This window comes from Enterobacter sp. 22466 (assembly GCF_052044775.1).
Taxonomy (GTDB): Bacteria; Pseudomonadota; Gammaproteobacteria; order Enterobacterales; family Enterobacteriaceae; genus Enterobacter; species Enterobacter dissolvens.
Window position 1 is genome coordinate 169618 of the sequence record NZ_JBQENX010000009.1, and the last position, 54103, is coordinate 223720.

General features: G+C 55.3%; 57 protein-coding genes and 2 pseudogenes (2 of these 59 running past the window's edge). 35 read left to right on the forward strand and 24 right to left on the reverse strand.

Features of this window, described 5'->3' with window-relative positions; translation table 11 throughout:
• A protein-coding gene (gene cybB, locus ACTJJI_RS21030) for a cytochrome b561 (protein WP_014831836.1) crosses the window boundary here: on the reverse strand, positions 1 to 272 show its 5' portion. 259 nt of this gene lie to the left of the window's left edge; 272 of the gene's 531 nt are visible here — the first part of the coding sequence; it begins with the start codon at positions 270 to 272; its stop codon lies beyond the left edge, outside the window.
• A 189-nt stretch (positions 273 to 461) separates the two neighbouring features.
• Here cybB and gap point away from each other — a divergent pair, with 189 nt between their 5' ends.
• On the forward strand, positions 462 to 1463 hold the full coding sequence (gap, locus tag ACTJJI_RS21035) for a type I glyceraldehyde-3-phosphate dehydrogenase (protein WP_014831835.1): 1002 nt from the start codon (positions 462 to 464) through the stop codon (positions 1461 to 1463).
• A gap of 60 nt (positions 1464 to 1523) precedes the next feature.
• Here gap and ACTJJI_RS21040 read toward each other — a convergent pair whose 3' ends face one another.
• Complete coding sequence (locus ACTJJI_RS21040; protein WP_063411818.1) at positions 1524 to 2318, reverse strand: YdcF family protein; 795 nt, start codon at positions 2316 to 2318, stop codon at positions 1524 to 1526.
• Positions 2319 to 2539: 221 nt separating this feature from the next.
• Between ACTJJI_RS21040 and ACTJJI_RS21045 the strand changes: the two genes are divergently transcribed.
• The 4 genes from ACTJJI_RS21045 (at position 2540) to ACTJJI_RS21060 (ending at position 7417) form a co-directional block, all read left to right on the forward strand.
• On the forward strand, positions 2540 to 4192 hold the full coding sequence (locus tag ACTJJI_RS21045; RefSeq protein WP_014831831.1) for an MFS transporter: 1653 nt from the start codon (positions 2540 to 2542) through the stop codon (positions 4190 to 4192).
• Positions 4193 to 4214: 22 nt separating this feature from the next.
• Positions 4215 to 5297, forward strand: coding sequence for an HlyD family secretion protein (locus ACTJJI_RS21050; RefSeq protein WP_248041007.1), 1083 nt, complete (start codon positions 4215 to 4217; stop codon positions 5295 to 5297).
• On the forward strand, positions 5294 to 6673 hold the full coding sequence (locus tag ACTJJI_RS21055; protein ID WP_440655490.1) for an efflux transporter outer membrane subunit: 1380 nt from the start codon (positions 5294 to 5296) through the stop codon (positions 6671 to 6673). Before ACTJJI_RS21050 ends, ACTJJI_RS21055 begins: the two co-directional genes overlap by 4 nt.
• A gap of 84 nt (positions 6674 to 6757) precedes the next feature.
• Entirely contained in the window at positions 6758 to 7417 is a 660-nt protein-coding gene (locus ACTJJI_RS21060) for an O-methyltransferase (protein WP_047361984.1), read from the forward strand.
• A 69-nt stretch (positions 7418 to 7486) separates the two neighbouring features.
• Here the strand turns inward: ACTJJI_RS21060 and hrpA are convergent, their stop codons facing one another.
• The gene (gene hrpA, locus ACTJJI_RS21065; protein ID WP_440655491.1) at positions 7487 to 11389 is read right to left on the reverse strand and encodes an ATP-dependent RNA helicase HrpA; all 3903 of its coding nucleotides are present in this window, start codon (positions 11387 to 11389) and stop codon (positions 7487 to 7489) included.
• 205 nt (positions 11390 to 11594) lie between these two features.
• Here hrpA and azoR point away from each other — a divergent pair, with 205 nt between their 5' ends.
• Positions 11595 to 12200: an FMN-dependent NADH-azoreductase gene (azoR, locus tag ACTJJI_RS21070; protein ID WP_014831826.1), complete on the forward strand. Its 606-nt coding sequence runs from the start codon at positions 11595 to 11597 to the stop codon at positions 12198 to 12200.
• Between the two features lie 90 nt (positions 12201 to 12290).
• Positions 12291 to 12977 (forward strand): RluA family pseudouridine synthase, encoded by a 687-nt coding sequence (locus ACTJJI_RS21075; RefSeq protein ID WP_014831825.1) that lies wholly within the window; start codon positions 12291 to 12293, stop codon positions 12975 to 12977.
• A gap of 6 nt (positions 12978 to 12983) precedes the next feature.
• On the opposite strand, the gene ACTJJI_RS21080 is transcribed toward ACTJJI_RS21075, so the two are convergent.
• On the reverse strand, positions 12984 to 13523 hold the full coding sequence (locus ACTJJI_RS21080) for a DUF2058 domain-containing protein (protein ID WP_440655492.1): 540 nt from the start codon (positions 13521 to 13523) through the stop codon (positions 12984 to 12986).
• A 268-nt stretch (positions 13524 to 13791) separates the two neighbouring features.
• Between ACTJJI_RS21080 and ACTJJI_RS21085 the strand changes: the two genes are divergently transcribed.
• The 4 genes and pseudogenes from ACTJJI_RS21085 (at position 13792) to ACTJJI_RS21100 (ending at position 17152) form a co-directional block, all read left to right on the forward strand.
• On the forward strand, positions 13792 to 14313 hold the full coding sequence (locus ACTJJI_RS21085) for a DUF2778 domain-containing protein (protein WP_440655493.1): 522 nt from the start codon (positions 13792 to 13794) through the stop codon (positions 14311 to 14313).
• Positions 14314 to 14566: 253 nt separating this feature from the next.
• Positions 14567 to 14976, forward strand: a pseudogene (gene tssD / locus ACTJJI_RS21090) (type VI secretion system tube protein TssD).
• 145 nt (positions 14977 to 15121) lie between these two features.
• Positions 15122 to 16096: a DUF1852 domain-containing protein gene (locus tag ACTJJI_RS21095; protein ID WP_063411814.1), complete on the forward strand. Its 975-nt coding sequence runs from the start codon at positions 15122 to 15124 to the stop codon at positions 16094 to 16096.
• A 27-nt stretch (positions 16097 to 16123) separates the two neighbouring features.
• Entirely contained in the window at positions 16124 to 17152 is a 1029-nt protein-coding gene (locus ACTJJI_RS21100) for a methionine synthase (protein ID WP_046887509.1), read from the forward strand.
• Here ACTJJI_RS21100 and ACTJJI_RS21105 read toward each other — a convergent pair whose 3' ends face one another.
• A complete protein-coding gene (locus ACTJJI_RS21105) occupies positions 17153 to 18094 on the reverse strand; it encodes a LysR family transcriptional regulator (protein ID WP_014831820.1) in 942 nt (313 codons plus the stop codon).
• Positions 18095 to 18189: 95 nt separating this feature from the next.
• Here ACTJJI_RS21105 and ACTJJI_RS21110 point away from each other — a divergent pair, with 95 nt between their 5' ends.
• Positions 18190 to 18624, forward strand: coding sequence for a DMT family transporter (locus ACTJJI_RS21110; RefSeq protein WP_046887511.1), 435 nt, complete (start codon positions 18190 to 18192; stop codon positions 18622 to 18624).
• Positions 18625 to 18628: 4 nt separating this feature from the next.
• Positions 18629 to 19087 (forward strand): DMT family transporter, encoded by a 459-nt coding sequence (locus tag ACTJJI_RS21115; protein ID WP_194516089.1) that lies wholly within the window; start codon positions 18629 to 18631, stop codon positions 19085 to 19087.
• A gap of 2 nt (positions 19088 to 19089) precedes the next feature.
• Here ACTJJI_RS21115 and ACTJJI_RS21120 read toward each other — a convergent pair whose 3' ends face one another.
• From ACTJJI_RS21120 to ACTJJI_RS21155, 8 genes are read right to left on the reverse strand one after another with little or no spacing between them, the layout of a single operon-like run.
• The gene (locus ACTJJI_RS21120) at positions 19090 to 19617 is read right to left on the reverse strand and encodes a DUF3833 domain-containing protein (RefSeq protein ID WP_020688129.1); all 528 of its coding nucleotides are present in this window, start codon (positions 19615 to 19617) and stop codon (positions 19090 to 19092) included.
• Positions 19614 to 20138, reverse strand: a complete 525-nt coding sequence (locus ACTJJI_RS21125; protein ID WP_063411813.1) for a hypothetical protein — start codon at positions 20136 to 20138, stop codon at positions 19614 to 19616. The genes ACTJJI_RS21120 and ACTJJI_RS21125 overlap by 4 nt, the downstream gene beginning before the upstream one ends.
• The gene (locus ACTJJI_RS21130; protein ID WP_047361994.1) at positions 20135 to 20620 is read right to left on the reverse strand and encodes a DUF2878 domain-containing protein; all 486 of its coding nucleotides are present in this window, start codon (positions 20618 to 20620) and stop codon (positions 20135 to 20137) included. Before ACTJJI_RS21130 ends, ACTJJI_RS21125 begins: the two co-directional genes overlap by 4 nt.
• On the reverse strand, positions 20617 to 21837 hold the full coding sequence (locus ACTJJI_RS21135) for an SAM-dependent methyltransferase (RefSeq protein WP_046887514.1): 1221 nt from the start codon (positions 21835 to 21837) through the stop codon (positions 20617 to 20619). The genes ACTJJI_RS21130 and ACTJJI_RS21135 overlap by 4 nt, the downstream gene beginning before the upstream one ends.
• Positions 21834 to 22556, reverse strand: coding sequence for a DUF1365 domain-containing protein (locus tag ACTJJI_RS21140; RefSeq protein WP_063411811.1), 723 nt, complete (start codon positions 22554 to 22556; stop codon positions 21834 to 21836). The genes ACTJJI_RS21135 and ACTJJI_RS21140 overlap by 4 nt, the downstream gene beginning before the upstream one ends.
• Positions 22553 to 23815, reverse strand: coding sequence for an NAD(P)/FAD-dependent oxidoreductase (locus tag ACTJJI_RS21145; protein ID WP_163280893.1), 1263 nt, complete (start codon positions 23813 to 23815; stop codon positions 22553 to 22555). The genes ACTJJI_RS21140 and ACTJJI_RS21145 overlap by 4 nt, the downstream gene beginning before the upstream one ends.
• Positions 23812 to 24531: an SDR family NAD(P)-dependent oxidoreductase gene (locus tag ACTJJI_RS21150; protein WP_063411809.1), complete on the reverse strand. Its 720-nt coding sequence runs from the start codon at positions 24529 to 24531 to the stop codon at positions 23812 to 23814. The genes ACTJJI_RS21145 and ACTJJI_RS21150 overlap by 4 nt, the downstream gene beginning before the upstream one ends.
• Positions 24528 to 24962: a nuclear transport factor 2 family protein gene (locus ACTJJI_RS21155; RefSeq protein WP_014831810.1), complete on the reverse strand. Its 435-nt coding sequence runs from the start codon at positions 24960 to 24962 to the stop codon at positions 24528 to 24530. The genes ACTJJI_RS21150 and ACTJJI_RS21155 overlap by 4 nt, the downstream gene beginning before the upstream one ends.
• Before the next feature lie 257 nt (positions 24963 to 25219).
• On the opposite strand from ACTJJI_RS21155, the gene ACTJJI_RS21160 reads away from it, so the two are divergent.
• From ACTJJI_RS21160 to ACTJJI_RS21175, 4 genes are all read left to right on the forward strand, one after another.
• The gene (locus ACTJJI_RS21160; RefSeq protein WP_013096722.1) at positions 25220 to 25417 is read left to right on the forward strand and encodes a hypothetical protein; all 198 of its coding nucleotides are present in this window, start codon (positions 25220 to 25222) and stop codon (positions 25415 to 25417) included.
• A 1-nt stretch (position 25418) separates the two neighbouring features.
• Positions 25419 to 26189: a hypothetical protein gene (locus ACTJJI_RS21165; RefSeq protein WP_014831809.1), complete on the forward strand. Its 771-nt coding sequence runs from the start codon at positions 25419 to 25421 to the stop codon at positions 26187 to 26189.
• Between the two features lie 63 nt (positions 26190 to 26252).
• Positions 26253 to 26870 (forward strand): TetR/AcrR family transcriptional regulator, encoded by a 618-nt coding sequence (locus ACTJJI_RS21170; RefSeq protein WP_440655494.1) that lies wholly within the window; start codon positions 26253 to 26255, stop codon positions 26868 to 26870.
• Between the two features lie 50 nt (positions 26871 to 26920).
• Entirely contained in the window at positions 26921 to 27520 is a 600-nt protein-coding gene (locus ACTJJI_RS21175) for an NAD(P)H-dependent oxidoreductase (protein ID WP_014831807.1), read from the forward strand.
• 55 nt (positions 27521 to 27575) lie between these two features.
• Here ACTJJI_RS21175 and ACTJJI_RS21180 read toward each other — a convergent pair whose 3' ends face one another.
• Positions 27576 to 28139, reverse strand: coding sequence for a TetR/AcrR family transcriptional regulator (locus tag ACTJJI_RS21180; protein WP_438503411.1), 564 nt, complete (start codon positions 28137 to 28139; stop codon positions 27576 to 27578).
• Between the two features lie 118 nt (positions 28140 to 28257).
• Here ACTJJI_RS21180 and ACTJJI_RS21185 point away from each other — a divergent pair, with 118 nt between their 5' ends.
• Complete coding sequence (locus ACTJJI_RS21185) at positions 28258 to 28725, forward strand: nuclear transport factor 2 family protein (RefSeq protein ID WP_013096727.1); 468 nt, start codon at positions 28258 to 28260, stop codon at positions 28723 to 28725.
• 47 nt (positions 28726 to 28772) lie between these two features.
• Here the strand turns inward: ACTJJI_RS21185 and ACTJJI_RS21190 are convergent, their stop codons facing one another.
• Both ACTJJI_RS21190 and ACTJJI_RS21195 read right to left on the reverse strand, forming a co-directional pair.
• The gene (locus tag ACTJJI_RS21190; protein ID WP_163280896.1) at positions 28773 to 29312 is read right to left on the reverse strand and encodes an ester cyclase; all 540 of its coding nucleotides are present in this window, start codon (positions 29310 to 29312) and stop codon (positions 28773 to 28775) included.
• A 32-nt stretch (positions 29313 to 29344) separates the two neighbouring features.
• Positions 29345 to 30454 carry an alkene reductase gene (locus tag ACTJJI_RS21195; protein ID WP_440655495.1) on the reverse strand — a complete coding sequence of 370 codons (1110 nt, stop codon included), beginning with the start codon at positions 30452 to 30454 and terminating at the stop codon, positions 29345 to 29347.
• 99 nt (positions 30455 to 30553) lie between these two features.
• Here ACTJJI_RS21195 and ACTJJI_RS21200 point away from each other — a divergent pair, with 99 nt between their 5' ends.
• From ACTJJI_RS21200 to ACTJJI_RS21235, 8 genes and pseudogenes are all read left to right on the forward strand, one after another.
• Positions 30554 to 31465: a LysR substrate-binding domain-containing protein gene (locus ACTJJI_RS21200; protein WP_440655496.1), complete on the forward strand. Its 912-nt coding sequence runs from the start codon at positions 30554 to 30556 to the stop codon at positions 31463 to 31465.
• 146 nt (positions 31466 to 31611) lie between these two features.
• Positions 31612 to 32226, forward strand: a complete 615-nt coding sequence (locus ACTJJI_RS21205; RefSeq protein ID WP_050859481.1) for a TetR/AcrR family transcriptional regulator — start codon at positions 31612 to 31614, stop codon at positions 32224 to 32226.
• 74 nt (positions 32227 to 32300) lie between these two features.
• Entirely contained in the window at positions 32301 to 33407 is a 1107-nt protein-coding gene (locus ACTJJI_RS21210; RefSeq protein WP_083022051.1) for an efflux RND transporter periplasmic adaptor subunit, read from the forward strand.
• Entirely contained in the window at positions 33404 to 36463 is a 3060-nt protein-coding gene (locus tag ACTJJI_RS21215) for an efflux RND transporter permease subunit (RefSeq protein WP_440655497.1), read from the forward strand. Before ACTJJI_RS21210 ends, ACTJJI_RS21215 begins: the two co-directional genes overlap by 4 nt.
• Before the next feature lie 3 nt (positions 36464 to 36466).
• Complete coding sequence (locus tag ACTJJI_RS21220) at positions 36467 to 36700, forward strand: hypothetical protein (protein ID WP_063411804.1); 234 nt, start codon at positions 36467 to 36469, stop codon at positions 36698 to 36700.
• Positions 36701 to 36777: 77 nt separating this feature from the next.
• A pseudogene (locus ACTJJI_RS21225) lies at positions 36778 to 37322 on the forward strand (cysteine hydrolase family protein).
• A gap of 165 nt (positions 37323 to 37487) precedes the next feature.
• Positions 37488 to 38426 (forward strand): omptin family outer membrane protease, encoded by a 939-nt coding sequence (locus tag ACTJJI_RS21230; RefSeq protein WP_014831798.1) that lies wholly within the window; start codon positions 37488 to 37490, stop codon positions 38424 to 38426.
• A 150-nt stretch (positions 38427 to 38576) separates the two neighbouring features.
• Positions 38577 to 39047, forward strand: a complete 471-nt coding sequence (locus ACTJJI_RS21235; protein WP_014831797.1) for a hypothetical protein — start codon at positions 38577 to 38579, stop codon at positions 39045 to 39047.
• Positions 39048 to 39093: 46 nt separating this feature from the next.
• Here the strand turns inward: ACTJJI_RS21235 and ACTJJI_RS21240 are convergent, their stop codons facing one another.
• Positions 39094 to 40017 carry a LysR substrate-binding domain-containing protein gene (locus ACTJJI_RS21240; protein WP_063424677.1) on the reverse strand — a complete coding sequence of 308 codons (924 nt, stop codon included), beginning with the start codon at positions 40015 to 40017 and terminating at the stop codon, positions 39094 to 39096.
• 37 nt (positions 40018 to 40054) lie between these two features.
• The gene (locus ACTJJI_RS21245) at positions 40055 to 40957 is read right to left on the reverse strand and encodes a LysR substrate-binding domain-containing protein (RefSeq protein ID WP_050859477.1); all 903 of its coding nucleotides are present in this window, start codon (positions 40955 to 40957) and stop codon (positions 40055 to 40057) included.
• 134 nt (positions 40958 to 41091) lie between these two features.
• Between ACTJJI_RS21245 and ACTJJI_RS21250 the strand changes: the two genes are divergently transcribed.
• Both ACTJJI_RS21250 and ACTJJI_RS21255 read left to right on the forward strand, forming a co-directional pair.
• Positions 41092 to 41634: a sugar ABC transporter gene (locus tag ACTJJI_RS21250; protein WP_323282840.1), complete on the forward strand. Its 543-nt coding sequence runs from the start codon at positions 41092 to 41094 to the stop codon at positions 41632 to 41634.
• The gene (locus ACTJJI_RS21255) at positions 41631 to 42470 is read left to right on the forward strand and encodes an MBL fold metallo-hydrolase (RefSeq protein WP_047362017.1); all 840 of its coding nucleotides are present in this window, start codon (positions 41631 to 41633) and stop codon (positions 42468 to 42470) included. Before ACTJJI_RS21250 ends, ACTJJI_RS21255 begins: the two co-directional genes overlap by 4 nt.
• Positions 42471 to 42494: 24 nt before the next feature.
• On the opposite strand, the gene ACTJJI_RS21260 is transcribed toward ACTJJI_RS21255, so the two are convergent.
• Entirely contained in the window at positions 42495 to 42998 is a 504-nt protein-coding gene (locus ACTJJI_RS21260; RefSeq protein WP_047362018.1) for a DUF523 domain-containing protein, read from the reverse strand.
• 193 nt (positions 42999 to 43191) lie between these two features.
• On the opposite strand from ACTJJI_RS21260, the gene ACTJJI_RS21265 reads away from it, so the two are divergent.
• Entirely contained in the window at positions 43192 to 43509 is a 318-nt protein-coding gene (locus tag ACTJJI_RS21265; protein WP_047362019.1) for a hypothetical protein, read from the forward strand.
• Between the two features lie 52 nt (positions 43510 to 43561).
• On the opposite strand, the gene ACTJJI_RS21270 is transcribed toward ACTJJI_RS21265, so the two are convergent.
• The gene (locus ACTJJI_RS21270; RefSeq protein ID WP_440655498.1) at positions 43562 to 44239 is read right to left on the reverse strand and encodes a DUF1963 domain-containing protein; all 678 of its coding nucleotides are present in this window, start codon (positions 44237 to 44239) and stop codon (positions 43562 to 43564) included.
• 105 nt (positions 44240 to 44344) lie between these two features.
• On the opposite strand from ACTJJI_RS21270, the gene ACTJJI_RS21275 reads away from it, so the two are divergent.
• Positions 44345 to 44755, forward strand: coding sequence for an ASCH domain-containing protein (locus ACTJJI_RS21275; protein WP_047023953.1), 411 nt, complete (start codon positions 44345 to 44347; stop codon positions 44753 to 44755).
• Between the two features lie 123 nt (positions 44756 to 44878).
• Here ACTJJI_RS21275 and ACTJJI_RS21280 read toward each other — a convergent pair whose 3' ends face one another.
• A complete protein-coding gene (locus ACTJJI_RS21280) occupies positions 44879 to 45190 on the reverse strand; it encodes a YebG family protein (RefSeq protein ID WP_047023954.1) in 312 nt (103 codons plus the stop codon).
• 151 nt (positions 45191 to 45341) lie between these two features.
• Between ACTJJI_RS21280 and ACTJJI_RS21285 the strand changes: the two genes are divergently transcribed.
• Positions 45342 to 45731 (forward strand): RidA family protein, encoded by a 390-nt coding sequence (locus tag ACTJJI_RS21285; RefSeq protein WP_083022056.1) that lies wholly within the window; start codon positions 45342 to 45344, stop codon positions 45729 to 45731.
• Positions 45732 to 45761: 30 nt separating this feature from the next.
• Here ACTJJI_RS21285 and ACTJJI_RS21290 read toward each other — a convergent pair whose 3' ends face one another.
• Complete coding sequence (locus ACTJJI_RS21290; RefSeq protein WP_047362022.1) at positions 45762 to 46679, reverse strand: LysR family transcriptional regulator; 918 nt, start codon at positions 46677 to 46679, stop codon at positions 45762 to 45764.
• A 123-nt stretch (positions 46680 to 46802) separates the two neighbouring features.
• Here ACTJJI_RS21290 and ACTJJI_RS21295 point away from each other — a divergent pair, with 123 nt between their 5' ends.
• Positions 46803 to 47576, forward strand: coding sequence for an SDR family oxidoreductase (locus ACTJJI_RS21295; RefSeq protein ID WP_050859471.1), 774 nt, complete (start codon positions 46803 to 46805; stop codon positions 47574 to 47576).
• 190 nt (positions 47577 to 47766) lie between these two features.
• A complete protein-coding gene (locus tag ACTJJI_RS21300; protein ID WP_050859470.1) occupies positions 47767 to 48597 on the forward strand; it encodes an alpha/beta fold hydrolase in 831 nt (276 codons plus the stop codon).
• A 9-nt stretch (positions 48598 to 48606) separates the two neighbouring features.
• On the opposite strand, the gene ACTJJI_RS21305 is transcribed toward ACTJJI_RS21300, so the two are convergent.
• Positions 48607 to 49008, reverse strand: a complete 402-nt coding sequence (locus tag ACTJJI_RS21305) for a helix-turn-helix domain-containing protein (protein ID WP_046887535.1) — start codon at positions 49006 to 49008, stop codon at positions 48607 to 48609.
• 334 nt (positions 49009 to 49342) lie between these two features.
• On the opposite strand from ACTJJI_RS21305, the gene ACTJJI_RS21310 reads away from it, so the two are divergent.
• Together ACTJJI_RS21310 and oqxB are read left to right on the forward strand one after the other, a co-directional pair.
• Positions 49343 to 50518: an efflux RND transporter periplasmic adaptor subunit gene (locus ACTJJI_RS21310; protein ID WP_046887536.1), complete on the forward strand. Its 1176-nt coding sequence runs from the start codon at positions 49343 to 49345 to the stop codon at positions 50516 to 50518.
• 23 nt (positions 50519 to 50541) lie between these two features.
• Entirely contained in the window at positions 50542 to 53694 is a 3153-nt protein-coding gene (gene oqxB / locus ACTJJI_RS21315) for a multidrug efflux RND transporter permease subunit OqxB (protein ID WP_047362023.1), read from the forward strand.
• Positions 53695 to 53752: 58 nt separating this feature from the next.
• Here the strand turns inward: oqxB and ACTJJI_RS21320 are convergent, their stop codons facing one another.
• Positions 53753 to 54103 carry the 3' portion of an RrF2 family transcriptional regulator gene (locus ACTJJI_RS21320; protein ID WP_013096741.1) on the reverse strand. It continues 129 nt past the right edge of the window, so 351 of the gene's 480 nt are visible here — the last part of the coding sequence; the start codon falls outside the window, past its right edge; its stop codon occupies positions 53753 to 53755.

Here is a 54103-nt window from a genome sequence, read left to right on the forward strand (position 1 = left end):
TAAATCACCAGATGCCCCAGATGGGAGAGCCCGGTGATCATCGCTTTCGGTTTCGGCTCAATCGGCGGCGCGCGGAACTTCAGGCGCACCAGCAGACGTGTCACCATCAATACCAGGATCGTGATACCGCATGAAACGTGGATCATATTGATCACCGGTCGGTCGGTACGCGGAAAGAATCCTCTGAACTCCATGGCGCAGTAGGCGACGATGACTAACAGAAACACCAGCCAGTGGATGCCGATTTGCAGGCTTGTATATTTAGTGCGCATGTGATTTCCCGATAAAAAACAGTTACCGGGCCAACATAACGACCTTTCCTTAAAAATTCATTAACTTTTCTGTATGGGTTTTCAATTACTTCCTCGCGCATGAAGCATCTTCAATTGCCGCCCCGGCGCTCATGGTCTAAGCCTGGATAAGTTCAAACTGTTGCATCGACACGTTTACAGGAGAACACCATGAGTAAAATTGGCATTAACGGATTTGGACGCATTGGACGCCTCGTACTTCGTCGCCTTCTTGAAACCCAGGACAGCAACACCGTCGTCGCCATCAACGACCTCACCTCTCCCAAAGTGCTGGCTTATCTGCTCAGGCATGATTCAAACTACGGGGGTTTCCCGTGGAGTGTGGATTTCACCGAAGACGCGCTGATTGTGGATGGCAAGACGATCGCGGTGTACGCCGAGAAAGAGGCCAAACATATTCCGTGGAAAGCCGCAGGGGTGGATATCGTTGTGGAATGCACCGGTTTTTATACGTCGGAAGAGAAATCCAGAGCGCATCTGGATGCAGGTGCCAAAAAAGTGCTGATCTCCGCACCTGCCGGTGAGATGAAAACCATTGTGTTTAACGTTAACGACGACACCATTGACGCCAGTGATACCATCATCTCCGTCGCCTCCTGCACCACCAACTGTCTCGCCCCGCTGGCAAAAGCCCTGCACGATGCCTTTGAAATTAAAGTGGGCACCATGACCACCATTCACGCCTATACCGGTACCCAGGCGCTGGTGGATGGTCCGCGTGGCAAAGATCTGCGCGCCTCACGCGCGGCGGCAGAAAATGTTATTCCTCATACCACGGGTGCCGCAAAAGCGATTGGTCTGGTGATCCCGGCCCTGAGCGGCAAACTGAAAGGCCACGCCCAGCGCGTGCCGGTGAAAACCGGTTCGGTAACCGAACTGGTCGCCATTCTGGGTAAAAAGGTCACCGTTGAGGAGATCAATGCCGCACTGAAAAAAGCGACACAGGGGAATAAATCGTTTGGGTATACGGATGAGGAGATTGTCTCGTCCGATGTGATTGGCTCGCACTTTGGCTCGGTGTTTGACGCCACGCAGACCGAAGTGACCGAGGCGGGCGATCTGCAGCTGGTGAAAGCCGTCGCCTGGTATGACAACGAGTATGGGTTTGTGACGCAGCTGGTGCGCACGCTGGATAAGTTTGCGGCGCTGTGATTCAAAAACAGCCGCCTGAAATGCCCGTTTGCGTGAGTCTTTTCGCAAACGGGCAGCGGATCATAACAACGCGCGGCTCACCAGGGCGTCGGTCAGAACAATGTCATTGCGCAACACCTGCCACGCCGCCTCGATCTCATCAGGTATCGTCACGTGGGCAATAAAATCACGTCCTGCCGGACCGTAACCGTTAACGTCGTCACGCAGGCGCGGCAGTTCCCCCAGCACCAGCGATAAATAGCGTTCCACCGGCCAAAGCCCTTCACCGGAATCGCTGAACACCAGCCCATCGTCACCGTTTTGCAGCACGGGCGTAAAGCCCGCGTGGCTCACCCATTCCGGCGATACGGGTTCGTCCCGGCATACGCGCGCGAACGTTGCCATGGTGCGTCGCTGCATGGTTGGATCCTGCACCACCAGCACGCTTTCAGGGGCAAACTGATGGTGCGTCATTAATTCGCGGCTAAAGCGGGCGTTCTCCCCGCAGTTCGTTGACTGATCTTCCACCCACACCCGGTCTGCCGGGATCTGCCAGAATTCACGGGCGATATCCGCCAGGATGGCCGCCTCTGCCCGGCCCGTGGTGGGAATGGTGTGATAGCGCGGATGTTTCGCAATCGCGGCATAGAGAAATGTCGTGGAGTGTCCGATGCCTCCGCTAATGATCAAGGGTACCCCCTGCTCCGCCGCCAGACGGCAGGCGGCCTCGATGGTCGGAATGACGGCATTCCCTGCCAGAATGACCATATCCACGGACTGACCCGGTTGCAGGTCATCCTGCGCCAGCCACTGCCCAACCGTGTTTACGGCACTGAGCGTGCTGCCGGGCAAACAGGGAAAAATTGTCGGTATCATCGTCACCTCCTTACAGCGTTTGGATTAGCGTACCGCACTTGTCGTGTCAAAACAGGCGTTGATTCCTAAAGTGCCAGAGATAAGGCCGCTCTTTTTCCTAAAACCTTTATTTCAACATTTGATTAACATGCGTAAATCATATTCACTTGTATTATGTTTTACGGCAGACGTAGAATCGCCAGCCCGCTAATTATTTAATTTTTTCAAAGGTAAACGACGTTATGCGCCTGCCCGAACGCGATCCTTATGCTCCTCGCGAGTGGCAGCCACACGAGAAACCCGCCCTGCTGGGTTCACCCTCTACGCCGGAGCACAGCACGCCAAAGCGGATTGCCTATGGCGTTGTGGGTCTGCTGGTCTGCCTGACGGGCGCCCTGGGGAATGCGGTGGTCACCGCCAACCTGCAAAATTTGCAGGGCACCTTTGGCGCCTGGTCAACCGAGATCGCCTGGCTACCGGCGGTCTATGTGATGACCAATATCTCCATTAACCTGCTACTGGTGAAATTCCGCCAGCAGTATGGTCTGCGCGCCTTTACGGAAGGCTTTCTGGTGCTGTATGTGCTGGTCACCTTCTTCCACCTGTTCGTTAACGACCTCAGTTCGGCGCTGATGGTGCGCGCCGCGCACGGAATGGTGGCCGCCGCGCTCAGTTCGCTGGGCATTTATTATCAGATCCAGGCCTGGCCGGCGAAGCACCGTCTGAAGGCGCTGACAATTGGCATCACCGGTTCGTCACTCGCCATTCCGCTGGCGCGTCTGTTTTCCACCGAGCTTCTCCAGTTGGACGAGTGGCGCGGACTCTATTTCTTCGAACTGGGGCTGGCGCTGATCTCGCTGGCCTGTGTGATCGCACTGAAACTGCCTCCGGGGGATCGGCGTAAGGTCTTTGAGAAGAAAGACTTTGTGACCTTCTTTTTGCTGGCACCGGGGATGGCGTTGCTGTGCGCGGTGCTGTCGCTGGGGCGTCTGGACTGGTGGTTCGAAGCGCCGTGGATCGGCTGGTCGCTGGCGCTATCGCTGGTGCTGATTGTTTCCGCCATCGTGTTTGAACATAACCGCACTAACCCGCTGCTGAATACCCGCTGGCTGTCGAGCGGCAGTATCGTTCGTCTGGGGCTGATCATGCTGCTGATCCGCATTGTGCTGGCCGAGCAAAACACCGGCGTCATCGGCTGGCTGCAGTATGTGGGGTTACAGAACGAGCAGATGACGCACCTGGCGTGGTCCATTTTCGCCGGCATCGTCTGCGGGATCGTCACCAGCTGTCTCACCATTAAGCCGACGAAACTGGCGTGGCCGATCATCACCTCCCTGGTGCTGATGATTATCGCCTCGTTGCTGGACAGCCAGTCAAACAACCTGACCCGTCCGGATCAGCTGATGCTCAGCCAGTTCCTGCTGGGCTTTGGCAGCGCCTTCTTCCTCGCCCCCGCGATGCTGGCCGCCATTGGTGGCGTGATTGCCGATCCACGTAATCTGGTGAGTTTCTCGGTGATGTTCGGCATGAGCCAGAACCTCGGCGGCCTGCTGGGTTCGGCGATCCTGGGAACCTTCCAGACCTGGCGCGAGAAGTACCACTCCAGCCTGCTGGCGGACCAGCTCACGACGCTCAATCCCCTGGTCAACGAGCGAATTCAGCTTTATACCCAGATGTACAAGAGCCTGATTGGCGACAGTGCGCTGCTGGGCACGCAGGCGATCACCCAGTTACAGACGGTCACTGCCCTTGAGGCAAACATTCTGGCTTATAACGATACTTATTTGCTGACCGCGAGTATTGCCGCGGCCACGCTGGTCTGGATTTTATGGCGCTTGCTGCGTCTGCGCATCACTGCCCGTATGGCGCTTAAGAACGCCACCGGCAACAAATAATTGAAATATTTCTGGAGAGTTTATGAGTCAGCAGGATGCCGCCAAAGAGCAGGCCAACACCCGCAAAAATGTACGCATTGTGTCAATTTTCACCGCCGCTGCCATCGGGATTGTCGGCGTGCTGGTGATCCTTTACGCGTGGCAGCTCCCCCCGTTCACCCGCCACGCGCAGTTTACTGACAATGCTTACGTACGCGGCCAGACCACGTTCATCAGTCCGCAGGTCAATGGCTATATCACCGACGTGAAGGTGCAGGATTTTGTGCAGGTGAAAAAAGGCGACCTGCTGCTGCAGATTGATGACCGCATCTATCGCCAGCGCGTGCATCAGGCCGAGGCGCAGCTGGCGATGAAAATTGCCGCCCTGAATAATAACCTGCAGCAGCGTAAAAGCGCGGAAGCGGTGATTGCCCGTAACGAGGCGGCCCTGAAAAACGCCCGCGCCCAAAGTCTGAAAACCCAGGCGGATTTAAAACGTGTAAAAGATCTGACGGCGGACGGATCGCTCTCCATCCGCGAACGCGACGCGGCGCTGGCCAGCGCGGCCCAGGGCAGCGCCGATATTGAGCAGGCAAAAGCGACGCTTGAGATGTCGCGCCAGGATTTGCAAACGGTGATTGTGAACCGCGGTGCGCTGGAGGCCGATGTTGAAAATGCCAGAGCGGCGCTGGAACTGGCGCAGATTGACCTGCAAAACACCCGCATTGTGGCGCCGCGTGACGGCCAGCTGGGACAAATCGCGGTGCGTCTGGGCGCGTATGTGACCGCCGGAACACACCTCACCACCCTGGTGCCGCCTCAGCACTGGGTGATCGCCAACATCAAAGAGACCCAGCTCGCGGAGCTGCGCATTGGCCAGCCGGTGAAATTTACCGTCGATGCGCTCAATAACAAAGCCTATCAGGGCCGCGTGGAGAGCATCTCCCCGGCGACCGGCGTCGAATTCAGTGCCATCACGCCGGATAATGCGACCGGGAACTTTGTCAAAATCGCCCAGCGTATTCCGGTGCGTATCGAAGTGCTGGGTAAGCCTGAAGAGTCGGCGTTGCTGCGTCCTGGCATGTCGGTACAGGTGACCATTGATACGCGGGAGGCGAAGCAATGACCCTTCGCCCGATTGCCAGCCTGCTGGTTGCCGTTCTGCTTACCGGATGCCAGTCGGTGGATGTAAAACCTGCCCAACCTTCACTGCACATTCCTGCGCAGTGGCGTGCAGCAACTGGCCCCACCAGCGCGCCTGAACAGCTCTGGTGGCGAAATTTTCACGACAACAACCTCAACCGCTACGTGGATCAGGCGCTGAAAAATAACAGCGACGTGCTGATCGCTCGCGAACGGATCAATGAGTACCAGGCCAGGGTGTATGCCGCCGACGGCAGCCTGTTTCCGTCGCTGGATGCGGGCGTAACCGGCACCCGCGCCCGGACGCAATCGGCCGCCACCGGCTTACCGGTATACAGTACGCTGTACAAAGGCAGCCTCACCGCCAGCTATGATGTGGATATCTGGGGCGTCAACCGCAGCACGGCCAATGCCGCGCAGGCCTCGCTGGAAGCGCAAAAAGCCGCCGCCGCTGCCGCGGATTTAACCGTCGCATCGTCGGTGGCCTCCGGGTATGTCACTCTGCTCTCGCTAGACGAACAGCTTCGCGTCACCGAATCCACGCTGAAATCGCGCGAAGAGGCATTTAATCTTGCTAAACGGCAGTTTGAAACGGGCTACAGTTCGCGCCTGGAGCTGATGCAGTCCGACTCCGAGCTGCGGGCCACCCGGGCACAGGTGCCGCTGCTGCAGCATCAGATTGCGCAACAAGAGAACGCCCTGAGTCTGCTGCTGGGAAGCAACCCCGGCGAGGTGACCCGGAGTGAGCGCTTCAGCACGCTTACCCCGCTCAGGCTGCCTTCACAGCTGCCGTCATCGTTGCTTAACCGACGACCTGACATCGTTCAGGCCGAGCGCCAGCTCATTGCGGCCGATGCCAGCCTGGCCGCCTCGCGCGCCAGCCTGCTGCCGTCGATCAACCTGACAGCGAGCGGATCGATTCAGGATCGCACCCTTTCTGGCCTGCTGGACAACCCTTTACAGCTCTGGAATGTGGGCGGCAGCATTCTCGCCCCGCTGCTGAACCGCCAGGCGCTAAATGCGCAGGTGGATATCTCCCAGTCCCAGCGCAATCAGGCGTTGTACAGCTATGAAAAAACTGTCCGCAACGCCTTCGCGGAGGTGAACAACAGCCTTGACGCCATTACGCGTTATCGGGAACAGCTGACAGAGTTGCTTGCCCAGCAGGATGTGGCTCAGGAGACGCTGCGCATTGCGCAGAACCGCTATCGCAACGGCTACTCGTCTTATCTGGATGTGCTCGACGCACAGCGTACCCTCTACTCGGTGCAAACAAATGTGGTGCAGGTGAAAAATAACCTGCTGCTGGCGCAGATTGATTTGTATAAAGCGCTGGGCGGCGGTTGGGTCAATGTCTGAAGGCGCTTAACGGGCCTGGATTTCGTCACGCAGGCCGGGTAAGGCGTAGCCGCCACCCGGCAATTCCCCCTCAGGAGACAATCTATGCAACAACCGTGGTCTGCAGTCGATAATTTCATGATTTCATCGCTTATTCCCGAAGATGACGTACTCCAGCAGGTTCTTGAAAACAACAAGCGCGCTGGACTCCCCGAACACGATGTTGCGGCCAATCAGGGGCAACTGCTGGCGCTGTTCGTCCGCATGACCCAGGCACGCCGTGTTCTTGAGATTGGCACGTTGGGTGCCTACAGTTCAATCTGGATGGCGCGCGCCCTGCCGCCGGACGGAGAGCTGATTACACTTGAGGCCGATTCCACGCATGCCGACGTGGCGCGGCAGAATATTCAGCTTGCCGGTCTCAACGATCGCATTGCACTCATCGAAGGCCCTGCGCTGACGTCTCTGGAAAATTTCGGCGATATTCCGCCATTTGACCTGATCTTTATTGATGCTGATAAACCGAATAATCCCGGCTATCTCGAATGGGCGCTGCACTATTCTCGTCCCGGCACGGTGATTATTGGCGATAACGTGGTGCGCGAGGGTGAAGTGATTAACGGCCAAAGCGACGACGCGCGCGTGCAGGGTGTTCGCCGGTTTATCGAGATGATGGGGGACAATCCACGCTTAACCGCCACCGCGCTGCAAACGGTCGGGGTTAAGGGGTGGGATGGGTTTACGCTGGCAATTGTGAACGGGTGAAAATTATGCGGCCTGATGCCCTCACCCCGGCCCTCTCCCAAAGGGAGAGGGAGAAAACCGGGCAAGGGTTTAAGCGAAAACTTGCTCCATCGCCTGCAAAATACGTTTATCCGAAATCGGATACGGCGTACCGAGCTGCTGGGCAAAGAAGCTGACGCGTAACTCTTCGATCATCCAGCGGATCGCCTGAACGTCTTCATCGTCACGGCGTGCCGGTGGCAGTTTGTTCAACCACTGCTGCCACGCCTGCTGCACGTTTTCCACTTTCAGCATCTGGGCACGGTCACGATGCGGATCGATGGCCATTTTCTCCAGCCGTTTTTCAATCGCCTGCAGATAACGCAGCGTGTCGCCGAGACGGTTGAAGCCATTGCCGGTGACAAAGCCCCGGTACACCAGGCCCGCCATCTGCGCTTTGACATCCGACAGCCCCAGCGCCATGGTCATATCCACGCGCCCTTTCAGGCGTTTGTTGATATTGAACACGGTGGTGAGGATCTGCTCGACCTGCTTCGCAATGTCCACCACGGTGTCGTTCAGCTCCGCGCGTACCTTTTCATGTAGCTGAGCAAAGCCCTCTTCTGACCAGACCGGACCGCCCGCCTCGTGGATGAGTTTGTCCACGCCGCAGGAGATGCAGTCATCGATCAGATCCAGCACTTTGCCGTACGGGTTAAAGTAGAGGCCGAGCTTGGCTTTGTTCGGCAGCTTCTCGTGCAGATACTTAATCGGCGACGGGATATTCAGAAGCAGCAGGCGGCGCAGCCCGCGCCACATCATCTGCTGCTGTTCCTGCGGGTTATCAAACAGCTTGATCGCCACGCTGTCGCGCTCATCCACCAGCGCAGGCCAGGCCTTCACTTTGTAATTGCCGCGTTTTTGCTCGTAGCTTTCCGGGAGCTGACCAAAGCTCCAGATGTGCAGCCCACTCTGCTCAATCCCCTCATCCGCCACCGCGGATAAGGTCTCCTGCACTTTGCCTTTCAGCGCCTCTTTCAGTGCGGTGAGCGAACGGCCTTCCTGCAGCTTCTTGTTTTTATCGTCCACCACGCGGAAGGTGATTTTCAGGTGATCGGGCACCTGATCCCAGTTCCAGTCTTCGCGGTCAATGGTGGTGCCGGTCATGCGGCGGAACTCACGCTCCAGCGCATCCAGCAGCGGCAGCTCCAGCGGCGTCACGCGGCCTAAAAACGCTTCGGCGTAGTTAGGGGCCGGAACAAAGTTACGGCGCACCGGTTTAGGCAGCGATTTGATGAGCGCAATCACCAGCTCGCGGCGCAGGCCGGGAATTTGCCACTCAAATCCGCTCTCATCCACCTGGTTTAATAGCGGCAGCGGGATATGAACGGTAACACCATCCGCGTCTGTACCCGGCTCAAACTGATAGGTCAGGCGTAGCTTGAGGTTGCCCTGATGCCAGAAGTTCGGGTAATCGAGCTTACTGACCGATTCCGCCCCTTCTTTAATCAGCATGCTCTTTTCAAAGTTGAGCAGGTCCGGCGTCTCTTTGCTGGCCTTCTTCCACCAGCTGTCAAAGTGACGGGCGGAAATGACATCGTGGCTGATGCGCTGGTCGTAAAACTCGAACAGCGCCTCGTCATCCACCAGAATGTCGCGACGACGGGATTTGTGCTCCAGCTCTTCCACTTCGGCACGCAGTTTGAGGTTTTCACGGAAGAAGGCGTGACGCGTCTGCCAGTCGCCCTCCACCAGCGCATGGCGGATAAACAGCTCGCGGCACAGCGCCGGATCAATCTGGCTGTAGTTGACCTTACGCGCGGCCACCACCGGCAGACCGTAGACGGTCACTTTTTCCGTCGCCATCACCGCCCCCTGCGCGCGCTCCCAGTGCGGTTCACTGTACGAACGCTTCAGCAGGTGTTGCGCCACCGGCTCCACCCATTCCGGATCGATACGTGCGGCAATACGCCCCCACAGGCGGCTGGTTTCCACCAGCTCCGCAACCATGGTCCACTTCGGCGGCTTCTTGAACAAGCCCGAACCGGGGAAGATAGAGAAACGGGCGTTGCGCGCACCGGTATACTCCTGCTTTTCGGCGTCCTTCATGCCGATATGGGACAGCAGTCCGGTCAGCAATGCGATGTGAATTTCACGGTACTCCGCCGGTTCACTGTTCACCGGAATACCCAGCTCTTTCACCACCTGACGCAGTTGGGTGTAAATATCCTGCCACTCGCGCACGCGCAGGTAGTTGAGGAAATCCACGCGGCACTGACGGCGGAACTGGTTCGAGGAGAGCGCCTTCTGCTGCTCGCCGAGGTAGTTCCACAGGTTCACAAAGGCGAGGAAATCAGACTCTTTGTCGTGGAAGCGACGGTGTTTCTCATCCGACGCCTGCTGTTTGTCCATTGGCCGTTCACGCGGATCCTGAATGGAGAGCGCCGAGGTGATGATCATCGCCTCGCGCACGCAGCCGTGTTTCTGCGCTTCCAGCACCATGCGCGCCAGACGCGGGTCGACCGGTAACTGGCTGAGCTGACGCCCCAGCGGCGTCAGTTTATACGCGGTGGCCTGCTCGTCGGTGGTGATCGCTCCCAGCTCTTCCAGCAGGCGGACGCCGTCCTGAATATTGCGTTTGTCTGGCGCTTCGACAAACGGGAAAGCGGCGATATCGCCCAGCCCCAGCGCGGTCATCTGCAGAATGACGGAGGCCAGGTTGGTCCGCAGGATCTCCGGGTCGGTAAACTCCGGGCGGGAGAGGAAATCGTCTTCCGAATAGAGACGGATACAGATCCCCTCCGACACACGTCCACAGCGCCCTTTACGCTGGTTGGCCGAGGCCTGTGAAACCGGCTCAATCGGCAGACGCTGTACCTTGGTGCGGTAGCTGTAGCGGCTGATACGCGCCGTACCCGGATCAATCACATACTTGATGCCCGGCACGGTCAGCGAGGTTTCCGCCACGTTGGTCGCCAGCACGATGCGTCGCCCGCTGTGCGGCTGGAACACGCGGTTCTGTTCGCTGTTGGAGAGGCGCGCATAAAGCGGCAAAATTTCCGTGTGGCGCAGATCGCGCTTGCTGAGCGCATCGGCGGTATCGCGGATCTCACGCTCGCCGCTCATAAAGATCAGAATGTCGCCCGCGCTCTCATTGCCCAGTTCGTCAACGGCATCGAAAATAGCCTGCAGCTGGTCGCGCTCGGTATCATCCGCCTCTTCGACAATCGGGCGATAGCGCACTTCTACCGGGTACGTACGGCCGGAGACTTCGATTATGGGTGCGTTATTGAAATGCTTTGAGAAGCGTTCCGGGTCGATGGTCGCGGAGGTGATGATAATTTTCAGATCCGGGCGACGCGGCAGCAGCTCTTTCAGGTAACCGAGCAGGAAGTCGATGTTCAGACTGCGCTCGTGCGCCTCATCGATAATGATGGTGTCGTACTGCATCAGCAGACGATCCTGCTGAATTTCCGCCAGCAGGATACCGTCGGTCATCAGCTTGACCATGGTGTTATCGCTCACATGGTCGCTGAAACGCACCTTATAACCAATGCAGCCACCCGGCTCCGTTTGCAGCTCTTCGGCAATACGGTTCGCCACGGTACGCGCCGCCAGACGACGCGGCTGGGTGTGGCCAATCAGGCCCTTCACCCCGCGGCCCAGCTCCATACAGATTTTCGGCAGCTGTGTGGTTTTCCCCGAACCGGTTTCCCCTGCCACGATCACCACCTGGTGGTCGCGCACGGCGTTGAGGATTTCCTGCTTTTTCTGACTGACGGGCAGGTTTTCCGGATAGGTGATGGCCGGACGTGCCGCTTCGCGCAGCACAACCTTCCCTGCCGCCAGTTCAATCTCTTTCGCCATCTCCTGGAAAATGGCCTGTTGTGCATCAGGATTTTTAACCTTCTTCACCCCGTGCAAGCGGCGAGCAAAGCGCTGTTTATCGCGCAGCATCAGTGAATCAAGCTGTTGCAGGAGCATCGGGAAGGTCAATTTTTGTTGTTCTGTCATAGCATTAACGGGCAGTGCACTGCCGGATAAAATCTCTTTGTAATGATTGCTATAGAGTACCACATCAGCGCTTCCAGTGCCTTATTCAAAAAATTCGAACATAGGCTTCGATATATTGCGCTATCTCTGTGGCAGGATTGTGAATAGAGTGTCAACAAGCAACGGGGCAACCCCCTTCAATCAAATGCAAAAACAGGAATCACCCATGAGCAAAGTATTAGTTTTGAAATCCAGTATTCTGGCAGGGTACTCTCAGTCTGGTCAGCTGTCTGATTACTTCGTTGAACAGTGGCGTGAACAGCATTCCGCAGATCAAATCACCGTGCGTGACCTGGCTGCAAACCCAATTCCTGTGCTGGATGGTGAGCTGGTTGGCGCGCTGCGTCCAGGCGATGCACCGCTGAGCCCACGTCAGCAGGAAGCCCTGGCGCTCTCTGATGAGCTGATTGCTGAACTGCAGGCGCACGACGTTATCGTGATTAACGCCCCTATGTACAACTTCAACATCCCAACCCAGCTGAAGAACTACTTCGACCTGGTCGCTCGCGCTGGCGTCACCTTCCGTTACACCGAGAACGGTCCGGAAGGTCTGGTCAAAGGCAAGCGTGCCATCGTGCTGACCAGCCGTGGCGGTATTCATAAAGATACCCCAACCGACCTGGTTGCGCCGTACCTGAGCCTGTTCCTTGGCTTCATCGGTATCACTGACGTGAACTTCGTGTTCGCAGAAGGTATCGCTTACGGTCCTGAAGTGGCGACCAAAGCACAGACCGACGCAAAAGCCGCGATCGACAGCCTGGTGGCAGCCTAAGATTTCCCCCTCTCACCGCCCGGTGAGAGGGTTTTTCTTTTCTCCCACATTTCGTTATCATCCGCTCCCACTCTCCAGCCGGGCGGCCTGATGTCTGCGATTATTGATTCTTTTATTGCCCCACCGTGTCACGACGACATTGAGATCCTCTGGCAGGATGAACATCTGCTGCTGATCAATAAACCTTCCGGTCTGCTTAGCCTCTCGGGAAAAAATCCGCAAAATCTCGATTCGGTGCACTATCGTCTGGTTCAAAGCTTTCCTGGCTGTACCCTGGCGCATCGCCTGGATTTTGGCACGTCCGGCCTGATGGTGATTGCGCGTAATAAGGCCATCAACGCCGCGCTGTGCCAGCAGTTCAGCCAGCGCAGCGTGGAGAAAGTCTACAGCGCCCTGCTTTGCGGCCACGTGGAAAACGATGAAGGGGTGATTGATGCGCCGATTGCCAAAGACCCGGCGCTGTTTCCGCTGATGTCGATCTGTGCCGTTAACGGCAAACCCGCCCGTTCTCGCTATCGGGTGGTGGAACGCCTGCATCAACACGCGGCGATGCCGCTCACGCGGGTAGAACTGACGCCTGAAACAGGGCGAACCCACCAGTTGCGCATTCACTGTCAGCTGCTGGGCCACCCGATTTTAGGCTGCGATTTATATGGGGGACGGGCGTGGCCTGGCAGCGGAACAACGCCGAGGCTGATGCTGCATGCCAGTCAGTTGAATTTTATTCATCCGGTGAGCGGCGAGCCGGTTAACGCCCGTCACGCCGCACCGTTCTGAACCGTCTTACCACATCAAATCGTCAGGGATTTTGAAATCAGCATACGGATCGTCTTCATCCTGCTCTTCCTGACTCAGGGCGCTGTTTAACACGATACTGTCGGCATCGCGCTGGGCAATTTTATCCGCCACCACCGCCGGGATAATGGCATATTCGCAGTATCCGTTAGCGTTAATCACCAGACGTGCGATGGCCAGACGACCGTTAATCAACTGGGTCTGGGTTGCCTTATCCACCTCGATTTTTTTGATCAAGTTGCCGTCGGTGAAGTTAAAGGTGATGTTGCCTTTTGCCACCGTGATGCGGTTCATCTCAATCAGCTGCTTCACCTGCGCCTTAAACTCTTTGGCGAGCACGGCCTGTTTTTGCTGCTCGCTCAATTGTTTGTCACGCTCAAGCTGCGCTTTTTTGTTCTCTTCTACCGCCTCTCTGGCCTCACGCGCCTGCACGCGGGATTTCTTCGCCGTGCGCTGAACTTTGGCCATTTTTTTGCTGGAGACTAAGCCCGCTTTCAGCATCTGCTCTTGTAAGGTGAGTTTTGTCATGAGTGTGTTTAAACCGGTTGGAAATTTTGGGGATTATAGCGGGAATTGCGGAGCGTGTGTTAGAGAAGTAGGCATGGCGTTTAGTTGCCTGAGGCTGGTTCATTATTCATCCAGCATTTATTAACGTTAACGCCTAAAGAGTGATTAAAAATTGTCAGGTCATTTTCTTAAAAAAAATGAGCAACTCATAAATATGATGTGAGTTCAGTATCTGTATCCTCTACAGGCGTAGGCTGCCTTTCTCTTATTATAAGGGTGCGGAGAAAATATGGCCTTAAAAGGAACAATGCTGCTTAACGGTGCTGAGTATGCGCCTTTTAACCTGCACGGCGTAGGCGTGTTTATGGCGCATTCCGGGCAGGGAATCTATCGAAACAATGGACTATGTGGCGCTGTTAAAGGCTCGGGACCTATTCCTCCGGGAAAATACTGGATAGTTGACAGAGGAACCGGAGGCTTCATATCAGGGTTAAAAGCTAAGTTGCAGGACCAGTGGAACAAAGTCCGATCCGGTGCAGAGTTTGGCCGTGATGAGTGGTTTGCTCTGTACAAGGATGACTGGGGTATCGACGATGGAACCTGGATTGATAACGTACATCGTGGATTATTTCGTCTGCATCCGGGTACGCAATCAGAAGGATGTATCACGATTGCCCATAATTCTGATTACGCATTGATCCGCAATGCTCTGATGAGTACCGAACTTATTCAGGTTCCCTGTATGCGTTCACTTATGGCACGCGGCTGGGTTGAGGTGATGGAAAGTGGCTATACCAATACCTGCCCGTAAATGGTGCATCAGGCTATTCAAAACGATCGGATTTCTACTCATTAGCCTGATGGTAGGTCGCACGCTGGAGCCTGCTGAATTCTATCTTAATCATGACGTGGCTTCTTCCATATGTGATTTTATTTATGGTGATGTTAATGCTGAAACACTATATGACACATATACGTATATCGATATTTTAACTGTATTTACCCTTGCTACGGTTATTTACCAATTAACAATGCTGCTAATCAATAAAATAAGGAAATAAAGAATGCCAATCCCCCCCTATATGTGGCTAAAAAATGATGGCGGAGCACATATTAAAAGATACGTAGACGTTCAGGACCGTGAAGGTAGCATTGAGATCATAGGGCTAAGTCATGATCTAAATCTCCCGGTAGATAGTGCTAACGGTAAGATCACCGGCAAGCGCTAAAAAGTGCTGAAATTAAGTTCTATCATATTAATGATGCTGGACAGGAGGTCTGTTATTACACCGTATTAATGGAGAATGTAAAGGTCACCGGTGTTAACTGCAGCGTGCCGAACGTGAAAATCGCGGCCAATGATAAAATGAACCATGTTGAAAGCGTAAGCCTGCAGTATGAAAAAATTACCTGGCGTATCGTCGATGGGAACATCATGCACAGCGACGCCTGGAACGAACGCCCTTCAGCCTGACATCAAGGGGCGCGTGCCCCTTGAGCCTTCATGAAGTTCGCTCATGTTGCTGTGAAATTAAGTCACTTCCCCTGCGCCACCGCGTCAGGCATAAATTATGCATTGATAACTTCCTGGCAACATGAACTTAGGATGCATAACCAAGATGAGTAAAGCTTTTACATTTACCCTTAAGCGCAGTTGCTTCGATGAAAATTATAACCCGTCAGAGAATACGCGTACGACCACCAACTTTGCCAACCTCGCCCGCGGGGAAAAGCGTCAGGAGAACCTGCGTAATACCCTGGTGATGATCAATAACCGCTTTAACGCCCTGGCGCGCTGGGATAACCCCAATGCCGATCGGTACGCAGTCGAGCTTGAGATCGTCTCTGTGGATCTGAATATTGGTGCCGAGAAAACTTTCCCGGCCATTGAAATATTGCAAACCACAATCGTCGATAAAAAGACCAACGAACGCATCGACGGTATTGTCGGCAATAACTTCTCCTCTTACGTGCGCGATTACGATTTCAGCGTCCTGCTGCTGGAGCATAATAAAAACCAGCCACAATTCACCATTCCGGAGAAGTTTGGCGTCTTGCACGGCAATATCTTCCGCCATTTTGTTAATTCTCCGGAATACCGTGAGAATTTCAAAAAAGCACCGGTGATTTGCCTGAGTGTGTCCAGCAAAGACACTTATCGTCGCACGGGTAACCAGCACCCGGTGCTGGGCATTGAGTACACGCCGGATGGCGAGTCATTGACGGAGCAATACTTCGCGAAAATGGGCCTGAAGGTACGCTATTTCATGCCTGAAAACAGCGTGGCGCCGTTTGCCTTCTTCTTCACCGGCGATTTGCTCAGTGATTACACCAATCTTGAACTGATCGCCACCATCAGCACGATGGAGACGTTCCAGAAGATCTATCGCCCGGAAATTTATAACGCTAACTCGGCGGCAGGACACTGCTATCGCCCCGACCTGAATCAGCAGGATCACTCATTAACCAAAATTGTTTACGACCGTGTCGAACGCAGCCAGCTGGCCATTGAGCAGGGTAAATTCACGGAAGAACAGTTTATTAAGCCTTACAAACACGTACTCGAGCAGTGGTCTGATAACTACGCGCGTTAATTAATCGAATTTAAAAGGGTTATACATATGAAAACATTGCTCCCGACGTCAACCGCTGGCAGCCTGCCTAAGCCAACCTGGCTTGCACAACCTGAAACGCTGTGGTCACCGTGGAAATTACAGGATCAGGAGTTACTGGCCGGTAAGCAGGATGCGCTGCGTTTATCGCTTGATGAGCAGATCCGTGCGGGGATTGATATCGTCAGCGATGGCGAACAGACGCGCCAGCACTTTGTGACCACCTTTATTGAACACCTCAGCGGCGTGGATTTTGAAAACCGTCAGACCGTGCGCATTCGTAACCGCTACGACGCGAGCGTGCCGACGGTGGTTAGCGCCGTGGCGCGTCAAAAACCGGTATTCGTGGACGACGCAAAATACTTACGCCAGCTCACGGATAAGCCAATCAAGTGGGCCCTGCCGGGGCCGATGACCATGATCGACACCCTTTACGACGCGCACTATAAAAGCCGCGAAAAGCTGGCCTGGGAGTTCGCCAAAATCCTCAATCAGGAAGCGAGAGAGTTAGAGGCCGCGGGTGTCGACATCATCCAGTTTGATGAACCGGCGTTTAACGTCTTTTTTGATGAGGTCAATGACTGGGGTATCGCCGCGCTGGAACGCGCCATTGAAGGGCTGAAATGCGAAACGGCGGTACACATCTGCTACGGATACGGCATCAAGGCAAATACCGACTGGAAAAAGACCCTTGGCTCAGAATGGCGTCAGTATGAAGAGGCGTTTCCTAAGCTTCAGACATCGAATATCGACATTATCTCGCTGGAGTGTCACAACTCCCGCGTGCCGATGGATCTGCTGGAGCTGATCCGCGGCAAAAAAGTGATGGTAGGCGCCATCGACGTGGCAACCAACACCATTGAAACCGCGGAAGAAGTGGCTGACACGCTGCGTAAAGCGCTGCAGTTTGTCGATGCCGACAAGCTTTACCCGTCAACCAACTGCGGTATGGCGCCGCTTACCCGTCAGGTTGCCAACGGTAAGCTGCAGGCGCTGAGCGCCGGAGCCGCGATTATCCGCAACGAACTTGGCGCGTAATCACCTGCCCTGCGTTTGCCAGTAGAGCGGCGTACCGAAACACCCGACGTAATGATCAATCACCGCCCTGACGTTAAGGGGCGGATGACGCGCGTTCGGGTAGATCGCCGCAATATTCAGGGGCTCCGTATGAATGGCGCACTCCAGCTGTGGCAGGAGTGCGACCAGTTCGCCCTGCTGCACGCGGTCCCCAATCAGCCAGTCCGGAAACAGGACAATCCCCATCCCGCCCAGCGCGGCAGCAAGCAGCGATTCCGCATTATTTGACGTCATTAATGGCACCACCGGATAGTGCACCCACGCCTCCCCCGCACCGCGCAACAGCCAGCGGTTAGGACCCGACGAGCCCCGGTAGACCAGGCATTGATGATGAGCCAGATCGTCCGGCCCTTGCGGTGCGCCGTGCTGTCGCAGATAGTCCGGCGAAGCGGCCAGATGGTAGCGCTGCTGACCAAAGATACGCGCGTGAAAGGTGGAGTCCGTCAGCACGCCGATGCGAAAGATCACGTCGGCGGCATTCTTGTGCGGGTCGATAAAATCATCGGTCAGCGTCAGCTCGATATTCAGCCGCGGATAGCGCGCCGTCAGACCAGGCAGCCCTGGCGCAATATGCCGCTGGCCGAAAAAGACCGGAGCATTAATGCGGATCGTGCCGGAAGGCTCCGTTGAACGTGCATCCAGCTCCCGACGCGCATCCTCAAAACTCGTCATCATCTCCCTGGCATAGCGGATAAACAGATGACCACTTTCGGTGGGGATCACCGCCCGGGTATTACGGTAAAAAAGCTGCTGGCCGAGCGCGTCCTCAAGCTGGTGGATAATACGCGAAACCTGCGAGGCGGAAAGACCCTCGCGGCGCGCGACCACGGAAAAATTTTCGGCTTCAAAAACCGCGATAAAAATCTTCAGCGAACGGAGGTTCATGCTCCCGGCGTCGTACATTCGTGCATATCCTGCAAAGGTGTTTCCTGCATTATGGCATTTTTCTCACCACCAGACCGACGTAATCTTCCCCGCCTGCAAAAGGAGGAATAACAATGCAGTTTGTTTTAATTTTACTTGTGATTGCCGGGGGTATGGGGCTTTCCGTAGAGGCTGGCCTGCTGGGGCCGCTGGGTGGAAAAGTCGGCGATTTATGGGCCACCTTCAGCATTTTTGGTGTCGGCGCCGCACTGACATTTCTGCTGATGCTGTTCTTCAGCCCGCGCAACAGCCCGTCGTTTTTTGCCCAGCCCGGCTGGCAGTTGCTCGGCGGGGTTCTTGGCCCGGTTTACGTGGTGATCCTGACCCTCGCCACCCCGGCCATCGGCATCGCCCTGACGATGATTGGCATTCTGGCGGGGCAGGTTTTTAAAAGCCTGCTGATCGACCATTACGGTCTGCTGGGCACACCGCACAGGAAGATCAACGCGAAACGGATCGTCGCGCTGGGTTTTATTATTGCGGCACTGATTCTGGTTGCACAGGGGTAACACGATGACACTGATAATGATTATTCTGGCCGTGTGCGGCGGCGCGACGCTGAGCATTCAGGCGGCGATCAACGGACAACTTGGCAGCCGCGTGGGCGTATTCAAAAGCGCGTTCCTGACGTTCTCCGTTGGCGCGCTGGTCACCGCCCTGCTGATCGTCTTCTTTGAACCAAAACAGTCGGTCAGCCTGCTGGACGTGCCGAAATGGCAGCTTCTCGGGGCGATGTTTGGCGTGCCGTACATTGTGATCATGGTCGTGGCGGTACAGCGCATCGGCACCGCCGTCGCCACGGTCGCGGTGATCTTTGGTCAGCTCACCATGAGTATGCTGATTGATAACTTTGGCTGGCTGGGCAATGCGGCCATTCCGTTTTCGATGAGCCGACTGGCCGCCGTCCTTTGCCTGGGTATTGCGCTGTTTTTCATTTACTCAGGCAGTAGAACCGTCCCTACCCGCGAGTAACGTTACGCCTTGCGGGTAAAGAACAGCGTCACCGTGGCGACGGTGACGCCAAATTTCTTCATCTCGGTTTTATTAAACAGGTGTGTGCCATCCTGCAGGTACATCCAGTCGTCAAAGTGCAGCAGCCAGGTGCTGCCGTTGGCCTTCACGTTCATGCTGTACCGCCAGTTGAAGGCATTGCCCGCCGCCTGCCCCGTCGCCACGCCGTCAATGTCGCCCGCCGTGCCCTCATAACGATCGGTCGCCACGCGGCGGATATGCCATACCCGCTGCTGTTTTTCGCCATCGTCGTAGACAAAATGTTCATTCAGCGTCAGCGTGTCGCCAATCACGTCCCCGGCAATCTCCACGTGGAAGCGGCGGATCTGCTTCCCGCTGCGATCCTGCACCATCCCCCACGCTTCCGTTTTGCCCTGGAAATAGTGGAAGATATCAAGCCGTGGCTGCTGCTGGCGGTACTCCGTCACGTCCGTGCTGCAGCCTGCCAGCAACATCGTCACACCCAGCGCCATGATCAAAAAACGTTTCATTGTTGTCCTCCGATTAACTGCTGACGCAGCTCAGGGTATTGCGTGCGGGGATCCAGCCAGATGCCCAGAAAATGGGTACTGAACGCTTGCGACTGAGGCGGCCCCAGGGGTCTGAAAGTGCCCGATGCGGCAGGCGCGCGGTACCAGAACTGTCCCTGCTTGTCGTTGAGCACGAACGCCAGCTGCGCGCCCGGCCGGACATCCGGCCACAGTGAGGCAAGCATCCGCAGCCAGGCTTCGCTCTGCGGCTCCTGCTGCAAAACCCCCTGCGCTTGCCACTGGTCGCGGGTTGCCTCGACCAGATCGTCACTGTCGATGTCACGCGCGTAGGTAATGATGAGCGCCTGATCCTGCATCTTGCCGGTGTAGCGCCCTTCAGGGGTGCGCAACTGGGAGGTATAAACGGTGAAAGGCCCCCAGGTCAGCGTGGCATCCCCCACCTTACGCCAGTTCAGCCAGTCGGCTGCCTGGGCCAAAGGCGTGAGGGTAAGGAGTAAGAGGAACAGTCGCGCGGCTCTCATTGTTCTCTCCCCATCAGCAGGTGGTAAAACAGCATGAGCACCAGCCAGCCCGGCGCCATCCAGCTGACGACGATAAAGGTCGGCACCAGAAACGTGATCGCCCCCAGTCGCTCACCTATCAGGTACGCCACCGGACCGCCCACGGAGGCCAGCAGCATCAGCAGCCAGCCGGGTAACGTTGTGGTGCGCGTCAGCTGCGTCCAGACCGTAGCAAACATCAACCACAGCGCTACCATCCACAGGGGCATCAGCGACTCGCCGCTAAAGGCGATCAACCCCGTCAGCGCCCAGAGCGCATCCAGCAGACTGCCCGCCGCGGCCAGCAGAATGGCATAAACACGGTGTGCAGGCGGCAACATCAGGCAGGCGAAGATCGCCAGCGCGCACCAGATAATCAGGCCACGTTCGCGAAACAGCACCACCAGCGTCCAGTAGAGATCGAACGCGATAGCCATGGCGAAAACCTGCACGTAACGTTTCATACGCGCTCGGCGGTCAGCTGCACCACGCTGATGGTGCGGGCGTTAAACCCGGCTTCGCAGTAGCCAAAGTAATAGAGCCACATCCGGCGGAAGCGTTCATCGAACCCCAGTTTTTCTATCTCCTGCCAGGCATGGAGAAAGCGCTGACGCCAGTGCGCCAGCGTGCGCGCGTAGTCCGGCCCCATATCAAACAGGTTGCGCACCACAAAATCGGTATGGCGCGTCATCAGCGCATTCATCGCCGTTATGCTCGGTAAAAAGCCGCCAGGGAAGATATACCGCTGAATAAAATCCACGCTTTTGCTGTAGTCGTCATAGCGCTGATCCTGAATAGTGATGGCCTGAATCGCCATGCGCCCACCCGGACGTAGACGCGCCTGACAGGTGCGGAAGAACGTTGGCAGATAGCGTTGCCCGACGGCTTCAATCATCTCAATCGACACCAGCTTGTCGTACTCGCCGGTTAAATCGCGATAGTCGCAGAGCAGCACCTCAACGCGATCCTGCAGACCGGCACGGGCGATCCGCTCTGTCGCCCAGCGATACTGCTCCTGCGACAGCGTGGTAGTGGTCACCCGGCAGCCGTAGTGACGGGCCGCGTATTCCGCCATCGCCCCCCAGCCGGTGCCAATCTCCAACAGATGATCGCTCGGGTTCAGCGCCAGCTGTTCGCACAGACGCGCCATTTTCGCCCGCTGCGCGTCGCTAAGATCTTGCTCCTCCCCGCTAAACAGCGCGCTGGAATAGAGCAACTCCTTATCCAGAAAATGGGCATAAAACGCATTACCCAGATCATAATGCGCCGCAATGTTTTCCCGCGCCTGCGCCCGGGAGTTGCGCCGCGTCCAGTGACGAAGCCGCTCCAGCGGTCTGCCGAGCAGGCGGAACCCTTTTTCAAGCCGCCCCAGTACCTGGCTGTTTAGCGCAAGCAGTTGCAGAAGGGGCGTGAGCTGCGTGGTTTCCCACTCGCCGTCAATCCAGGCCTCTGCTGCGGCCAGACTGCCCCCGGTCAGGACGCGCCAGTAGACGCCCGGGCTGAGGATCTGCACGTCGGCATGCAGCGCGGCAGACAGCTCACCGAAATGAAAGGTCTGCGCCCCTTCACGTAGCGTGAGCGAGCCGCCACGAAGGCCGCTCAGCACGCGAAAGAGCAGCCAGCGCGCGACGCGGACGTTGCGCGGGATATCGGGTTCAAGCGCAAAGACGGGATCGGTCATGAGCGTTCACTCCTGCTGACAGGATGGTTATACAGAGGCACGCGCTTAAGCCACAGCCGCAGCGCCTGCCAGTAAATCGCGAAAACGGTTTTGAGCGTCATCAGCGGAATACGCAGCAGCAGTCCACGCAGCGCCGGACGGGTCAGCGGCGCGCGGCGAAGCGCCAGCGTGGCATCAAATACCTTTGACGCCTGATGATTTTCAATGTGCATATGCAGCGTGTTATCCGGGTTGTTGAAGCGCCAGTGGTAAATCATGTCCATGGGGTTAAACGGAGAAACGTGAAAGGCTTTCTCCGTGGGCTGCGCATCCTGACCATTGACGGCGTAATAATGACGTTCGTTCCAGGGGGTATTGCGCACTTCGGCCAGCACCCAGCGCAGCGTCTCTGCCGGGTCATAGCAGTAATAAAAATTGACGGGATTAAAATGAAAGCCGAAGTAGCGTAGCTGCGTCAGGAGCATCACCCGCCCCTGCGGACGTTCTCCGGTGAGGCTTTCCAGTCGATTCAGCACGTTCTCTTTAAGCGGCGAACCCAGCGGATAATCCGCATCATGGAACGATGCGGCGGCAAACCGGTTGCGCCGCACGCCAACGGTGGGCAACTTCTCCAGTTCGTCGAGATCGAGCCAGGCCATAAAGACCCCGTAGCTGAACGCATGCGTTTTCGGCTGGAGACGGCGGTGGCGTAATACGCCGTGATAGAGGCAACTGTTCATCGGTTTCCCTCCCCGGCTGTTATCGCATTGACGACGTCCAGCGCGCTGCGCACGCCATCTTCATGAAAACCGTTGTACCAGTACGCGCCGCAGAACCAGCTCCGCCGGTGACCGTTGATTTCGCTGCGGCGCGCCTGTGCCCGCCAGCTTTGCGGGTTAAACAGTGGATGTTCATACACAAAGCGCCGCAGCACGAAGCGTTCGTCCACTGGCGTTTCCGGGTTTAAGGTCACGCAGAACAGCGGGCTACCGGCGGGCAGCCCCTGCAAAATATTCATGTTGTACGTTACGCAGGCGCTGGCCTGATCCTGGTCGCTCAGGCGGTAGTTCCAGCTGGCCCAGGCGCGCTGACGCACCGGCAGCCAGCGCGGATCGCTGTGCAGCACCACCTCGTTACGCTGCCAGCCAATCTCCCCCAGCACCTGCTGTTCAGCCGCGGTGGGTTCGTCGAGGATGGCCAGCGCCTGGGCTGAGTGACAGGCAAAAATCACCTGATCAAAACGGTGACTCGATTCTTCAAGATGGAGGGTGACCCCCTGTGCATCACGGCTTACCCGTTGCACCGGCGCGTTGAGGCGCAGCGTTAACCGGTCGCCAAGCTGGTGCAGAATGGCGCGGATGTACTCCCGCGAGCCGCCGGGTACTACGTACCATTGCGGGCGTCGGGTGATATCCAGCAGACCGTGATTCTCAAAGAAGCGTAAAAAGAGCGGCAGCGGAAAACGTTTCATCTCCTGTAGCGACGACGACCAGATGGCCGCCCCCATCGGGAGAATGTAATGACGCGCAAAGAACGGCGTAAAGCGGTGCTGTTCTAGGAACGTTTGCAGCGTCGCGCCGGGCTCCACGTCCTCTTTCAGCGCCTGCTTCGCCAGGCGGTTAAAACGGACAATCTCCCAAAGCAGACGCCAGAACGCCGGGTTCACCAGGTTACGACGCTGTGCAAAGAGCGTCGTCAGGGTGTGGCCGTTGTACTCGAGCCCGCTCTGCGGGTTGTGTACCGAGAAGCTCATCTGCGTTTTTTGCCCGCTGATGCCCAGCTCACTGAGCAGCCCCATAAAGCGCGGATAGGTGCGGTCGTTGTAGACGATAAAACCGGTGTCGATGGCGTAGGTACCCTGTGGCGTCGGCACGTCAACCGTGGCGGTATGGCCGCCGGGGGTGGCACCGGCTTCAAACAGGGTAACCTCATGATGCCCGGCAAGCCGCCAGGCGCAGGTCAGCCCGGCAATGCCGCTGCCGATAATGGCGATCTTCATGAGCGCACCATCCTGCGCAGCAGTGCGCGCTGTAGAAACGCAGGCATCCCGGAAAGCAGCCGCAGTGTCAGACCGAATCCCGCTGGAAACGCGATGTGGTTTTTCCCTTTTTCCAGTCCGCGACGAATGGCCTTTACCGCCTCATCGACGCTCACCCTGCCCGGCATGGCGAAATCATTTTTGCGGGTCAGCGGGGTATCGACAAAACCGGGCGACACCACCGTGACCGCAACCCCTTTCGGCTCCCAGTCGAGACGCAGACTGTCAGCAAACCAGGTAAGTGCGGCTTTCGACGCGCCGTACGCTTCAGCGCGTGGAAACGTCAGCCAGTGCGCCATAGAGCTCACCAGCACCACGCGGTTACCGGCCATAAGTTGCGGCTGCAGCGCGGCGAGGCAATTGACTGGCCCCTGAAAGTTAGTGGTCATCACCCGCTCTACCAGCGCGGCGTCCACCACGCCATGCTCAAGATATTCGCAGGTTCCGGCGCAGAGGATCGTCAGGTCGGCCGCGCAGCCCGTCAGCGCCTGGCGACAGGCGTCCCTGTCTGTCATATCGAACAGGCGTACCGTAATGTTTGAACTGTGCTGATGCAGGGCTTCCAGACGCGCCGGATCCCGCCCGCAGGCGATGACGTGGTGACCGTCACGGGCAAAAGATTGCGCCAGCCCCGCCCCAATGCCTGAACTGGCGCCGGTGATCAGGACCGTCATCATGATTTCACCCTCCGCTTCACGCCGCGAACCGCCCAGCCGAGCAAGGGAAGATGTTCGTAGATCATCTCTCCGGCATCGTAGTAGTCCCGCTGGCGAATAATCCGAGCCTGTTCCACGTCCACCACAGAGCAGCCAGGCAGTTCGAGGGGCTCGCCACCGGCAATGCGCGGGTGCGACCAGTGCATGACCCAGGTGACAACAAAGCGTTGCTCGCCGATCAAAGGGGAATCAAGCGTGAAACGGCAGTGTTCGACATTCGCCAGCAGATGGGTGAAATAGCGTTGCAGGGCGAACAGGCCGTTGTGCTCGCCAAACGGATCGATAAGCGTGGCATCGGGATGGTAAAGCCCCGCCAGCGCCGAGGGCGGCTGCGAATCCAGCGCGGTGTAGTAATCAACAAACCGACTGATGACGTCAGGCAAAAGGTTCATGGGTCACATCCTGGCGGTAAACAACGTAGCGTAAGCGCATATTTAAAACTTACACAATTCGAGTTATTTGTCCAAGTTTGTACAGAAATATATTTTTATTTAGTTAATTATCATGAGGTTAGTGAGTCGCTTTCGTGCAAGGATCTGAGGCGAAATAAGGTCTGATCGCCATCGGGCTTTTTTTTCAGGTTAACCTTAAGGTAAATTCCCCCGTTCTCTTCCAGGCTTATCCTTTTTATTCATAAGGATGCCATGCGATGAGACGTTTCTTTCTCTCCCTTTTCTCCAGCCCGGAATCGTTACTTCAGGTGATGAGTCAGCAGGAAATTATTGAAGCCGTTGAGGATGGCGACCGGATTATTATCGACCAGGATGGCAACGCCTCGGTGAACTACAAAAGCAACGAGGTTCGTCAGGATTTTCTGCGCCACGTCAACGCGTTAAAGAGGGCGTGATATGGGAACGGCGATATTTATGGTGTTGATGGTCTGCGGATACTGGTACACCAGCCGCGACCTCTCTACCCGCTTCAAAATCAAGCGTTCTTTCGGCTGGGATGTCTATTTTCTGGTTGCCCTTTACGGCTCGATCTTCGTTCTGCAAGGCGTGATCGCCACCGGGCTGCTCTGGCTGCTGCTGCTCGCGCTCTCCGCGGCGGACAATACCTTCCATTTTACGTCAGAGCGTTATGCCGACTGGCAGATGGACTTTATGAACTGGAGTTTCCTGGGTATCCAGGCGCCCGTAGTGGTGATGCTGGCCTTCGCCATCCTGTTTTGTCTCTACCGCTCAAACTGGGCAGGCAGCGCCCGGCTGGACGGTGAAGGCAGGAAAAAGCTCTATAAGCGCCTGGCACAGGCGAGCGGGATTGAACAGCTGCTTTATCAGTGCATGGAGCAAGGCGAGCTGGCGCAGGTGACGCTACGGTCGGGGCGTATCTATGTCGGTATGATCCATACAGCGACGCTGGAATACGAGAAAACGGCCAATATCGTGCTTATCCCCATGCTGAGTGGCTATCGCGATCGCCAGACGATGAATTTTCGCATCGAAAATAACTACAGCAAATGGTATGACGGACATGACATCACCCTCGACTCTGAGCCCAGAAGTGCGATGGATTTCAGAAAGGTGATTATGCTCAACCAGATTGAGAGCCTTGCGCTGTTCGACCCGGCAAGTGCCAGCGTGCTCGACATGGCTCAGCGGGAAAACGCCGCGCAATGAGCTTCTCATCCGTTCAGCAAGGCGTGTAAACTACCTTTAGTAGTTAACTGATTTGAGGAAAAGATGGTTGTTAAGCGCTTAAGAAAAGAAGAACGACGCGCACAGCTGCTGGAAGTCGCGCGCGGAATTGTGCGCCAGCAAGGCACTGAGGCCCTTACGCTGGGTTTCCTGGCCGAGCGCGCCAACGTCACCAAACCCATTCCTTACGATCATTTTGGCGATCGTGAAGGGCTGCTGATGGCGCTCTACCAGGACTTCAGCGACAGGCAGCTCAAGAAATTTCGCGAGACGTTGAGCAGAGACAATAAAACGCTGGCGGAGACTATCCGTTTTTTCAGCGCCGCGTACATCGACTGCGCAATCTCTGCGGGCCCCGAAACGGGCCCCATTGCGGCGGCCCTGTCCGGCTCGCGGGCGCTGCAGATTTTCCGCGAGGCCTGCGTGGCCGACTGCGCAGACTGCCTGCGGATGGCGCTTTCACCTTTTATTGTGCTGCAAGGGGTGACAGGTGAAGCGGCCCTGACGGCCATTATTGGGGCTGCGGATGCGCTCAGTACGTCCGCCGGCAATGGGATCCTCGCGCGTAACGTCGCCGAAGAGATGCTCAGCGGCGCGATGACAGGCGTGCTGAATACCTATATGGACAGCACAAAATGCGTGCCCTGCCAGATTGACACCTAAGTTACCAATAGTAATATAGAGACCTCTTCATTCACCTTGTTGAGGTCTCTATGTCTGCATCAAACGTCATCAATACTGCCCTGATCGTGACGGCTCACCCGATCGAAACGTCGTTATCCCATACCCTTGCACAGCGAATTGCCGGGAAGTTACAGGAACAGGGTACGCAGGTTGAAATAGCCGACCTTCATGCTGAAGGCTTCTCTCCCGCGATGATCCGAGCCGATCTTGATCTGTACCACGGTGATGCCAGCGCGTTGCCCGACGATGTTCTGCGCGAGCAGCAGCGCGTCGAACGGGCTGATATGCTGATATTCGTTTTCCCGTTCTACTGGTGGTCTGTTCCCGCCCTCCTGAAAGGCTGGTTTGATCGGGTACTGACGGTGAACTGGGCCTATAAAGTGGGAGAAGAGGGCCGCATTGTGGGTAATTTACGTGATGTGCCCGTGCGCCTGGTCGCAACGGCCGGCAGCGATATCGCCGGGTTTGATAAACACGGTTATTCAGCTGCCATTCAGAGCCAGATTGTTGAAGGGGTGTTTGGCTTCTGTGGTCTGAAGAACGTGACGCTCGATATCCTCTATGAGGCCGATTCTGCCTCCCCTCAGCAGGTGGACGATTTTCTGCAAAGCCTCAATAAGCTTGTCTGAGTCATCCGGCACAGCCATTCCTGCGGGTTTGGCTGCGCACCACGTAAAACCGGGATTAGCGCGGCATCAGCGTCTCAAGCCCTCTTCTCAACTGGCTGACCACCTCCTCTGTCGCCATTCCCATTTGCGCATGTATGATGGCGCCGTCAATAAGCATCAGAATTTGCGTGTTAATAGCCTCATCGGTAATACCGGTGAGGGTGGCAATTTTTTCCCTGGTTTCAGATTTATGATTGCGGCAAATGGCTTTTATTTCACTTTCATTGTCTTCTGATTTCGCTTCTGCGCTGGCGTTAATAAACGCACAGCCATGGAATAGCGGAGAAATAAACCACGCATTCAGCGTGGCAGCTAATGCGTCCGATGCAGCCCGCCCCTCATCGAGATAGTGTCGAAGCGTGGTTTCAAACCAGTTAATCCACAGCTCGTGCCGATAGTGCAGATAGGCAAGAATAAGCAAACTCTTACTCGGGAAATGACGATAAAACGTCACTTTGGTCACCTTCGCCTGCCTGATAAGCGTATCAACGCCCGTTGCTCTGAAGCCGGTGGAATAAAAGAGTTCGTGCGCGGTAAGCAATATTTTATCTCTGACGCTGACTTTTTGATCGTTATTCATGATGAGCGTATTCACGTTTATCAGGCCTCAAACTGTGTGTTGACAGACGATTTTTACAGGCATAGATTAACGCAAGTAGACAGACCTGTCTACATACTATCAACCCGAGGTAGCCGAGATGAATACACGCCCCCCTTTACCGCCGTTCACCCGTGAAAGTGCCATTGAAAAAGTCAGGCTGGCTGAAGATGGCTGGAACAGCCGCGACCCGGCAAAAATCGCCCTGGCCTATTCACTGGACACGCAGTGGCGCAACCGTGCGGAGTTCGCCACGAACCGCGCGGAGGCGCAGGCGTTCCTTGAGCGGAAATGGAAGAAAGAGCTGGATTATCGCCTGATAAAAGAGCTTTGGGCATTTACCGACAACCGCATCGCCGTGCGCTATGCCTATGAATGGCATGATGATTCAGGCAACTGGTTCCGCTCTTACGGCAATGAAAACTGGGAGTTCGAGCCGGACGGCCTCATGAAGCGGCGTTTTGCCTGTATCAACGATATGCCCATCAAGGAATCTGAACGGCTGTTTCACTGGCCGCTGGGCAGACGCCCGGACGATCACCCGTCCCTGAGCGATCTGGGGTTATAGGAGCCTTCATCTCTCCGGGCTTCTGTCGGTTACCCGGAGAGGTGAATTTATAACACACCTAACTGTTTCATCAGCGTCAGGTTGTCTTCTAAATGCCAGTTGGCGACTATTTTTCCTTCACGGATTTGATAAATATCCGTGGCGATAAAATCTATTTTTTGCCCCTGTCCTTTCAGTTTGCCAAATGTTCCTGTGAAGTTACCGCGAAAATGTAAATGCGAAACGACGTGGTCACCGGTAATAATCATCTGCTGCACTTCACAGCGTAAATTCGGTACCGCCGTGCGAAAAGCCCTGGAGGCCAAAATAGCGCCCTCCGGCCCCTGCTTACGTCCTTGCGGCGGGGTTTTATCAATAAAATTCACCGCCAGTGCGTCGCGTGCCAGAGCCTCTTTTCCGGTATCCCAGAAGGTGACGTATTTTCTGGCGACATATTCATTTGCCGCTATTTGCTTCGCTGACAGTGCCTTATCAAAAATAAGTTGATTGGGTTTGACCAGTTCGTTCCCGGCTGAAAAAGCGGTTCCCGATATGCCAGCCAGTATTAGCACCATCACAGCCGGGCGCAGATAATGTGTATATTTCATAGAGTCCTCAAGGTGTTTAACTGTGCTGAACCTCACTGACGGGTTGCGCGATATTGCGGGTAATCGGTATATCCCACCCCGGTACCACCAAACAGCGTGCCAGGATCGCTCACCTCAGCCAGGGGTAACTGATGCGCAAGGCGGTGCGGCAAATCAGGGTTGGCGATAAACGGACGGCCGAATGCAACGAGATCGGCATAGCCTGCCGCAAGTATTTTCTCTGTTTTTTCAGGGGTGTAATTCCCCGCCACAATAATTGTTCCGCTGAATGTTTCACGCAGCGTTTGACGGAAAGGTTCCGGAACCTGTGGAGCGTCGTCCCAGTCGGCTTCTGCCAGGTGGATGAAGGCAATGCCTTTCTCTTCGCACCAGGCCGCCAGCATAAGTATGGCCTCAGTGACCTGCGGATCGTTCATCCCGCGCTGTGTGATAAACGGTGACAGACGAATCCCCGTGCGCTCACCGCCAATGGCATCAGCGATGGTCTCCAGTACCTCCTGCGCAAAACGGATGCGGTTGGCAAGCGTGCCACCATATTCATCCGTGCGAATATTCGAGGTGCTTCTCAGGAACTGGTCGATCAGATAACCATTCGCGCCGTGGACTCCCACGCCGTCAAACCCTGCCTGGATGGCATTCAACGCAGCCTGACGATACTGCAAAATAATGGTCTGAATATCTTTGCGCGACAGCGCGCGCGGCTGCGGACACTCCACCATCTGACCACGACCTGTCTCATCAACCACCCACACCTTCGCGTCCGGCGCCAGCGCTGACGGTGCAACAGGCTTACCATCCTGATGAAAACTGGCGTGCGACATGCGTCCTACATGCCAGAGCTGGGAAAAAATCACGCCTCCGGCCTGATGTACAGCACCCGTAGTGAGTTGCCATCCGGCAACCTGCTCGGGCGAATGGATCCCCGGTGTCCATGAATATCCCTGCCCCTGGGGAGAGATCTGCGTCGCTTCGGTGATGATTAATCCTGCGCTGGCTCGCTGTCGGTAATATTCAGCCATTAATGCGGAGGGAATATTTCCCGGTTGCAGGGAACGGGCGCGGGTCATCGGCGCCATAACAATTCTGTTCTTCAGATGCAGATGACCGATTTTATAGCCTGCAAAAAGTGAGGTATTACTCATGATGACGTCCCTTCTGGTGTTGGTGAAATCACTTTACAGGCGGCATCTGTCTTTGATAATTACACTGAAATCAGATTCACTTTTCGGAAAATATGAATAATGGGCAAGCTTGAAGACATGACATTGCTGGTTGAAGTGGCCGAAGCGGGCGGGCTTTCTGCTGCCGGACGTCGCTTGTCACTCTCACCCGCCACCATGACCGCCCGCCTGAAAGCCATCGAAGAACGTTATAAGACCCGCCTGTTTCATCGTTCCACACGCGCCATCACGCTGACTAAAGCTGGCGAGGCGTTCTACCACGCGGCACTGCGCGTGCTGGAGGAGATGCGCCACGCCGAGTCGTTACTGACGCAAAAAGAGGGTGTGCTCAGCGGTAACATTCGCCTTTCCGCGCCCTCAGACTTTGGCAGGCAGTACCTTAGCCCCGCCATTGTTGAGTTTTCCCGCCTTCATCCCGAGGTCAATTTCTTCGTTTACTTAAGAGAACATATTGAGGATCTGGTGGCTAACCGGCTGGATATGAGTATCCGCTTCGGCAATCTGCCGGACAGCAGCCTGGTCATCAAACATATCCGCCCGAATCACCGGGTGTTGGTGGCGTCGGAGACTTACCTTAACCAACATGGTACCCCCTCCTCGCTGGAGGCGCTGGCTGACCATAGATGCCTGGCGCTGGAGTCTTTAGGCGTGGTGATGAATGAATGGCGGTTTGAGGTTGAGGGTAAGGAACGCGTGATTCGCGTGGAGCCAGCTATGGTCTGTGACGACGGCGCGTTACTTCGCCAGTGGGCCCTCAACGGGGCAGGCATAGCGGGCAAATCATGGTGGGATGTCCAGGACGATGTCGGGAATGGAAGGTTAAAGGTGCTGTTTGCCGATAGCTTCACCGGCTTCAGTCGTTTTGACCGCAAAGATGTCGGACTTCAGTTTGTCTATCCCCAGCGAAAACTGCAGCCGCTACAGGTAACAGCATTTAGCCAGTTTTTTATCGACTGGCTTAAAATGCAATAAATCAACCGGTTGTCGCCTGCAATAACTCTTGGTAAAGAGTGATACACTCTGGCTCACAGCACTGAAAAATACATGATTAAAGGAGTGACCAAATCACACTATGGTCACCCGTTGTCAACTGATGCCCGTCGCGCTAAGCTGAAATAATGACGAAAAATATGAACACCCCATCAACGCGTGGTCCCCTTGATCACTCTGTCCGCGAGCAAATCGTCGAAGCGGCGTTTGAGCACTTCGGCCATTATGGCTATGAAAAAACCACCGTGGCAGAACTGGCTAAATCCATCGGTTTTTCAAAAGCCTATATCTATAAATTTTTTGATTCTAAACAGGCAATTGGCGAGGTTATCTGCGCTAACCGCCTGGCGCTGATCATGACGGCAGTGGAAACAGCCATTGCCGACGCGCCGTCGGCCAGTGAAAAAATGCGCCGTCTTTTCCGGGCGTTAACCGAGGCAGGCAGCGAGCTCTTTTTCCACGATCGTAAACTTTATGATATCGCCGCCGTTGCCGCGCGGGATAAGTGGCCGTCAACCGAGCGGTATACCGATGGCCTGATGAAGCTGATTGAGAGCATCATTGTTGAAGGCCGGCAAAGCGGGGAGTTTGAAAGAAAAACGCCCCTGGATGAGGTGACCTACGCCATATACATGGTGATGTGCCCTTTCATCAACCCCGTGCAGTTGCAATATAACCTCGAAACCGCCCCGACCGCAGCACTCCTCCTCCCTTCCCTGATTTTACGAAGCCTGGCCCCCTGATTTGTGACCATTGACTTTATTGGTCACTAGTCTGAGAATGCGGAAACTGTCCTTTGATACGATAAGGTTTCCCCATGCTCAGGCTTCATTCCGCCCGTTTTGCCGTTTGTCTCCTCCCTTTCGCCCTGGTGGCATGCGGTGATAACCCCGCCACCGACGATCCGCGCACCCAGCCACCGCTTGTCAGATCCGCCTCCGTTGAACCGGCGAACGACGCGTCCCGCGCGTTTACGGGTGTGGTCGTTGCCAGAACGCAAAGCGATCTCGGTTTCCGGGTTCAGGGCAAAATCCTTGAACGCCTTGTTGATACGGGGCAGACCGTTAAGCAGGGCCAGCCGTTAATGCGCCTCGATCCCGTTGACCTGAAGTTACAGGCCCAAGCACAGCAGCAGGCGGTGGATGCCGCCCAGGCCCGGGCGAGAAAAGCCACCAGCGATGAGGCGCGCTATCGCGGCCTGGTGGCAACAGGAGCTGTCTCTGCCTCGGAGTACGACCAGATAAAAGCGGCGGCGGATGCCGCCAGAGCTGAACTCAGTGCCGCCCGTGCGCAGGCCAGCGTGGCGCAAAACGCGACCGGCTATGCCGTGCTGCTGGCCGATTCCGACGGCGTGGTCATGGAGACGCTTGCTGAACCCGGTCAGGTGGTCAGTGCGGGTCAGGCGGTGATCAGACTGGCCCGCTCAGGGCAACGCGAGGCGCTCGTCCAGTTGCCAGAGACATTGCGCCCTGCCGTCGGTAGTGAAGCGCTGGCAACCCGCTATGGCAGCGAGGCACAGCCTGTTACCGCGACACTGCGCCTGCTCTCTGATGCAGCCGATACCGCCACCCGCACCTATGAAGCACGCTATGTACTGGAAGGCTCGCTGGCTAACGCGCCGCTGGGTGCGACCGTCACCCTGCATATCGAACAAAATGCTGAACGTCAGGTAATGCAGGTTCCTCTGGCATCTCTGTACGATGCAGGCAAAGGGCCCGGCGTGTGGCGGATCTCCGCGCAGCCCGCAAAAGTGATGTGGCAGCCCGTCAACGTGCTGAGCGTGAGCGATGATGCCGCGCAGGTGACGGGCGGCGTCAAGCCGGGCGAGAAAATTGTGGCGTTGGGCGCGCATCTTCTGCATGACGGTGAAGCTGTCCGTCTGGCTGAACAACGCGGTACGGCTCTGGCGGGGAGTCAGCCATGAGCGACGGACGCTTCAACCTCTCAGCGCTTGCTGTGCGCGAGCGCTCAGTCACGTTGTTTCTGATTATTCTGGTGACGCTTGCCGGTATTTACGCCTTCTTTGGATTAGGACGGGCTGAAGATCCCCCCTTCACGGTAAAGCAAATGACGGTGATTACCGTCTGGCCCGGCGCAACCGCACAGGAAATGCAGGATCAGGTTGCTGAACCGCTGGAAAAACGGCTCCAGGAACTCAAGTGGTATGACCGCACTGAAACCTATACCCGCCCGGGCATGGCATTTATCACCCTCTCCTTACAGGACATGACGCCCCCCTCCGAGGTGCAGGAAGAGTTCTATCAGGCGCGCAAAAAGCTTGGCGATGAGAGCAAAAATCTCCCGGCAGGCGTGACGAGCCCGATGATCAATGACGAGTTTGCGGATGTTACCTTTGCCCTCTTTGCGCTGAAGGCAAAGGGCGAACCACAGCGTCTGCTGGTGCGTGATGCTGAAAGCCTGCGCCAGCAACTCCTGCATGTGCCTGGCGTCAAAAAAGTGAACATCATCGGCGAACAGGCCGAGCGGATTTACATCGCCCTTTCTCATGACCGTCTGGCGACGATGGGGCTGGCGCCGCAGGATATTTTCAACGCGCTGAACAATCAGAACGTTCTCACGCCAGCAGGCTCCATAGAAACACAGGGTGCACAGATCTTTATTCGCCTTGATGGTGCTTTTGATACGTTGCAGAAAATCCGCGATACGCCACTGGTCGCTCAGGGTAAAACGCTCAGGCTGTCTGATGTGGCAACGGTTGAACGCGGTTATGAAGATCCTCCGACGCTGCAGATCCGTAACCAGCGTGAACCGGCGCTGCTGTTAGGTATTGTGATGCGGGAAGGCTGGAACGGTCTGGCGCTGGGGAAAGCGCTGGATGCCGAAACGGTTAAGATCAACGAGAACCTGCCGCTGGGAATGACCCTGACCAAAGTCACCGATCAGTCCGTGAATATCCGCTCGTCGGTGGATGAATTTATGATCAAATTCTTCGTCGCCCTGCTTGTGGTGATGGTGGTGTGCTTTGTCAGCATGGGCTGGCGCGTGGGCGTGGTGGTCGCGGCGGCGGTTCCCCTGACGCTGGCAGTCGTCTTCGTGGTGATGGAGGCGGCGGGGATAAACTTTGACCGCGTAACGCTGGGCTCGCTGATCCTTGCTCTGGGTTTGTTGGTTGACGATGCCATTATCGCCATTGAAATGATGGTGGTGAAAATGGAGGAAGGCTACGATCGCATCAAGGCCTCCGCTTACGCCTGGAGCCATACCGCCGCCCCCATGCTGGCCGGTACCCTCGTGACGGCGATTGGCTTTATGCCAAACGGGTTCGCCCAGTCGACCGCCGGGGAATACACCAGCAATATGTTCTGGATTGTCGGTATCGCCCTGATTGCCTCCTGGCTGGTTGCGGTGGTGTTCACGCCCTATCTTGGCGTTAAGATCCTGCCAGATATCGCCAAAGTCGAAGGGGGTCATGCCGCCATCTATAACACCCCGCGCTATAACCGTTTTCGCCAGCTGCTGGCCCGGGTGATTGCCAGAAAGTGGATCGTGGCCGGTTCCGTGGTCTTCATTTTTACCCTGGCCGTGTTGGGTATGGGACTGGTAAAAAAACAATTTTTCCCTACGTCCGACCGCCCGGAAGTGCTGGTGGAAGTGCAGATGCCTTATGGCACCGCCATTGAGCAGACCAGCGCCGCAACGGCGAAAATCGAAGCGTGGTTAAAACAGCAGCCGGAGGCCAGCATCGTGACCGCCTACGTCGGGCAGGGTTCACCGCGTTTTTACCTGGCCATGGCACCTGAATTACCCGATCCCTCTTTTGCAAAAATCGTGGTGATGACGGACAGCCAGACGTCACGTGAGGCGCTCAAGTTCCGGCTCCGGGAAGCGGTCGCCAGTGGACTTGCGCCGGAAGCGCGCGTGCGCGTAACGCAACTGGTGTTTGGCCCCTACTCCCCCTTCCCGGTTGCCTGGCGTGTGATGGGGCCCGATGTCGATAAGCTTCGCGACATCGCCGATAAGGTTAAAGGCGTTCTGCAGGCCAGCCCGATGATGAGAACCGTCAACACCGACTGGGGGTCACGGGTTCCCACTCTCCATTTCACCCTGGATCAGAACCGTCTGCAGGCCACTGGCTTGACCTCAAATAGCGTGGCTCAGCAGCTCCAGTTCCTGTTATCGGGTGTACCGATTACCGCCGTGCGCGAAGATATTCGTGCAGTACAGGTTACAGGACGCGCTGCGGGTGATATTCGTCTGGATCCGGCGAAGATCGAAGGATTTACCCTGGTTGGCAGCACGGGACAGCGCGTTCCGCTGTCACAAATCGGTCAGATTGAGGTCAAAATGGAAGACCCGCTCCTGCGTCGTCGCGACCGCACGCCCACCATTACCGTGCGCGGAGATATCGCCGACAATCTTCAGCCACCGGATGTATCGGTGGCGATCATGAAACAGCTAAAACCGATCATTGATACGCTCCCGCCAGGATACCGCATTGAGATGGCAGGATCGATTGAGGAATCGGGTAAAGCCACACAGGCCATGGTGCCGCTGTTCCCGATAATGATTGCCCTGACGTTACTGATCATCATTGTGCAGGTGCGATCTCTCTCGGCGATGGTGATGGTCTTTCTGACTGCCCCGCTGGGCCTTGTCGGCGTGGTCCCCACACTGCTGCTGTTCAATCAGCCTTTTGGTATCAATGCGCTTGTCGGGTTGATTGCGCTTTCGGGCATTCTTATGCGGAATACGTTGATCCTTATCGGGCAGATTACGCATAACCAGAAGGAAGGTCTCGCCCCGTTCGATGCGGTGGTCGAAGCAACCGTCCAGCGGGCACGACCGGTGTTACTGACAGCCCTGGCCGCGGTGCTGGCATTCATACCGCTGACCCATTCCGTATTCTGGGGGACGCTGGCCTATACGCTGATTGGCGGGACGCTGGGCGGAACGATCATCACCCTGGTGTTCCTGCCGGCGATGTATGCGATCTGGTTCAGGATCCGTCCTGCGAGGTAAAATATGCCTCGCGACTGGCGCCGGTTTGAATATCCGGCTTATCCGTCGCGCCTGCAGCCAGTATTCATTCAGCTCATAACTTATGTTGACGGTCAGGTTGAGCCGGTGTTATTAAAGATGAGTCGTTTCTTACGAATACGCATAGGTCAAAATATGTTTATGTCAGCCCAGCCTACAACCACCCTCACCACCACCGGCATCTGCGGCGGCGTGAGCGTATCTGTAACCGGCATCTGACAAAACAGAACCTCATTCCCCGCCAAATCGGACGGGGAATAATTCTCCGTTCATAACATGCTGAATGGAGACTCATCATGGTTTTATCTGAGAATGCACTATTAATTATCGATATGCAGCAGGGTCTTTTCAGGGGCCCGGCCTCACCCTGTTCCGCAGACACCGTTCTGAGCAATATTTGTTTGTTGATAGCACGTGCTCGGCAGGCTCAGGCGCCCATCTTTTTTGCTCGCCATATCGGCCCTGACAACCCCCCCTTCTCAGAGCAGAGCCCGTTAACGCAGCTGATACCTGAACTCGACGTCAATAACGAAGTGGATACCGTTTTCACCAAAAGATATCCCAGCTGTTTTCGCGATACAGGGCTGCAGGTTTTGCTCAATCAGCGAGGCGTTAAGCTGCTGGTGTTGCCGGAATGAAAACAGAGTTTTGTGTAGATACGACCTGCCGGGCAGCGCCGGAGTCAGGATTCGCAACGGTGCTAATTTCGGATGCACATACCACCATGGATAACGACGTTTTATCCGCAACTGACATTATTGCCCATCACAACAAAACCCTGGCTGGCCCGTTTGTTACGCTCTCAACCGCCAGTGACTATTATTTTTCATCGGGTCAGTAATTCTTTTTTAAACCAATGGCCGCCTCCTTCAGGCGGCCCAAAGTTAAATATCACTCCCTAGGTCAAATAATAAAAAAATACCAAAACTGGCAGTTGATTCTTATTTGTATGACTTTTAAGATTTGTCTGCAAGGCATTGATTAAATTTAATTTAGGGAAATAAAAATGACAAGAAATATTGTTGCGGGAATGATGATGGCCGCGTTTTCAGGGGCAGTATATGCAGGATCCGCACAAGGCATACCGGATTTTTCACCAGAAAGTTTATCGGTTTCAGCCTCTGCCGGGATGCTGAGCGGAAAATCCCATGAAATGGTTTATGACGAAGTCACAGGAAGAAAAATTAGCCAGCTCGACTGGAAAATAAAAAATGTCGCCATCCTTAAAGGCGATATTTCCTGGGATGCTTACTCGTTTTTGACACTGAACGCCCGCGGCTGGACGTCTCTGGCATCAGGCTCGGGTCATATGGATGACTATGACTGGATGAATGCAAAACAATCCTCCTGGACAGACCATTCATCCCATCCTTCGACCAACGTCAATTACGCCAATGAATACGATCTCAACGTTAAAGGCTGGATCTTCCAGGGCGATAACTATAAAGCTGGCGTAACCGCAGGTTATCAGGAAACGCGCTTCAGCTGGACGGCGACCGGTGGCTCTTACAATTACGACAACGGCACCTATCAGGGGAATTTCCCGGCGGGTGAACGCGGTATTGGTTACAGCCAGCGCTTCTCCATGCCGTACATTGGCCTGGCGGGTCAGTACCGTTTCAATGATTTTGAATTCAATGCCCTGTTTAAATTCAGTGACTGGGTACGCGCGCACGACAACGATGAGCACTATATGCGCGATCTGACCTTCCGTGAGAAGACCTCGGATTCCCGCTACTACGGTGCGTCCGTTGACGCAGGTTATTACGTCACGCCGAACGCCAAAGTGTTCGCAGAATTTACCTATAGCAGTTACGAAGAAGGTAAAGGCGGTACGCAGATTATTGATACCAATACTGGCGAATCGGGCTCTATTGGCGGAGACGCTGCCGGTATTTCAAACCGCAACTATACCATTACCGCGGGTCTGCAATACCGCTTCTGATCCTGTTGTGGTTAATCAAGATCGGGCCCCTGACGGGGCCTTTTGTGATGTTGAGTTAAACTCACATTGATTCTGACTATTTGTCGTTTTTCAAACGCGACGTCCCTGAAATATCATCCTTCAAAATTGATAAATGTTCAGGGAGCAAACATGACGCTTGACGTTATATTTCATTTAATGAAGCTGGTCTCACTAGATGAATATTCATCCGGCGCCAATTTATCGGCACTGCTGGAATCGCTGTCAGCAGAAAAAGAGAACGATGTTACCCTTGCGGCCTTTGTACATCGCCTTCACATTCTGTGTGCCGCTCACAGCGACCCCATGCAAGCTGAGGCGCTGCTCGCCGCTAATCTGCCAAAAGAAGGGGAACCCCTTCCCGTGCTGGATTTTTCAGGATGGCCGCTGGTGCGTTACGCCCTCTCAGGTGAATTACAAACGCCCGAGTCCGAGGCGTACTTTCAGAACGTCACGTCGGCTGCCACTATATTACGTGCGGCAATAATAGATTCAGAGCGTGCAAACAATAGGCCTGCGATCGCTATTCTCGATAAACTTCTCAACCTGAACGGCGCATTGCCGGAAAGGTATAAAAAAATGGCAAATATTCCATACGCCTGAAGTTTATAGAGCAGGATACGCCCGTAGCATATCCTGCTTTTGATGACTACAGCCGATGTTCGTCGTATTCCAGACAGATGATATCGAGAGAAGGAATGACCGGGGCATGCAGGTTAAGCCAGTCCAGCAGACATTCAATACTCTTTTTCCTGAGTGAATTTTTCGGCCAGACAATGTAATAACCGTCCCCGGTGGCGATGGCTTCTTTGAAAGGCAGCGCGAGCAGGCCGCTATTCAGCGCGTCAAGCGAAAGCAGCAGGTCGGCAATCGCGACGCCATGGCCGTTCATGGCAGCACTACTCCCCTGTTCAAGGGTGTCGAAAACCGCTCCGCGACTCATATCAAGCCCGGGGAATAACCCCGTTCTTCTCAGCCACCGCCGCCAGTCGCGTCTGTCCGGGGAAGGATGGATCAGATCGCACTGCGAAAGTTGCTCTCGGGCAGATTCCCGTAAAGCGGGGGTACAGACCGGAATAAGCCATTCACTGAAAAGCAATCGGCTCTCCGTTGACTCGCCAAAATGCCCGTTGCCCAGCAGGATCGCGCAATCATAGGGCTCTCGCGTGAAATCAACGGTATCGATGTCCATCCAGACGCTGGCTATTTCTACGTTGGGTTTTTCATGATGTTCACGAAACGATCGCAGGACGTTAAGCAACCATCTCATGGTGAGCGTACTCGGTGCCTTCAGCCGCAGCAGGTGGTTTTCACTTCTGAAAGCCCGACAGGCCCACTCGATGCTCCTGAACCCTTCGTGAAGCTGCCCGGCCAGAACACGCCCCGCCTCACTGATCTCCACTCTCGGCCCCTGCCGTTTGAACAACTCACAGTCGAACCACATTTCAAGGGTGCGGACATGTCTGCTGACCGCGCCCGGCGTAATATTGAGCACTTCAGCGGCTTTACTGAAGGAGTTTACTCGCGCAGCGACTTCAAAGGCGCGCAGGGCATAGAGTGGTGGTAAGGACATAATTCCCCTTTACAGGATAGCGGCCGAAACCAGAGGTTCACCTTGAGTGACTGGCAGGCGTAGTGATTTCAGCCAGCAGCCAGCGTTCAAACGTCACTAACGCCGCGTCATTGATTCCCGTTTCCGCCGGTTTAATGAAACAGAATGTCTTAATTAACCTTTCTGAGGCAGGCCATGGCGAAACCAGCATGCCGCTGCGTAGTTCGTTTTCGATATACATGCGTGGTATCAATGCGACGCCGTGACCTGCCAGCACAGCAGCGATCGCCATTTCATGAAGATCGTACCGTACGCCCTGAGACGGGTTATCAAGCCTGATCCCGCTTTCCAGGGCATAGCGATGCCACGCATCCGGATTCTGCCGGCGATGGATCCGCGCAAGTGCATTGAGTTGCTCACCGGGTTCCTTATCCATTAACAGTGCAGGATGACACACCGGCACCAGTTTTTCCTCAAACAACGGCTGCAGTCGCATCCCGGCCCAGGCGGGATGTTGAAAATGAACGACGGCATCAAAGCCGCTCCCGGGCAAAATAAACGGATCCGTTCTGGCCGCAAGATTGACTGAGATCTCAGGGAACTGCGAGGTAAAGCGGCTCAGGCGGGGAATGAGCCAACGGCTGCAAAACGTCGGCAGCACGGCAATATCCAGACTCTGAATCCCCTCCTGCATGCCCATGATGTCCTGAGTCTCCCTTTCGAGCCGCTCAAGAGTTTCACGTACATGATGAGCATAGCGCGCGCCAGCAGGATTCAGCTTTACGCGGCTCCCGGTACGGTCAAACAGTTTGCAGTTTAACAGCGATTCCAGACGTGCAATCTGGCGGCTAATCGCCCCTTCCGTCAGAAAGAGCTCCTCTGCAGCCCGGGCAAAATTACCGTGCCTGGCAGCGGCATCAAAAGCCTGCAAAGAGGCGCTACTGGGTATCTTTTTGCGCATTAAGCCTGGTCCTGAGGCCGCGCGTAATCTGCGCAGTCGATGAGTTAATGTCACTGAACCATGACATAGTATCGATTTAATGCACGAAAAACAGCCTGTAGCATGATGAAAAGTCATTAAGTGAAGAGGTTGTGATGTTCTATATCGTGGAATGTTCGTATAACGATCCGCCAAGCGAAGCTGAGTGGAACACGTTTTATAGTCAGGAGAAATTGCCCGCTCTTCTCTCCGTGACCGGATTTATGACGTCTCAGCGTTTTCGGGCCATCACGCCTGGCTGCCCGGTTTATCTTGCCCTGCATACCGTTACCAACGCGGATGTTTTGCACAGCGAAGAGTACCGTCTGAAAGGCGGCGGTAATTTTTCTCGCTGGCAGAGCTGCATAACTGACTGGCACCGTAATCTCTATGCCTGTGAAGATCCGGCGCCCGCTCTCTCCTGCGATCAAATTTTGCTGTTAAGCACTCAGCTTGTTAGTCCTGCCGGACACCGGGCCATCGACATGCAGGCCGTGGGGCTGGATTGCTCCCCGGAACGTCGTGTTGCGTGGGTGTTGCCTCGTGAAACTGCCGTCCATGCTTCGACTCTTCCTGAGGTCTATCTCTACGAACCACTGACGCCGCAGTTGCAGCGTTCAGGCATCAATACGCAATCAGAACAGCGGAGTACGCGATGATTCAGTCCACCTTCCCGGTACGCCAGATTGGCGATTTTGAGATTACCGCGCTCAGTGACGGCGTTCTGTCAGCTCGTCTCGATTTGCTCTCAGGAATTGAAAACGCGGCGGCAAACGAAATCCAGGAGCATGCAGGTGTCGCGGAACCCGGTGATATTCACATCAATGGCTACCTCATCCGGGGCCGGGGGAGAATTATTCTGGTTGACGCTGGTGCAGGTGGGGTGAATAACGTGGGGGGTGACCTTATCACCCATCTCGCCGCGGTTGGCGTGGACCCTGACGAGGTGGATACCGTTTTATTAACGCACTGTCATCCGGACCATATTGGTGGTCTGCTGGATGCTGAACAGCGTCCTGTCTATCAACATGCAGATATTTTTCTTCACCCTCTGGAAGCGGAACACTGGTGGGACGATAACACGCTAAACAGTGCCGATGCGCGTACAGCGCGTAATTTCAGGCTCGTGCGCCAGACGTTACAGGCGTGTGGTCAACAGGTGCGTTTTTTTGATGAGAACAGTGTTGCCGAAGGGATCCTGCCGGTCTGGTTACCCGGCCACACGCCCGGACATACCGGGTTTCTCATTCACTCGCATGACAAGGACTTACTGATATGGGGAGATATTGTCCACTACCCGCATATACAGTCTGCCCTGCCGGAGGTTTGCATCGCCTTTGACGCGGATCCTGCACAGGCCGAAGCAACGCGTAAAGAGGTGCTGGAACGCGCGGTCAGGGAGAATCTGCTCGTTGCGGGAATGCATATCGGGCCACAAGGGTTTGCGCGCGTTCTCCGTGTGGGAAGTGGATATCGACTCTCTTACTCTGGTTAAGACGTCAGGCTTGTTCATTCGCGTTCAGCATACGGGCCTTTCTCTTTCGTCAATCCAGCGCATCAATTCGGGAAGCTGCGTTTCTGAGAATACCGCGATCCCATGTTCAGCGAGTAATGCTGCCGCGACACCTATCCCCGTGTTGCGCACGCCGGTAAAAGAACCATCGTAGATATGCTGGCTCCCGCAGGTTGGGCTGCCATCCGTGAGCAGCGCCGCGCGACAGCCATGCTCCTGTGCGGTACGTAGCGCCAGCCAGGCGGCAAGCTGATAGTGCTCTGTGACATCCTGGCCCGTATTCTCAATGATTCTGGCCTGCCCGCGCATGACATCCCGACCGTCGGCCGACAAAATCTCTGCTGGTGGTCGGGGCACCGGCAACCCGGCAGCCAGTTCAGGGCAGTGGATCACTAACCGCTGCTCCGCTTGCCAGCGGGAGAGTTGCGCCATCGCCTTCGCTTTTTCGCTGCCGTTGTAACGCACCCTAAACCCCATCAGGCATGCACTGACCAGAATTTTATTTATCATCGCTTCCCTGTCGTGTAGATGATGAAAGTGAGGCATTGTAACACGCTGCGGGTACGGGCGTGGGTGGTGAAGGTTGGCTGTGTGCGATAAGTTCAGGTGAGGAAGATAAGCAACTGTTTAATCGTCGGGCTGTTCAGTATTATTAATCAGCATCGTAAATTGTCTGAGTTCGGTACGCTAATGAGGGATTAGGATGGAACAGAATTTCACACCTGAACAGATTGAAATGATAAACCGTGTTGTCTTTGCGCAAATCAACATAATGAATGAGAAAGTTGCTGAAATCATTGAAGATACCGAGTCTACAGCACATCTTCAATTGAAGGATAACGGCATCGACATGACAGATTTCTCTCCTGCGAATAAGCATTTCCTGATGATGTCGCTTATACAACATCTGATAGATAACGTGCACGGTGGCGATATGGCGCTGGCCCAAAAGATGCTGACTATGGAAGCAAAGAGGCTGAACATCAGCATAAATGCTGAGGCGGATAAGTCGAGAGAGTGAGTCGCAGAAATGGTCGGGCATGGGTCATTCCTGGAATTGTGATGACGTATGCTCAGTAAAACTGACACGAAAACGTCCAGAGTCCCTCCGGTGATTTATGAAAATAGCCGATACCATTATCCGCCCACATCCAGTTGACCTTTTCCTCTGATCCCACCTGAAAGACAAAGTCTTCTATCCCCGCGCCATGTTGTATCTCCATCGGGTATCCTCCGACCTTGGTTCCCCTGTAGCGTTTAAAATCATCATGGAGGCGGTCACTTGCCTCCTGATCATCGTTGACGTCAGAAAGGTCAATAATATCCCAGGCATCCTCCCATCCCGGCGCATCATCATTGACGCCCAACCATCGAACCGGAAATGCGCGATAAGGCGTGTCTGTTGCAGGCAATAACTCAAGCCCTTCAAGGGTGGCATATTCGCGTATGAGCCAACCTTCACCATGAGGTTTATCAAATGGATGGCTTTCAATATTGTGAAAGAGCACCAGAAGTGCGACGTCCTTCAGTTGCTCAGGGATAACGGGAAGTTCATCTATACGAATCTGAAGAAGCGGAAACATCGGCTGCCCCTTCCAGAGTGGTAATCCTTCACCGGGAAGAGCGACACCGTTCAAAAACCAGGATGTAAGGGGGTCTGCCGGGGGACGAAAACCGCCCACTTGTGCCACCGATGCAGGACGTAATTTGGATCTGAGCTCGTCTAAAACTAACGCACTCCTGGATTTCATATTTGTCGCCTTACGTATGGAGAGACTCTGTACAGTCTGAAATAAAGACGTTTTTATTATATCGTAATCATTATTCATCAGACCTGCATATAAAAAGGGCTTGTCATGTTTGCGGTTGAGAAATTAAAAGTGAAGTATCCAGGCGCCGGTGCCTGGCAAATGGGCGACAGCCCGGAACTGGCCAGCGAGCTTGCAGACCTGATTAAAAAAGGGATCAAAACCGCTTCCTGCGGATCTTTTGCCTCTTATCAGCAGGAAGACCCGGCCCCGAAGATTGGGAGCTATAACATTATTCTTGATGGTCAGAATGTTCCGGTCTGTGTAACCCGGCTGGTTTCAATGCGACTGGTGCGTTTTTGTGATGTGACTGAGGCGTTTGCCCGTAAAGAAGGTGAAGGCGATTTAAGCCTTGAATACTGGCAGAAAGAGCATCAGCGATTTTTCACCCGAGAAGGTTATTTTTCTGAAGATATGGAGTTGATCGCAGAAGAATTTGAAGTGGTTGAGGTGCTGTGAAATGAGAGAAAATTAATCGCCCGGGCCAGGACGTAGCAGTCAGGGTGTGAAAGGCGCCACCGGCGCCCTGGTGTACGACGTATTGCAGTATCTCGACTGTTTTTTCCACCGTTATTGTCCCTGTCAGGCTGCTTTCACGGCTCTGATTTTTTTACTGCCCGCTTCATCAGATTCAGTTTTATCGGTTACAGCGTTGAGATCGGGCAGTTTGCTGGTACGCAGAATATGCTGCACGGTCTCTTTCTGCTCGGCGAGATACAGCCCCAGATTTTCAGCCTGTGTTTCATCCATCTGCAGTCCGCTTTGCAGCAGCCAGTCGGTGAACGCGTCTGCCATGTCGAGCAGTTTGTCGTGCGCGTCAGCCTCTTTCTTACTGGCAAATGTCATTTTCTCTTCACCTTTTCTTACAACAACATATTTTGTTTCAACCGCCATGATGCGCCCCTCATACTGTAATTACATACAGTATATCAGTTCCGGATTTGTATTGCAGCCAAAATATGCTTACATGTCTTGCGGCCAGTTTTCTGGCAACCCGGTTTTAAACGTGCTGGCATGGATAACGTCATCAACCTGAGTAAACATCATGAAAAAATCGATCGTTCCTGCAGAATTTCAACACTACTTTAATGACTGGCACTTCTCACCGGTCATCGAAGCAGATGGCACAGTGTATCTTTCAGGCGTTACCGCCGCACGCAAGGACAAACCGATAAGTAAGGATCCTGAAGAACAGTTCCATGATGCGTTTTATAAGCTTGGCGTGTACTTAAAAGCCGCCGGTTTAAGCTATGAAAACATACTGGAGATGACCACTTTTCATATCGATCTTAAAAAACACATCGCCGCTTTTTCTAAAGTAAAAGATGAGTACGTAAAGGCGCCCTATCCGGCATGGTCTGCCATCGGCGTAGCAGAATTTATTCCAGAAAATGCTCTTGTGGAAATGCGGATTGTGGCAAAAAGGTCAATTTAGGCATGTGCTCCAGGATGGGCGTTATCGGGATCATCCTCCCTTCTGGCTAAGCTGCATTTTTTCCTGCAGCAGCGGCGTCAGCCACTCCGTAAACGCCCGTACTGACCGGGAAAGATGTCGCCGGTGAGGATACAAAATATTCACCGGCAACGCCTGAGGTCGACACTCCGGCATCACTTCGTACAAGACGTCATTGGCCAGATAAGTATGAACATCATAGGCAGGGATCTGCAGGATACCCAATCCGGCAACGCAGGCAGCAATGCTGGCTTCTGCGCTGTTGACGGTAAGCATGCTGTTCACTTCTGTTCGTTTCACCTCCCCCTTGTCCACCCATTCCATCAGCTCTTTCCGGCCAGATGTCGGTGATGCATAGCCAATCAAATAATGTTGGTTCAGTTTTTCAGGGGATTGCGGCTGTCCGTAAGTGGCAAGGTAAGCTGCTGACGCGACATTAATGATGCTGAGATATCCCAGACACTTCGCCACCATGCCGGAGTTGTCCAGCGGCCCCACCCGCAGGGCACAGTCCACCCCTTCTTCGGCAAGGTTAACGTTGCGATCGGTTACGCCAAGTTCAATTCTGATGCCGGGATACTGCTGATAAAAGGCGGGCATAGCGGGAATAATAAGATGGCTACCGACGCGTCCGGGAACGTCAACCCGAATAGACCCCGTGACGTCGCGGCCGTTTTCCCTGAACAGATTCTCTGTCTCATCCATGTTCTGAACAGCAGCCTGACAGCGCGGGTAAAACGCATGACCGTCAATGGTCAGGGATACGCTGCGGGTCGTGCGGTGAAACAAGCGCGCACCTAACCGCGATTCCAGCGCCTGAATGGCGGCAGAAACGGTGGAGGCAGGACGATTGAGTGATTCTGCCGCACGGACAAAGCTGCCGTTATCCGCCACCCTGAGAAAAATTCTGAACAAATCGACAGAGTCCATGCACCCTCATTATTCGTTTTTCATGGATAGTTCATTCAGAATAGCAGGATTAATAATCAAAACCGAGACAGTAAGATGGCTGGACGGGGTTTTCCCGGCTAATCCATGATAAGGAGCCTTCTTATGACCGACCATACTCTGACCGGTAAAACTGTGCTGATTGCCGGCGGTGCGAAGAATCTGGGGGGATTGATTGCCCGGGATTTCGCCCGGCATGGCGCGCGGGCCATCGCCATTCATTACAACAGTGCCGCCACGCAACAGGACGCTGAGGCGACCGTACAGGCCATCCGGGCGGCGGGCGCACAAGCGCATGCCTTTCAGGCTGATCTGACCTCAGCCGCCGCGATGGAAAAACTCTTCAGCGATGTGGTGGCCGCTGTCGGGAGGCCAGATATCGCCATTAATACCGTCGGCAAGGTACTGAAAAAACCCATGGCCGAGGTCACTGAGGAAGAGTTTGATGAAATGAGCAACGTGAATGCGAAAGCGGCATTTTTCTTCCTGAAAGAAGCCGGCAGGCACGTTAACGATAACGGCAAGATTTGCACCCTGGTCACCTCCCTGCTGGGCGCCTACACGCCGTTTTACGCCGCCTATGCTGGCATGAAGGCGCCCGTGGAACATTTCACCCGCGCTGCGTCCAAGGAACTTGGCGAAAGAGGGATCTCCGTGACTGCAATCGGGCCGGGCCCGATGGATACCCCCTTCTTTTATCCTGCCGAGGGTGAAGATGCAGTGGCGTATCACAAAACCGCCGCAGCGCTCTCCCCCTTCAGCAAAACCGGCCTGACTGATATTGACGATATCGTGCCATGGGTTCGCTTTCTGGTGAGCGAAGGATGGTGGATGACAGGCCAGACGATTCTGGTTAACGGGGGTTACACCACAAAATAAGGCTGACCCGGGCGCCTGTTCTGGCACAGGCGCCTGACCCCCACCCACCGCATCATCCGTACATCGCTTTAGCCTTAACCCAGACGGCCAGCGTATGAACTACACTTCTTAGTTCACGGCGGAGTCAGGCCGTATACCGCATTTCATTTCTGCCTGTCATGCAATCTGTCTACCTGAGTGGAGAAAAAACATGGGTTATGTAACAACTCGCGATGGCGTCAATATCTACTACAAGGACTGGGGTCCAAAAGACGGAAAGGTGATCTTTTTCCATCACGGCTGGCCGCTAAGCAGTGATGACTGGGACGCCCAGATGCTGTTCTTCGTCAATAAGGGATTCCGCGTTGTGGCCCATGACCGTCGCGGTCATGGTCGTTCAGATCAGGTGTGGGACGGCCATGATATGGATCACTACGCTGACGATGTGGCCGCCGTCGTGGAACATCTTGGCGTAAAGGATGCGATGCATGTCGGGCATTCAACCGGCGGCGGTGAGGTGGTGCGTTATATCGCCCGGCACGGTGAAGACAAGGTTTCCAAAGCCGTGCTGATCAGTGCCGTACCGCCTTTAATGGTGAAGACGGAGAGTAATCCTCAGGGTACGCCAAAGTCAGTGTTTGATGATTTTCAGGCCCAGCTGGCGGCGAATCGCCCTCAGTTCTATTATGACGTGCCTGCGGGACCGTTCTATGGATTTAATCGTCAGGGGGCGAAGCCTTCCGAAGCGGTCATCTATAACTGGTACCGTCAGGGGATGATGGGAAGCGCCAAGGCGCATTACGATGGGATTGTGGCCTTCTCGCAGACGGACTTCACGGAAGATCTCAAAGGAATATCCATCCCTGTTCTGGTCATCCACGGGGATGACGATCAGGTGGTGCCGTATGCGGATTCCGGCGCGATGTCAGTCAAGCTGGTCCAAAACGGAACCCTGCATACCTATAAAGGCGCGCCTCACGGTATCCCAACGACACATGCCGATCAGGTCAATGCCGATCTTCTCGCCTTTATAAACAGTTAACCCCGCGCCTTATCCCCTCAGGCGGGAGCGAAACGGTTCCCGCCCTGGCCAGGGTGATGTCTGGCCTAAATGTTGCGATTTCGGGCTGACAATGCTGCGACGCCATGCACCCGGAGCCTGACCATACTGACGCTTAAAGCTGCGGTTGAAAGACTGCTGGGAGTCAAAGCCCAACGCGATCGCCACGTTCAGGATCGGCTCATCGCTATGGGTTAACCGCTCCATCGATTTTTGAAGTTTCTGCGCACGGATATACTCGGCAATAGGGTAACCCGTGTGTTCTTTGAAGATCCGCTGAAGATGCCATTTTGAATAGCCTGCACGCTTTGATACGGTCTCAATGTCCAGACGACTATCCAGGTTGTTGTCGATCCAGTCGAGCAGATCGTGAATAAATGCGCCAGTGTCCATCTTCTCCCCCACACGCCACGTAGTAAAAAGCACCTTTGTTTGTTGCATTTAAAGATGGCCCGTTTTGATGTTAAATGCAAGTTTTATTGTTGCATTTAAATCCCTGCCGGAAACGCGCCTTTTTCCCCGCCCTCAAATAGCACATAAAGTGCAACAATTATTCTTGCACTAAATTTAGCGCCTACCTACAATCGCCGCGATAGTGTATTCACAATTGTTACAGTTTTGTGGCGATGAACGACACAAATGGCCTTAAGCCAGCCCGGACAAAGGAAGTGGCGCGGCGTCCCCCGTTGCGTCTTGTCCGGCGGCTACAACTACCGGAATAAAAATAATGAGCCTGCAAAAAACCTGGGGTAATTTTCATCTGAACGCGTTGGGCGCGGTGTTACTCTCCGCCCTGCTCGTCGGGTGTGACGAGGGTGTCGCGCAAAATGCCGCGCCACAAGCGCCCACCGTCAGCGCCGCTGACGTGGTCGTCAAATCCATTAGCCAGTGGGATAGCTTTAATGGTCGGATTGAAGCGGTGGAAAGCGTACAGCTCCGCCCTCGCGTCTCCGGCTACATTGATAAAGTGAATTACACCGACGGTCAGGAGGTCAAAAAAGGTCAGGTATTGTTCACGATCGATGACAGAACCTATCGCGCCACGCTGGAACAGGCGCAGGCAGCGCTGGCAAGAGCCAAAACGCAGGCCAGCCTGGCGCAAAGCGAGGCAAACCGTACCGATAAACTGGTCAATACCCATCTGGTCTCCCGTGAAGAGTGGGAGCAGCGCCGCGCTGCTGCCGTCCAGGCCCAGGCCGACATTCGCGCCGCACAGGCGGCGGTGGATGCCGCGCAGCTGAACCTGGATTTCACTAAAGTGACCGCCCCTATTGACGGGCGCGCCAGCCGGGCGTTGATCACCAGCGGGAACCTCGTTACCGCCGGTGACAGCGCCAGCGTGCTCACCACCCTGGTCTCGCAGAAGACGGTCTACGTGTACTTTGACGTGGATGAGTCAACCTACCTTCACTATCAAAAACTCGCCCTCAGCGGGCAAGGTGCGGCCAGCGATCACCTGGCGCTGCCGGTTGAGATTGGGCTGGTTGGCGAGGATGGCTATCCCCATCAGGGCAAAGTTGATTTTCTTGATAATCAGTTAACGCCAAGTACCGGCACCATTCGCATGCGCGCGCTGCTGGATAATTCACAGCGTCAGTTCACGCCGGGGCTGTTTGCCCGCGTCCGCCTGCCGGGCAGCGCGGAGTTCCAGGCCACGCTTATCGACGACAAAGCGGTGCTGACCGATCAGGATCGCAAGTATGTTTATGTCGTTGATAAAGAGAGCAAAGCGCAGCGTCGTGATATTACCCCAGGGCGTCTGGCCGACGGTTTACGTATCGTCCAGCAGGGGCTGAAGCCTGGCGATAAAGTCATCGTCGACGGTTTACAAAAAGTGTTTATGCCGGGCATGCCGGTTAACGCGAAAACCGTTGCCATGACCACCCGCGCCGCCCTTAACTGATCCCTTATCTGAGAATCCGACCCATGGACTTTTCCCGCTTTTTTATCGACAGGCCGATCTTCGCCGCGGTCCTGTCGATACTGATTTTTATCACAGGATTGATCGCCATCCCGCTGTTACCGGTGAGCGAATATCCTGACGTCGTGCCGCCAAGCGTGCAGGTGCGTGCGGAGTATCCCGGCGCCAACCCGAAAGTGATTGCAGAGACCGTGGCGACGCCGCTGGAAGAAGCAATCAACGGCGTTGAAAACATGATGTACATGAAGTCCGTCGCCGGCTCCGACGGCGTGCTGGTGACCACCGTCACGTTCCGCCCAGGAACCGACCCGGATCAGGCCCAGGTTCAGGTGCAAAACCGCGTGTCACAGGCCGAAGCGCGTCTGCCGGAAGACGTGCGCCGTCTGGGTATCACCACCCAGAAGCAGTCGCCGACGCTGACGCTGGTGGTGCATCTGTTTTCGCCCGGCGGTAAGTACGATTCACTCTATATGCGTAACTACGCCACGCTGAAAGTGAAGGATGAACTGGCGCGTCTGCCCGGCGTCGGCCAAATCCAGATTTTTGGCTCGGGCGAATACGCGATGCGCGTCTGGCTGGATCCAAATAAGGTGGCAGCGCGCGGCCTGACCGCCTCGGACGTGGTGACGGCGATGCAGGAGCAAAACGTGCAGGTGTCCGCCGGACAGTTGGGCGCCGAGCCGCTGCCGAAAGAGAGTGATTTCCTGATCTCCATTAACGCGCAGGGTCGTCTGCATACCGAAGAAGAGTTTGGCAATATTATCCTGAAAACGGCGCAGGACGGCTCGCTGGTGCGCCTGCGCGATGTGGCGCGTATTGAAATGGGCTCCGGCAGCTATGCGCTGCGTTCCCAGCTCAACAATAAAGACGCGGTCGGGATTGGTATCTTCCAGTCGCCGGGGGCCAACGCCATCGATCTGTCGAACGCGGTGCGCGCTAAAATGGCGGAACTGTCCACCCGTTTCCCGGAAGACATGAAATGGGCGGCGCCTTACGATCCGACAGTGTTCGTGCGTGACTCCATTCGCGCGGTCGTGCAGACACTGCTGGAAGCGGTGGTGCTGGTTGTGCTGGTGGTCATTCTGTTCCTGCAAACCTGGCGTGCGTCGATCATTCCGCTGATCGCGGTGCCGGTCTCGGTGGTGGGCACGTTCAGCATCCTCTATCTGCTGGGCTTTTCCCTCAACACACTGAGTTTGTTCGGGCTGGTACTGGCAATCGGTATCGTCGTGGACGACGCCATTGTGGTGGTGGAAAACGTCGAGCGAAATATCGAGGAGGGACTGGCTCCGCTGGCGGCGGCACATCAGGCGATGCGTGAGGTCTCCGGGCCAATTATCGCGATTGCGCTGGTGCTGTGTGCGGTGTTCGTGCCGATGGCGTTTCTCTCGGGGGTTACCGGTCAGTTCTACAAACAGTTTGCGGTGACGATTGCGATATCAACGGTGATCTCCGCCATTAACTCGCTGACGCTTTCGCCGGCGCTGGCGGCGCTGCTCCTGAAACCGCACGGCGCGCCGAAGGACCTCCCTACCCGGCTTATCGATCGCCTGTTCGGCTGGATTTTCCGTCCGTTCAACCGCTTCTTCCACCGTAGCTCGAACGGTTATCAGGGGCTGGTGGGCAAAACGCTCGGACGACGCGGTGCGGTGTTTGTGGTCTATGTTCTGCTGCTCTGTGCCGCCGGCGTGATGTTTAAAGCCGTGCCGGGCGGGTTTATTCCTACCCAGGATAAGCTGTATTTGATTGGCGGCGTGAAAATGCCGGAAGGCTCCTCACTGGCTCGCACCGATGCGGTGATCCGCAAAATGAGCGAAATCGGTATGAACACCGAGGGCGTGGATTATGCGGTCGCCTTCCCGGGGCTGAATGCGCTGCAGTTCACCAATACGCCGAATACCGGGACGGTCTTCTTTGGCCTGAAACCGTTTGACCAGCGTAAACACACGGCGGCGGAAATTAACGCCGAGATCAACGCCAAAATCGCGCAAATCCAGCAGGGCTTTGGCTTCTCCATTCTGCCGCCGCCTATTCTGGGGCTAGGTCAGGGATCGGGTTACTCGCTATACATCCAGGATCGCGCGGGTCTGGGCTACGGTGCGTTGCAAAACGCGGTGAACACCATGTCGGGTGCAATTATGCAGACGCCGGGTATGCACTTCCCTATTTCCACCTACCAGGCGAACGTTCCGCAGCTGGATGTGCAGGTCGACAGGGATAAGGCCAAAGCCCAGGGCGTGTCGCTGACCGATCTGTTCGGGACGCTGCAGACCTATCTGGGATCGTCCTATGTGAATGACTTTAACCAGTTCGGCCGCACCTGGCGCGTGATGGCGCAGGCCGACGGACCGTATCGCGACAGCGTGGAAGATATTGCGAATCTGCGCACCCGTAATAACCAGGGCGAGATGGTGCCGATTGGCAGTATGGTCAATATCAGTACCACTTACGGGCCCGATCCGGTGATCCGCTACAACGGCTATCCGGCGGCGGACCTGATTGGCGATGCCGATCCGCGCGTCCTCTCCTCTACCCAGGCAATGACGCAGCTGGAGGGGATGTCTAAGCAGATCCTGCCGAACGGGATGAATATCGAGTGGACGGATCTGAGCTTCCAGCAGGCCACTCAGGGGAACACGGCGTTAATCGTCTTCCCGGTCGCGGTTCTGCTGGCGTTCCTGGTCCTGGCGGCACTGTATGAAAGCTGGACGCTGCCGCTGGCGGTGATCCTTATCGTGCCGATGACGATGCTCTCCGCCCTGTTTGGCGTCTGGCTGACCGGCGGTGATAACAACGTGTTCGTGCAGGTGGGTCTGGTGGTATTGATGGGGCTGGCGTGTAAAAACGCGATTCTTATCGTGGAGTTTGCCCGCGAGCTGGAAATCCAGGGCAAGGGTATTATGGAAGCGGCGCTTGAAGCGTGCCGCCTGCGTTTACGCCCGATTGTGATGACCTCCATCGCCTTTATCGCCGGGACCATCCCGCTCATCCTCGGCCACGGTGCGGGTGCAGAAGTGCGCGGCGTCACCGGGATCACGGTATTCTCCGGTATGCTGGGCGTAACGCTGTTTGGCCTGTTCCTGACGCCGGTGTTTTACGTGACGCTGCGTAAATTTGTCACACGCGGCAAAGTGGAAAGAGAGGTCTTGCCCGCGTAATGCGCTGCAGATAACAAAAAACCGCCTTCACGATGAAGGCGGTTTTTTTATGTAGCCGTTAATGGGCTTTCTTGTACTGGGCAATCAGTTCTGGCACCGGATCGCACCCGCTGGTATCGGCTTTCTTGAGCTCTTCCAGCGCGCTTGCAACGGTATGACCGGCTAAGACCGCGAGTGACGCCTGCTCGGCCTCTTCAGCGATGGATTTAAAGTACCAGCACGTATTCGCGCTCACCACGCAGCGCGCCGGTACGTCGGGGCGCGACGCCCACAGCTTTTTGTCTTCTATGACAGAAAGGTAGATATCACGCAGGGTGATCTGTTCCGGCGGGCGGCCAAGATGAATCGAGCCGTTGCGACCAAGCGTGGAGACGATAATACCGTCACGCGTGAGAGGAACCATCAGTTT

What these genes read in the sequence shown, in the direction of transcription:
- gap (WP_014831835.1), top strand. Translation starts at nt 462, where the DNA reads ATGAGTAAAATTGGCATTAACGGATTTGGACGCATTGGACGCCTCGTA.
- ACTJJI_RS21040 (WP_063411818.1), bottom strand. Translation starts at nt 2,318, where the DNA reads ATGATACCGACAATTTTTCCCTGTTTGCCCGGCAGCACGCTCAGTGCC.
- ACTJJI_RS21045 (WP_014831831.1), top strand. Translation starts at nt 2,540, where the DNA reads ATGCGCCTGCCCGAACGCGATCCTTATGCTCCTCGCGAGTGGCAGCCA.
- ACTJJI_RS21050 (WP_248041007.1), top strand. Translation starts at nt 4,215, where the DNA reads ATGAGTCAGCAGGATGCCGCCAAAGAGCAGGCCAACACCCGCAAAAAT.
- ACTJJI_RS21055 (WP_440655490.1), top strand. Translation starts at nt 5,294, where the DNA reads ATGACCCTTCGCCCGATTGCCAGCCTGCTGGTTGCCGTTCTGCTTACC.
- ACTJJI_RS21060 (WP_047361984.1), top strand. Translation starts at nt 6,758, where the DNA reads ATGCAACAACCGTGGTCTGCAGTCGATAATTTCATGATTTCATCGCTT.
- hrpA (WP_440655491.1), bottom strand. Translation starts at nt 11,389, where the DNA reads ATGACAGAACAACAAAAATTGACCTTCCCGATGCTCCTGCAACAGCTT.
- azoR (WP_014831826.1), top strand. Translation starts at nt 11,595, where the DNA reads ATGAGCAAAGTATTAGTTTTGAAATCCAGTATTCTGGCAGGGTACTCT.
- ACTJJI_RS21075 (WP_014831825.1), top strand. Translation starts at nt 12,291, where the DNA reads ATGTCTGCGATTATTGATTCTTTTATTGCCCCACCGTGTCACGACGAC.
- ACTJJI_RS21080 (WP_440655492.1), bottom strand. Translation starts at nt 13,523, where the DNA reads ATGACAAAACTCACCTTACAAGAGCAGATGCTGAAAGCGGGCTTAGTC.
- ACTJJI_RS21085 (WP_440655493.1), top strand. Translation starts at nt 13,792, where the DNA reads ATGGCCTTAAAAGGAACAATGCTGCTTAACGGTGCTGAGTATGCGCCT.
- ACTJJI_RS21095 (WP_063411814.1), top strand. Translation starts at nt 15,122, where the DNA reads ATGAGTAAAGCTTTTACATTTACCCTTAAGCGCAGTTGCTTCGATGAA.
- ACTJJI_RS21100 (WP_046887509.1), top strand. Translation starts at nt 16,124, where the DNA reads ATGAAAACATTGCTCCCGACGTCAACCGCTGGCAGCCTGCCTAAGCCA.
- ACTJJI_RS21105 (WP_014831820.1), bottom strand. Translation starts at nt 18,094, where the DNA reads ATGTACGACGCCGGGAGCATGAACCTCCGTTCGCTGAAGATTTTTATC.
- ACTJJI_RS21110 (WP_046887511.1), top strand. Translation starts at nt 18,190, where the DNA reads ATGCAGTTTGTTTTAATTTTACTTGTGATTGCCGGGGGTATGGGGCTT.
- ACTJJI_RS21115 (WP_194516089.1), top strand. Translation starts at nt 18,629, where the DNA reads ATGACACTGATAATGATTATTCTGGCCGTGTGCGGCGGCGCGACGCTG.
- ACTJJI_RS21120 (WP_020688129.1), bottom strand. Translation starts at nt 19,617, where the DNA reads ATGAAACGTTTTTTGATCATGGCGCTGGGTGTGACGATGTTGCTGGCA.
- ACTJJI_RS21125 (WP_063411813.1), bottom strand. Translation starts at nt 20,138, where the DNA reads ATGAGAGCCGCGCGACTGTTCCTCTTACTCCTTACCCTCACGCCTTTG.
- ACTJJI_RS21130 (WP_047361994.1), bottom strand. Translation starts at nt 20,620, where the DNA reads ATGAAACGTTACGTGCAGGTTTTCGCCATGGCTATCGCGTTCGATCTC.
- ACTJJI_RS21135 (WP_046887514.1), bottom strand. Translation starts at nt 21,837, where the DNA reads ATGACCGATCCCGTCTTTGCGCTTGAACCCGATATCCCGCGCAACGTC.
- ACTJJI_RS21140 (WP_063411811.1), bottom strand. Translation starts at nt 22,556, where the DNA reads ATGAACAGTTGCCTCTATCACGGCGTATTACGCCACCGCCGTCTCCAG.
- ACTJJI_RS21145 (WP_163280893.1), bottom strand. Translation starts at nt 23,815, where the DNA reads ATGAAGATCGCCATTATCGGCAGCGGCATTGCCGGGCTGACCTGCGCC.
- ACTJJI_RS21150 (WP_063411809.1), bottom strand. Translation starts at nt 24,531, where the DNA reads ATGATGACGGTCCTGATCACCGGCGCCAGTTCAGGCATTGGGGCGGGG.
- ACTJJI_RS21155 (WP_014831810.1), bottom strand. Translation starts at nt 24,962, where the DNA reads ATGAACCTTTTGCCTGACGTCATCAGTCGGTTTGTTGATTACTACACC.
- ACTJJI_RS21160 (WP_013096722.1), top strand. Translation starts at nt 25,220, where the DNA reads ATGAGACGTTTCTTTCTCTCCCTTTTCTCCAGCCCGGAATCGTTACTT.
- ACTJJI_RS21165 (WP_014831809.1), top strand. Translation starts at nt 25,419, where the DNA reads ATGGGAACGGCGATATTTATGGTGTTGATGGTCTGCGGATACTGGTAC.
- ACTJJI_RS21170 (WP_440655494.1), top strand. Translation starts at nt 26,253, where the DNA reads ATGGTTGTTAAGCGCTTAAGAAAAGAAGAACGACGCGCACAGCTGCTG.
- ACTJJI_RS21175 (WP_014831807.1), top strand. Translation starts at nt 26,921, where the DNA reads ATGTCTGCATCAAACGTCATCAATACTGCCCTGATCGTGACGGCTCAC.
- ACTJJI_RS21180 (WP_438503411.1), bottom strand. Translation starts at nt 28,139, where the DNA reads ATGAATAACGATCAAAAAGTCAGCGTCAGAGATAAAATATTGCTTACC.
- ACTJJI_RS21185 (WP_013096727.1), top strand. Translation starts at nt 28,258, where the DNA reads ATGAATACACGCCCCCCTTTACCGCCGTTCACCCGTGAAAGTGCCATT.
- ACTJJI_RS21190 (WP_163280896.1), bottom strand. Translation starts at nt 29,312, where the DNA reads ATGAAATATACACATTATCTGCGCCCGGCTGTGATGGTGCTAATACTG.
- ACTJJI_RS21195 (WP_440655495.1), bottom strand. Translation starts at nt 30,454, where the DNA reads ATGAGTAATACCTCACTTTTTGCAGGCTATAAAATCGGTCATCTGCAT.
- ACTJJI_RS21200 (WP_440655496.1), top strand. Translation starts at nt 30,554, where the DNA reads ATGGGCAAGCTTGAAGACATGACATTGCTGGTTGAAGTGGCCGAAGCG.
- ACTJJI_RS21205 (WP_050859481.1), top strand. Translation starts at nt 31,612, where the DNA reads ATGACGAAAAATATGAACACCCCATCAACGCGTGGTCCCCTTGATCAC.
- ACTJJI_RS21210 (WP_083022051.1), top strand. Translation starts at nt 32,301, where the DNA reads ATGCTCAGGCTTCATTCCGCCCGTTTTGCCGTTTGTCTCCTCCCTTTC.
- ACTJJI_RS21215 (WP_440655497.1), top strand. Translation starts at nt 33,404, where the DNA reads ATGAGCGACGGACGCTTCAACCTCTCAGCGCTTGCTGTGCGCGAGCGC.
- ACTJJI_RS21220 (WP_063411804.1), top strand. Translation starts at nt 36,467, where the DNA reads ATGCCTCGCGACTGGCGCCGGTTTGAATATCCGGCTTATCCGTCGCGC.
- ACTJJI_RS21230 (WP_014831798.1), top strand. Translation starts at nt 37,488, where the DNA reads ATGACAAGAAATATTGTTGCGGGAATGATGATGGCCGCGTTTTCAGGG.
- ACTJJI_RS21235 (WP_014831797.1), top strand. Translation starts at nt 38,577, where the DNA reads ATGACGCTTGACGTTATATTTCATTTAATGAAGCTGGTCTCACTAGAT.
- ACTJJI_RS21240 (WP_063424677.1), bottom strand. Translation starts at nt 40,017, where the DNA reads ATGTCCTTACCACCACTCTATGCCCTGCGCGCCTTTGAAGTCGCTGCG.
- ACTJJI_RS21245 (WP_050859477.1), bottom strand. Translation starts at nt 40,957, where the DNA reads ATGCGCAAAAAGATACCCAGTAGCGCCTCTTTGCAGGCTTTTGATGCC.
- ACTJJI_RS21250 (WP_323282840.1), top strand. Translation starts at nt 41,092, where the DNA reads ATGTTCTATATCGTGGAATGTTCGTATAACGATCCGCCAAGCGAAGCT.
- ACTJJI_RS21255 (WP_047362017.1), top strand. Translation starts at nt 41,631, where the DNA reads ATGATTCAGTCCACCTTCCCGGTACGCCAGATTGGCGATTTTGAGATT.
- ACTJJI_RS21260 (WP_047362018.1), bottom strand. Translation starts at nt 42,998, where the DNA reads ATGATAAATAAAATTCTGGTCAGTGCATGCCTGATGGGGTTTAGGGTG.
- ACTJJI_RS21265 (WP_047362019.1), top strand. Translation starts at nt 43,192, where the DNA reads ATGGAACAGAATTTCACACCTGAACAGATTGAAATGATAAACCGTGTT.
- ACTJJI_RS21270 (WP_440655498.1), bottom strand. Translation starts at nt 44,239, where the DNA reads ATGAAATCCAGGAGTGCGTTAGTTTTAGACGAGCTCAGATCCAAATTA.
- ACTJJI_RS21275 (WP_047023953.1), top strand. Translation starts at nt 44,345, where the DNA reads ATGTTTGCGGTTGAGAAATTAAAAGTGAAGTATCCAGGCGCCGGTGCC.
- ACTJJI_RS21280 (WP_047023954.1), bottom strand. Translation starts at nt 45,190, where the DNA reads ATGGCGGTTGAAACAAAATATGTTGTTGTAAGAAAAGGTGAAGAGAAA.
- ACTJJI_RS21285 (WP_083022056.1), top strand. Translation starts at nt 45,342, where the DNA reads ATGAAAAAATCGATCGTTCCTGCAGAATTTCAACACTACTTTAATGAC.
- ACTJJI_RS21290 (WP_047362022.1), bottom strand. Translation starts at nt 46,679, where the DNA reads ATGGACTCTGTCGATTTGTTCAGAATTTTTCTCAGGGTGGCGGATAAC.
- ACTJJI_RS21295 (WP_050859471.1), top strand. Translation starts at nt 46,803, where the DNA reads ATGACCGACCATACTCTGACCGGTAAAACTGTGCTGATTGCCGGCGGT.
- ACTJJI_RS21300 (WP_050859470.1), top strand. Translation starts at nt 47,767, where the DNA reads ATGGGTTATGTAACAACTCGCGATGGCGTCAATATCTACTACAAGGAC.
- ACTJJI_RS21305 (WP_046887535.1), bottom strand. Translation starts at nt 49,008, where the DNA reads ATGGACACTGGCGCATTTATTCACGATCTGCTCGACTGGATCGACAAC.
- ACTJJI_RS21310 (WP_046887536.1), top strand. Translation starts at nt 49,343, where the DNA reads ATGAGCCTGCAAAAAACCTGGGGTAATTTTCATCTGAACGCGTTGGGC.
- oqxB (WP_047362023.1), top strand. Translation starts at nt 50,542, where the DNA reads ATGGACTTTTCCCGCTTTTTTATCGACAGGCCGATCTTCGCCGCGGTC.